A 57,671-nucleotide genomic window follows, 5' to 3' on the forward strand; every position below is an offset into this window, starting at 1 on the left:
CATGTATTAGGCACGCCGCCAGCGTTCGTCCTGAGCCAGGATCAAACTCTCCATAAAAGTGAAACTTTTATCGAAGAGCCATAAAGGCTCAATCTGTATTGCTGGTTTGTTCACCGAAGTGAACGATATTATTACCGTAAATTACGCTCGATGTTCAGTTTTCAAAGAACAAGCTGTGTTGCTTTTTCGCGTCCACCGTGTTAGCGGCGACTTTTATAATATATCACAGCGCCCACATCCGATGCAACCACTAATTTGTGGTAATCATCTCTGCTTGTTGAACCGACAACTTTCTGCCCAACAGGCGCGAGAACTAATGTACCACATTCGGCATAGCCGCGTCAACGTCTAACTCGACATTTTACGTCCGGTAATTCTAATCGTTCGCCGGCGTTCGCGCCGACAAGCAGAATAACCCGCTTCCGCAGGTTATCGCTCATACGATCAATATCGATTGCACGCCTAGAACGAGTCCGATCCCCGGCAGACCGAGCACGGCCACCGTACCGATCGTAACCGGGTTGAGCGGCACGTGCCAGCCCGTTACCCAGCCCGAGAAGTTGAGGGCGTACAACGCCATCGCCGACACGACCAGATGGATCCCGAAGCGCGTAAGCCACCCCTTGGGCGCTTGCTTGCGAAGCAGAACGACGGCTAACGATGCCGCGGACGCGATAAGCAGGATCAGCCAGAACGTCTTCACGCCGATCCCCCGCTTCCGTTAAGCTGACGGTTATGCTCCCAATGCCACTTCGCCTTGCGCAGAAGCATGTCGAGCTTGCGCTCCGCCGCCTCCAGGCAATAGATCGCGTAATCGACCTGATCCGGGCCGAGCGCGTCTTGGAATCTCCACTCCGCGAGTCGCCATTCCCTCTCCGCTTCGCGCACGTCGTCAACCAGTCTCTGTCGTTCGTCCTTCTGTGCCGCAGCCTCTTCCCGAACGACCCGAAGCACGTTTCGGTTCACGGCAATCCCTCCCGCGGTATCGCAAGGTGCCGCCCTTATGGACAACCCACTATACATCTATACACGCGACGGCCGAATTAGAACATGAACCATCAAAAAAAGGCGCCCGCAGGCGCCTTCATGCCGTTCGATATTCAATAGAGCTCCCTACGTCCTTCGAGCGCCCTGGACAACGTCACCTCGTCCGCGTACTCCAAGTCGCCGCCGACCGGCAAGCCGTGCGCGATGCGCGTCACCTTAATGCCGAAAGGCTTCACGAGCCGCGACAAGTACATCGCCGTCGCTTCGCCCTCGATGTTCGGGTTCGTCGCCAAGATCATCTCTTGCACCCGCTCGTCCCCGAGACGCCGTAACAGCTCCGCGATGCGGATATCGTCAGGACCCACCCCGTCCATCGGAGAGATGGCGCCGTTAAGCACATGGTACTGCCCGTTGAACTCGCGGGTTCTCTCCATCGCGACGAGATCCTTCGGTTCCTGCACGACGCAGATGACGGTCTGGTCCCTTCCCTTGTCGGAGCAAATGCGGCAAGGGTCCGTATCCGTAATGTTGCAGCATACGGAGCAATACGTAAGATTGCGCTTCACGTTGACGAGCGCCTTGGCGAAATCGATGACTTCTTCTTCTTTCATTCGCAATACGTAGAATGCGAGCCTCGCCGCCGTCTTCGGCCCGATGCCCGGCAGCCGGGCGAAGGCGTCGATCAGCTTGGCTATCGGTTCCGGATAGAACAACCAGTCGTTCCCCTTTAGAACAGGCCGGGAATTTTCATGCCGCCCGTGTATTTGCCCATATCCTTGTTCGCGAGCTCTTCGGCTTTCGCCAACGCGTCGTTCACCGCGGTCATGACGAGGTCTTGCAGCATCTCTACGTCTTCCGGATCGACCGCTTCCGGCTTGATCGCGATGCCCAGCACCTTCTTATGGCCGTTCACGGATACCGTTACTACGCCGCCGCCCGCCGTTCCTTCGATCGTCTTCGAGCCGAGCTCCTCTTGGGCTTTCAGCATTTGCTCTTGCATCTTCTTCACTTGCTTCATCATTTGGTTCATGTTGTTCATTGCGCTTATTCCTCCCTGAATTAGTCGTCTTTAATCGTTACGAGCTGATCCCCGAACAGACGAATCGCTTCGTCCACCCACGGCTCCTTGGAAGCTCCGGCTTCGTCCTCCGGCTCCAGCCGGAGCTCTTCCCGGCCTTCCCCGGACGGCTTGCCCGAGCTTTCCGCGAGCGCCTCTTGCCACTCCTTCTGCATGACCGTCAACAGCTGCGTCGGCTGGCCGATCATGCTGCCGATAACCCCTTCGATCATCGATTTGTTGGCCGGCCTCTCCGTCGTCTCGCGATGAATCGTGTTGCGGAAGGCGACGAGGAGCGAACCGTCGGCGTAGCTCACCGGTTCGCCGTCGACGAGCCAGGCGTGAACGGTTACCCGCTCTTCCTTGACTCGCTGCAATATTTGCGGCCACTTCGCCAAGATCGGCCCGGCGGCGCCATGTGCCTCGACGAACCCGGTCAGCTTGACGCGGGCTCTCGGCGTCGCCGCCGGCCGTTGCGCGGATGTCGCGCCGCCGGCACCGGGACGGCCTCCGCCGCCGCCTGCCTGGCCCGCCGCGCCGGATGCGGATATTCCCCCGCCGCTTAAGGCCGCGTTCAGCTTGCTCTCCAGCCCGGCGATCTGCTGCCGCAATTGCTGCAGCTCTCCGCGGGCGGCAGCGCCGCCGTCGCCTCGCGCTTCGCCGGCTGCGTCCGCGGAACGTCCGCCCCCCGCCGATACGGACGACGGTTCCGCGCACAGCTTCAGGAGCGCGATCTCGAACATCGTCTGCGGATGCGCGGCGTATTTCATCTCGCCTTGATAACGGTTCAACAGATCAATGATAGCAAATAACCGCTCGCGAGAAAATCCGTCAGCCATCTTGCGCAGCTCGCCGGGATCCGCGATTCGTCCCGAAGAGCCGGTCGCCTCCGGCGCCAACTGCGCGAGCAGCATGTCGCGGAAGTAATGCATCAACTGCTCGAGACACTTGTCCGCGCTCTTGCCGGCCCGCATCATCTCGTCGATCTCGCGCAGCACCGCGGAGGCGTCCGCGTCCCGGATCGCTTCGGCAAGCCGGGCGAACTGTTCCGAAGGCAGGCCGCCCGTCGCGTCGACCGCCTGCGCCAGCGTCACTTGCCCGCCGGTGAAGGAAGAGATCTGATCCAGCAAGCTCAGCGCGTCGCGCATCCCGCCGTCGGACAAGCGCGCGATGTACTTCAGCGCCTCCTCCTCCGCCGAGATGCTCTCTTCGCCGCAAATTTCCCTAAGCCGCCCCGTCTGCTCCTCGAGCGAGACGCGGCGGAAGTCGAAGCGTTGGCAGCGGGAAATGATCGTCGGAGGAAGCCGGTGCGGCTCCGTCGTCGCCAAGACGAACATGACGTGGCCCGGCGGCTCCTCGAGCGTCTTCAGAAGCGCGTTGAACGCCTCCGTCGTGAGCATGTGCACTTCATCGATAATATACACTTTGCGCCGCACTTCGGTCGGCGAATATTTCACTTTGTCCCGAATATCGCGAATTTCTTCGACCCCGCGGTTGGACGCGGCATCGATCTCGACGACGTCCATGACCGACCCGGACGTAATGCGCTGGCATGCGGAGCATTCGTTGCAAGGCTCCGTCGCCGGTCCGCGCTCGCAGTTCACCGCCTTGGATAGAATCTTGGCGGCGCTCGTCTTGCCGGTACCTCTCGGACCGCTGAACAAGTAGGCGTGAGAGAGGCGATTCTCGCGGATCGCGTTCTGCAAGGTCTGAACGATATGTTGTTGCCCGACCATGTCCTGGAACGTCTGGGGACGCCAGGCCCGGTACAAAGCAAGATGTGCCATTGCTTGTCGCTCCCGTCGAAATGCCGTTTCAATCATTATACATCATAGACGGTAAGCGCTCCACCGCCCGATTGCGCCGATCAAGACGAACAGGGCAGCCACACCGTGAACGTCGTCCCGCCGCCGTCCGAAGTCGCTTCGATGCGGCCGCCGAGATCGTGCACGATTCGCTGGCAGATCGACAGCCCCAAACCCGTTCCCTGCTGCTTCGTCGTATAGAACGGCTCGAACACCTTCTCCAGTACCTCCGCCGGAATGCCCGCGCCGGTATCGCGAACTTCTACCGCGAGCCTGTCCGGCCTTTTGGGATCCCCGTACTCCCGAATCGTCAATGTCCCTCCCCCGTGCATCGCTTCGATCGCGTTCTTCCCGAGATTCAAGAACACTTGCTTGAGCAATTCCTTGTCCGCCACGATCGACGGCAGACCGACGTTCGGTTCATGCCTGACCGTGACGTTATGTAGAAGCGCCTCGTTGCTGATCATCGGCAATATCTCCTGCACGACCTTGCCGATTCGCACCGAAGCATACTTCGCTTCCCTCGGCTTGCTTAGGAGCAGAAACTCTCCGACTAGCTCGTTCACGCGCTCGATCTCCGACAACACGATGTTTACGTACTCTTGCTCCCGGCCCATGCTTCGTTCCGCCAGCGTCTTGTTAAGCAACTGCATGAAGCCCTTCATCGCCGTCAGCGGATTGCGGATCTCGTGGGCGGTGCCCGCCGCGATCTGTCCGATCGTCTTCAAGCGATCCGACTGGCGAATCTGTTCCTCCAGCGCGATCTGATGCGATACGTCTCGGAAAATCACGAACGCGCCGACGTGTCCCCCGCCGTCCTCCAACCGATCTCCGTCGAGCATCATCGCGAATCGTCTACTCCCGCTCGTCCAGGTCCAACTTCGATCACGGAACGAACCGCCCAGTAGATGCTCCCTCCCGAACGGAGGCGGCTCGATGCGCATGTCGACCAGCCACTTCTCCAATTCGCGTTCGATCGCGTCTTCCCGCCGGCAACCGAATCGCTCGCATAGCATATCGCTGATCTCGACGATCCGGAATTCGGAATCGAGCACCAGAACCCCGGTTCCGTCCAATGCCAGAAATCGATTGGCGAACCGATTCATATACCACGCTTGCTTCGTCTGCGCCGGATCGTAATCGCCTGTGCGCTCTTGCTCTTCCGGAACGTCCGCCATCGTATCGCCTCCGCCTCCCAGTGACAACAAAAAAAGCACCCAGCGTCCGTCCATACGCTAAGGTGCTTTATTCTTCGAAGTGTCTTATTCAGGACCGTGCACCTGTCCTCGATAATTATGATCCAGCCTAATAAGAAGACGACGCTCAAGCAGAGCGACCCTCCAGCACAAGAACTAAACCACTTACGGCTGCTTCCTTCCGGACCTGACCGGGTTCATGGCCGTCCCTCGCGGAGGACTCTGCCGTCAACACGGCATTTCCTTACCGGAACCTGCATCACAAAACCTAAAACAGGAATTCGACCTCGCTGGAGCGGATTGCGAGTTACAGGGCACCGCTACCTCCCCGTCTAGCACGGCAAAACTAAGTATAGCGAATTGAAGCCGGAAGTGCAACCGAAGGAAACAGTTCCCTCGAATATGCCGCCCCTTGCGCCTATTTCATCGAACTGACGTGAATCGAGTAACGCGGGAAGTTGAACCGCAGCACGGACGCGGCTTGGCTCTCCACCGTCGGTATCTCGTTCGGCTTAAGTCCCTGCGCCAGCTTGATCGACACGTACGCTTCGGCTCCGTTGAAGGTCACCCGCGAACCCGCCACGCCCGGCACGTTTTTGATCGCTTCGGACATCGCCCGGGTATCGTTGGCGTACGTGCTCGTCATGTGGTGGCCGGGAATTCTCGGATACGAATTCGTGCGGCCCAAGTACCCGTCGTCCGCGTAGTTCTGCGTCTTGACGCCGTTGTCGTTCCCGTCGTTCGCCCCGTTGCCGTTGGCATCGCCGCCGTTGTCGTTGTTGCCGCAGCCCGACGCGATCAGGAGCGCGCACGTTGCGGTCGCGATCAACAACACTCGTTTGCTTGGTGTGAGCATAATAAAAAACCTCCCTTTATCCGGTAGGATTTCAAGGGAGGTTCGTTGCTATGCATGGTCAGGCCGTCAATCTTACAGTCCGTATTTCTTCTTGAACTTGTCGACGCGTCCGCCTGCATCGAGGAACTTCTGCTTGCCGGTGAAGAACGGGTGGCAATTCGAGCAGATCTCGACTTTCAGGTTCGAACGAATCGAACCCGTCTCGAACGTATTTCCGCATGCGCACGTTGCCGTAGTCACATGATATTTCGGATGAATAGCTTCTTTCAAAGGGTTCACCTTCTTTCTGCCCTGGACCACATTCGGATCCAGAGTAATAGACACATGAGCAGATTATAGCACAGCGTCGATACCCAGGCAATAGGTCCGCTTCCGCTAAAATAAGGGTGCGGCGACGCTCGGCATGCTTATCTGCGAAGCGCGGCAGGCGGCACGTGCGTATACGAACCGATCACGACGTCCGGAAGCTCCTGCCGGTAAATGTCCAGCAGCGTCTTCATGCCGTAAATTTCGCCTTTGGCCGGCGGAATGAGCGACAAGTACGCGTCGGGGTCGATATTCAGGTTGCGCATTTGGATGAGCTTCAATCCGGTGCGGCGAACGAATTCGATCATCGCCTCGATCTCCTCCTCGCGGTCGGTGACCCCCGGGAAGATCAAGTAGTTGATCGACGTGTATACGCCGTTGTCCGCGGCATACCGCAGCGACTTCTCGACGTTCTTGAGCGTATACCCGCGCGGCATGTAGTACGCGTTATAATGCTCGTCGATGGCGCTAATCGTGCTCACGCGCATCAGATTCAGCCCCGCGTCCGTAATGGCGCGAAGATGATCAGACAATCCCGCGTTCGTATTGATATTAATGTAGCCGAGAGACGTCTGCTCTCTCACCCGCTTCATCGCTTCGATGATCGTCTTCGCCTGCGTCGAAGGCTCGCCTTCGCAGCCTTGACCGAAACTGATGATCGACTCGGGCGTCTTCAGGTGCTCCAGCATGATGTTCACGACGTCGTCCACGGTCGGCTTGAACTTCAGCCGCGTCTGCGGCGCCACGAAGCCGCTGTCGTCCGGCTGCTCCGAGATGCAGCCGTAACAGCCCGCGTTGCAGGAGAAGGAGACCGGCACCGCTCCTTCCAACCGCTGCAGGAACGTATTGGAAGCCGTCAAGCACTCGTATTCGAGCGCGCAATGCGACAAGTGCTTGTACAGCTGGTTGTCGGGATACGCCTTAAGCAGCCTGTCCACCTGAATCTCGAGCTCGCCCCGGTCGCAATGCTCCGGATTCCAAGGCTCCGGATCGTCGGTCGCGTCGGCCGCCACGTAGAATCCGCCGTCCTTCCAGACGACGGCCGTATAACCGAACAACGGGAACTTCTGCGTCTTGTCCGTCTTGTAGTAGCCGGGCACGTAATAGCGCGTGAAGCCTTGCGGCAATAGCGCGCCGACCGCTTGATAATTGCCCGGGAGCAGCTTCATCTCGCCGCTCTTCGGGTCCATGCCGATCGGTCTCGTATGAGGGAGACCGACGAGCGTCGCGCCGGCCGGCAGCGGAATCAGCTCTTCCTCGAGCAGCTCGACCAAGTCGTTGCCGCTTCGCGCGATTCCGTACCATTCGTCGTGGTCGAACACGTTGCCGTGCTCGTCCGCGTATACCAGATGCATGGGCTAAGCCCTCCTCTTCGGCGACCTCAAGAGGAGCTGTTACGCGGCGAACGGCGCGCGCCGCCCGAACCGCCGGGTCCGGACGGCGCCGGGACCCCGCTGGTGTCCAGCGAATCCAGAAACTCTTGGTTGGTCTTCGTTTTCGATAGCTTCTTGAGGAATTGTTCCACGAACTCCATCGAATCGTTCATATTCTTGCGTATCGCCCATAGTTTCTCGAGCGCTTCCTTCTCGAGCAACATCTCTTCGCGGCGCGTTCCCGATCGACGGATGTCGAGCGCCGGGAAGATCCGTCTCTCCGCGAGCTTCCGGTCCAGATGAAGCTCCATGTTGCCCGTGCCTTTGAATTCCTCGTAGATGATGTCGTCCATCCGCGAGCCCGTATCGATGAGCGCCGTCGCCAGAATCGTCAGGCTGCCGCCCTCCTCGACGTTGCGCGCCGCGCCGAAGAACCGCTTCGGACGGTGGAACGCCGCGGGATCGATACCCCCGGAAAGCGTACGTCCCGAAGGAGGAACGACCAGGTTGTAAGCCCGCGCCAATCTCGTGATGCTATCGAGCAGAATGACGACGTCCCGCTTGTGCTCCACGAGCCGCTGCGCGCGCTCTAGCACGAGCTCGGCCATCCTCACGTGGTTGACGGGTTCCTCGTCGAACGTCGAAGCGACGACTTCGCCCTTGACCGACCGCTGCATGTCCGTTACTTCCTCCGGGCGCTCGTCGATAAGCAGCACGAACAGATCGATGTCCGGACGGTTCGCGGTAATGCTGTTGGCGATTTCCTTCAGCAAGAGCGTCTTACCGGCTTTCGGCTGCGCGACGATCAGGCCGCGCTGGCCGAGCCCTACGGGAGCGATCAGATCCATGATACGGGTGGACAAGCGGGAAGGGGACGATTCGAGCTTCAGCTTCGTTTGCGGATAGATCGGGGTAAGAGCGGCGAAATGCAGACGTTCCGCGGCGGCTTCGGGAGACACGCCGTTAACGGCGTTAACTTGCAGCAATCCGAAATGCCGTTCGTTCTCTTTCGGCGGCCGGCACTTGCCGGACACGCGGTCCCCGGATCTCAGATCGAACTTGCGGATCTGCGATTGCGAGATATAGATGTCGTTCTTGCTCGTGCTGTAATCGCCGGGGCGAAGGAAGCCGTAGCCCTCCTGCATGACGTCGAGCACGCCCTCCATGAACAGGAAGCCGCTCCGCTCCGCCTGCGCGCGCAATATCGCGAACGCGAGTTCTTTTTTCTTCATTTGGGAGTAACCTTCGATTTGATGCTGCTTCGCGAGCTTGTACAGCTCGGCCAGCTTCATCTCCTCGAGATCGCTCATCATCAAATCGGCCAATGGAATCCCCACTTTATATCAGAAATCGCTTATCCTTGACGCCAGATCTCCGCTCCGAGATGGCTAAGCTGAGGCACCAGACGTTCGTAGCCGCGGTCGATGTACTCGACGCCGCTAATCTCCGTCGTACCTTCCCCTACCGTAAGCGCGGCCACGACGAGCGCGGCTCCGGCGCGCAAATCCGCCGCCCTGACCTTCGCCGCGTTCAGCCGCCCGCCTTCGATAATGGCGGAGCGTCCTTCGACGCGGATGTTCGCTCCCATGCGGGCAAGCTCGGGAACGTGCTTGAACCGGTTGCTGTACACGTAGTCGGAGAGCACGCTGACGCCCCGGGCTTGCGTAAGCAAGCTGGTCATCGGCGACTGCAGATCGGTGGCGAACCCCGGATAGACGAGCGCCTTGACGTCGACCGCCTCGTAGAGCGGCTGTCCGACGACGCGGATCGCTTCGTCCATCTCGTACACATGCACGCCCATCTCTTGCAGCTTCGCGGTCATCGCTTCCAAGTGCTTCGGTATAATATTATCGATAAGAACGTCGCCGCGGGTTGCCGCTGCGGCGATCATGTATGTTCCTGCTTGAATGCGGTCCGGAATGATAGAGTGCCTGCAGCCGTGCATTTCCTTAACGCCTTCGATGCGAATCGTCTCGGTTCCGGCGCCTTTGATCTTCGCGCCCATGGCGTTCAGCAGCGTAGCCACGTCGATAATCTCCGGCTCCTTGGCCGCGTTCTCGATCAGCGTGAGCCCCTTCGCCCTGGAAGCGGCGAGCATGATGTTGATCGTCGCGCCGACGCTGGCGACGTCGAGGTAAATCTTCGCCCCTCTCAGTTCCTTCGCCCGGATCCGAATCGCGCCGTGATCGTTCGATACTTCCGCGCCGAGCGCCTCGAACCCTTTAATGTGCTGGTCGATCGGACGAGGCTCGAAGTTGCAGCCCCCGGGAAGCCCGATCGTCGCTTCGCCGAATCTTCCGAGAAGCGCGCCCATCAAATAGTAGGATGCGCGGAGCAGCTTGACGCGTCCGTTGGGCATCGGCACCGACGTCATGCGGGATGGATCGATCGACATCGCGTCGTCCGTCCATGATACCTTGCCCCCAAGCTGTTCCAACAATTCCGCCAATACCGCTACGTCGCTAAGCTGAGGAAGGTTGTCCAACCTCACTTCCGATTCCGCCAAGATTGCCGCGGGAATGAGCGCGACCGCGCTGTTCTTCGCACCGCTGATCGCAACGGTGCCTCTCAACGGGCGGCCCCCCCGTACCATCAATTTCTCCATGAATGAGGTCTTCCTCCTCGAGTTGTTGCCGGGCGATCCGTAAATCTCCGACACATGAAGGAACGGGAAAACGCCAAATGACGTTTTCCCGTGCGCAAGTGTGTGCGAATGTGCGATGCCTCCGCGGAGGCTCTATAAGGTCGGGCCGAAATTAAGCTTGGTTGCTGGATCCGAATAAACGGATTTTCTCTTGAACGACGGCTTTCATCGCGTTGCGGGCAGGCGTGAGGTATTTGCGCGGATCGTAAACTTTCGCATCCTTCGCAAGGACATCGCGAATCGCTTGCGTGCAAGCGACTTGGTTCTCGGTGTTCACGTTGATCTTGCCGGCGCCGGCCAAGATCGCTTCGCGGATCATGTCGTCCGGTACGCCGGAACCGCCGTGAAGAACGACAGGCACGGGAATTTTCGCAACGACTTCTTTGATGATATCGAAGTGGATTTTAATTTCGCCTTTGTACATGCCGTGAGCCGTACCGACCGCGATCGCGAGGCAATCGACGCCAGTCTCTTCGTAGAAGCGGATCGCTTCTTCCGGTTTAGCCAGGGCCGCATGCGCTTCGTCCACGCTGATGTCGTCCTCGACGCCGCCGATGGTGCCGAGCTCGCCTTCTACGGATACGCCCATCGCGTGAGCGGCTTTAACGACTTCTTTCGTCAGGCGAATGTTCTCTTCGAACGAATAGTGCGAACCGTCGAACATGACGGAGGAGAAGCCCGCGCGGATACAAGCCATGGCGACTTCAAAGCTGCTGCCGTGGTCGAGGTGAAGCGCGATCGGAAGACCGGACTTCTTCGCTGCCGCTTCCGCGATCGCTACCGTGTACTCCATGCCCATATACTTGAGCGCGCCTTCGCTAACGCCGAAGATGAACGGGGATTTCTCCTCGATCGCCGCGTCCGTGATCGCTTGGGCGAACTCCAGGTTGTTCATGTTGAATTGGCCGACGGCGAATTTGTTCGCTTTGGCTTTCGGCAAAAACTCATTCATAGATACGAGTGGCATAATGTTCAATTCCTCCTGCGGTTTTCATTCTGAATTGTCACGTACGAGCATACTGCACCATTATAGCAATAATGATCGCCGGAAGTAAACCGAACGGGCGTTTCTCCGGCGCGCCCAAAGAAAAGAAGGCCTTACGACCCCGAAGCGAACCGGGACGCAGCGCCTTCTCCCATCTGCATATTAACAGCCGTTCTCATCTCGTCGATATCGAATGGCTTCGTAAAGTGCATCAATGCTCCAAGATCCATCGCTTCCTTGATCATATCGAGCTCGCCGTAGGCGGTCATCATGATCACTTTAATGGTCCGGTCGTGTTCCTTGATTTGCTTCAGAATCTCCAGCCCGTCCATCCCCGGTATCTTCATGTCCAGCAATACCAGATCCGGCCGGTGCATCTTCGCGATCTCCAGGGCCGCACGTCCGTTCGCAGCTTGGAACGTATCGTAGCCTTCCGTGGCGAACACTTCTAGCAGCAAGATCCGGATGCCGACCTGATCGTCTACTATGAGCAGCTTCTTCTTATCCAAGCTCGCATTCCCCCCGTTTCCCAATCCCTAGCATTATTCGCTCCCCGAGGGCCGAATTCCTTCCTTTCCATGTAAAAAAATGAAAAACGCCCCGATTACTATCGAGGCGTTTCCCCTTGCGTTATATTGATGCGGTTCGCCGCTTCTTACGCTTCCGCGTGTTTCAGGGAAGCTTTGACGAACTCGCGGAACAGCGGCTGCGGACGGTTCGGGCGCGACGTGAATTCCGGATGGAATTGCACCGCCAAGAACCACGGATGGTCCGGAAGCTCGATCATCTCGACCAAGCGGCCGTCGGGCGACGTCCCTGAAATGCGCAGGCCTGCCGATTCGATCCGCTCGCGGTATTCGTTGTTGAATTCGTACCGGTGGCGGTGACGTTCGTACACGAGCTCTTCGCCGTAGCATTGAGACGCCAGGCTGCCCGGCACGAGCTTGCACGGGTACAGGCCGAGGCGCATCGTGCCGCCCAAGTCCTCGATGTCCTTCTGCTCGGGCAGCAGGTCGATGACCGGATACGGCGTCGCCGGATGGATCTCGGAGCTGTTCGCGCCGTCGAGACCGGCCATGCCGCGCGCGTATTCCACGACCGCGACTTGCATGCCGAGGCAGATGCCGAAGAACGGAATGCCGCTCTCGCGGGCATAACGGATCGCCGTGACTTTGCCTTCGATGCCGCGGTCTCCGAAACCGCCCGGCACGAGGATTCCTTGCACGCCGCCGAGCATCTCGTTCACGTTCGCCGGCGTTACCTCTTCGGCGTTCACCCAGCGAACCTTCACTTCGGCGTCCGCGTCGAAGCCCGCGTGGGACAACGATTCGACGATGCTGAGGTACGCGTCGTGCAGCGCGACGTACTTGCCGACGATCGCGATCTCCGTCGTGCGCTTCAGCGACTTGACGCGATCGACGAGCGCCGTCCATTCCGTCATGTCCGGAGGACCGACTTGCAGCTTCAGGTGCTTCACGACGTATTCGTCGAGACCTTCGGCTTGCAGGTTAAGCGGTACTTCGTACAACGTGGAGGCGTCGCGGCACTCGACCACGGCGTCCGCTTCGACGTCGCAGAACTGGGCGATCTTGCGCTTCAGGTCCGACGCGAGCGGATGCTCCGTGCGGCAGACGATGACGTTCGGCTGGATGCCGATGCTGCGCAATTCCTTGACGCTATGCTGCGTCGGCTTCGTCTTCACTTCGCCGGCCGCTTTAATGTACGGAATAAGCGTAACGTGAATGTACATGACGTTATCGCGGCCGATGTCGCTCTTGATCTGGCGGATCGCCTCGAGGAACGGCAAGCTCTCGATATCGCCGACCGTACCTCCGATTTCCGTAATCACGACGTCGGAGCCGGCTTCCTTGCCCGCGCGGAACACCCGGTCCTTGATCTCGTTCGTGATGTGCGGAATGACTTGCACCGTACCGCCGAGGTATTCCCCGCGGCGTTCCTTGCTGATGACCGTCGAATAGATCTTGCCCGTCGTCACGTTGTTGTTCTTCGACAGGTTAATATCGATGAAGCGCTCGTAGTGTCCCAGATCGAGGTCGGTCTCCGCCCCGTCGTCCGTCACGAACACTTCGCCGTGCTGATAAGGGCTCATCGTCCCTGGATCCACGTTGATGTAAGGGTCGAATTTCTGAATCGTCACCTTCAATCCGCGGTTCTTCAGCAGCCGCCCGAGCGAGGCGGCGGTAATCCCTTTGCCGAGCGACGACACGACGCCGCCGGTTACGAAAATGTATTTAGTCACCCTGTACGAAACCTCCCACCACATGCCTGCGGCATCCTCATTATCGTTACCTAGTTCGACACTTTCTTTCCTGCAAGCGGGTAAAAAAAACAAAAAAGTGTCACCCAATAAATGGGGGCACTTTGCATTCCTAACGCTATGAAATACCGATCTTTCTAAAGCCCAAGCATTAGTTTAACTTCTGACACAGACCGTGTCAAGCATGAACGGCGAGGATCGCTAACGCTATATTTCCCGAATCATCGAGCATAAACGAAACCCGCCATTCCTAAAGAATGGCGGGAGTGCGCGTCGCCCGCTCGCGGGCTTATTTGTCGTCTTCTTCGTCCTCGTCGAGAGCTTCGTCCTCGTCGTCCTCGAACAGCTCGTCGTCTTCTTCCGAGCCTTTCTCGTCCAGCTCTTCGTCGATCGCGGCGTCTTCGTCCTCTTCGAGGATGGTTTCTTCGTCCACTTCCCCGGCTTCTTCGCCTTCGTCGAAAATTTCCTCGCGCTCTTCGTCGAACAGATCGTACGTCTCGTCTTCCGGCGTGAAGGTTTCTTCCTCGTCCTCGCCGTACAGATCCTCGTCGTCCAGATCGTCGTCGTCGTTAATGATGCGCGGACGCTTGCCGCCGCCGGTTACCGGATCGTCGGTGCGCTCGACCGGATACCAGCGCTTCAGTCCCCACACGTTGCCGCCGACGCAAGCGAAGCGGCCGTCGATGTTGATCTCCGTGTACAGTTGGGCGATAACGTCGATGATCTGGCTTTCGGACAAGCCGCGGATCTTGCCGATTTCCATCATGAGATCTCGGTAGTAGAACGGGGTATTCGCTGCCTTCAGCACCTCGAAAGCAAGGTCGACCATGGGCATTTCCCGGATTTTCTCGGAGTCGAGTTTCAGCACGTACTCGGCGCTCAAGTGTGTTCCACCTCTCTGTATGTGAACCGTTTATTCAACTTTCACGTGATTTGTCAACCTTTAGTAAACCTTATTTCGAATAAAAATGCAAGCCGCCGAAACGGGATTTCGAGGAACATTCGGAGTAATCCACCGCAGCCCCGCGAAGCGAAAAAGCGAAGGAGCGTCCTTGACGGACGACACCTTCGCTTTTCGACTGTATCCCTTCCCGGTCTCTCCGCGGGCGGAGGAACCGGCATGCAAGAGTCTCGCCGGGAAACTCTCCCTTCATCGTATGCCCGGGCGGGGAAAATGACACGGAACGGCGCCTATTTCGCGCGGAAATTGGCCGGTTTCCCATACCGTTCGAGCCCCACTCACATACAGTAGAGGACACGGCAGTTATGCGGACGCGGCGCCGCCAGCCGAATGCACATTCGCCCGGGAGGGGATTCGGATTTGGATGGACGCGAAGTTGTGGAATGGCTTCTCCCCGTTATCTCGTCGGGCATCGATTCGGAACGGAGATCGATTCTCCGGTTCTCCGGACAAGACGATTACGCCCGGTTCCTGCATCATCTGCAGGCTGCTCTCCCCCAGCATCCTCAGCTAGGCCGCATCGTCCCGCTCGGCGTCATGCCCGCCCTGATCTGTCCGGTACCTTGGACGACCGCCGTTCCGCCTCCGCTTCAGGGCGCGCTCCTCCTTGAGCCGGACGAAGCCGTGCAAATTCAGGCGCTGCAGAGCGGATCGATCGTCAGCGAACGCGGCATTCCGTGGGGCGTCGGACATATCGGCGCGCCGGCCGCTTGGAGCCGAACGACCGGTCACCGGGTGAAAGTCGGCGTCATCGACACGGGGGTCGACTTCGGACATCCCGATCTGCGTCATTCGCTCGAGCGGGGTATCAACCTGCTGGAACGGATGGAGCTCCCGCAGGACGACAACGGCCACGGCACGCATATCGCCGGCACGATCGCGGCGGCCAACCAGCGGCAGGGCATGATCGGAGTGGCGCCGCGCGCGCGCATACATCCGATCAAAGCGTTCGACCATAACGGAACGGCTTACGTCTCCGACATCATCCTCGGCATCGAATGGTGCGTGAGGAACGGCATCGACGTCGTCAACATGAGCTTCGGCATGAAGACGAGAAGCCGCTCTCTGTACGCGGCCGTGAGCGGCGCGTTCCGCGCAGGCGTACTTATCGTCGCGTCCTCCGGCAACGACGGACGCAACGGCAGCATCGATTACCCGGCGCGGTATAACCATACGGTAGCGGTCGGCGCGACGACGCGCCAAGGACGGATAGCGGGATTCACGAACCGGAGCGGCTTAATCGACGTCTATGCGCCGGGCGAGCGAATCGTATCCGCATGGCTGAGAGGCAAGCACCGCGAGATGAGCGGCACTTCGATGGCGACGTCTCACGTGACCGGAGCGGTGGCGTTGCTGCTCGGCCTGAAGCCCGGACTCTCTCCCGGTCAGGTCAAGACGATCATCCAGCGCTCCGCCGTGCCGCTCAAGAACGGCAAAACTCCCCGGTCGGCCGGGGAGCTTAGCGTCGCGCGAATGATGAAGTTGGCCGAACAGACGTGATTACATTTTCTCCGGTGCCGATACGCCGACGAGCGCGAGGCAGTTCGCGATCGCGATCCGCAGCGCGGCGAGCAATTGCAGCTTCGCTTGGCTTTGGGCGGCGTCCTCGGTAATGACGCGTTCCGCGCGGTAGTAACTGTGGAATTGCGTCGCCAGTTCATAGACGTAACGAATGATCACGTGCGGCGCGTACAGGCGGGCAGATTCGGAGATTGCCTCCGGCAGCTCGCCGATTTTGCGTATCAGGTCGAACGACGGCTCGGTGTCGAGCAGCGACAAATCGACTTGCTCCAGCGGCAGCACCGCGATTCCCTGCTCTTCCGCCTGGCGGAAAATGCTGCAAATCCGCGCATGGGCGTATTGGACGTAGAATACCGGATTTTCGTTGGAAGTAGATACCGCGAGATCCATGTCGAAATCCAGATGCGAATCCATGCTTCTCATCGTGAAGAAATAGCGAATGGCGTCGACGCCTACTTCGTCCATCAAATCTTCCATCGTAACGGCTTTGCCGGTACGCTTCGACATTTTGACCTTCTCGCCGTTCTGGAACAGGCTGACCATCTGCGCGATGAGTACCGTAAGCTTGTCGGGATCGTTGCCGAGAGCGGCCATCGCCGCTTTCATCCGCGGAATATAGCCGTGGTGGTCCGCGCCCCAGATGTTGATCATCTGATCGTATCCGCGGGCGTACTTATCCATATGGTAGGCTGCGTCCGGCGTCAAGTACGTATAGCTGCCGTCGTTCTTGACGAGCACGCGGTTCTTGTCGTCGCCGTAATCGGTCGAGCGGAGCCATGTCGCACCTTCTTCTTCATATACTTGCCCCTTGGCCTTCAGCGCGTCGAGCGCCTCGACGACTTTGCCCGTCTCGTACAGCGACGTCTCGCTATACCAGATGTCGAAGGCGACGCCGAACCGGCCGAGGTCGCGCTTGATCTTGTCGAGTTCCTTCTCGAGCCCGTACTTGCGGAAAAACTCGAAGCGCGCTTCGTCGGAAAGGCTCAGCAGCTTGTCGCCTTGCTCGGACGCGAGCTCCTTGGCGAAGCCATAGATGTCTTCGCCGTGGTAGCCGTCCTCCGGCATCGCCGCGTCTTGGCCCAATGCCTGGCGATAACGGGCCTCGATCGACTTGGCGAGGTTGTTCACCTGGTTGCCGGCGTCGTTAATGTAATATTCGCGTTTCACGTCGTAGCCGGCCGCCGCCAGCACGTTGCACAGCGCGTCGCCTACCGCCGCTCCACGCGCGTGCCCCAGATGCAGGCTGCCCGTCGGGTTCGCGCTAACGAATTCGACGTTGACGGACTTCCCATGTCCGACGCTAATCTTGCCGTAGTTCTCGCCCTGGCTCAGCGCTTCCCCGATGATCGGGTACAGGTAGCCTTTGTCCAGACGGAAGTTAATGAAGCCGGGACCCGCGATCTCCGCGGACAAGATGCTTGCCTTCGCATGGTCGAGGTTCGCGATGAGCGCCTCAGCGATTTGACGCGGATTGCGCTTCGCGATCTTCGTCAATTGCATCGCAAGGTTAGTGGACAGGTCGCCGTGGCTCTTGTCTTTCGGCACCTCGAGCGTGACCGCCGGAATGTCGTTTGCGTCGGCCACGAGGCCGGCCGCGGTCGCCGCTTGGGCGAGGGTCGATCTCAATTGTTCATAATAACGGTCCAGTGCGTTCGTCATGATTGCGTTTCCTCCTTGTATCAAATCAATCGTTCGTCTCTTCGCCCGCGCCGTCGTTCTCCCATCGCTCCGCGTGGAGACGGACGATGAATTGGCCTGCCGGTTCGTCCGCCGACCATAGCTTGTAATGCCATTCCAATACGAGCGGCAGCGTCGGCAGCGGCAGCGCATGCTCGTCGGAGCCGGGAATCGTGTCGGAGACGACCCTGAGCAACGTCGTCTCCGAGTCCAGATTCAACCGGACTTGGCCGTTCGCGTAATAGCCCGGCAATCGATCGCCCAGCGCGAACGACTGCTCCGACTCCGCGTCTCCTCGCCGCGTCACTTTCAGCACGCCGTTCTTCCAGGAGACTAGCGTCCTTACGCTGTTCCCCTCGTCTTCCTCGTCGTACTTGACGTAGATGCCGTTATTCCTGTAGTACCATTCCCCGTTCAACGTACGCGACAGCTTCTCTCCGTCCGCCGTGCTGTCTAGCGTGATGCGGACGAGCGCCTTGGAGGAGACTCCCGGTTGTTCCGTCATCGTTACCCCTCCCTTTCGCAACAAACATAAAAGCCCCCGTCTCTGTGCAAGAGACGGAGGCTGACTCCGCGGTACCACTCTTCTAGCCGTTCCGATCGGCCGATAGGCGCACGCGGAACGACGACTTGAACACGATAACGGAGTGACCGGATCGACCTACGCGGCGCTTCGCGCTTTCGGAGGATCGGCTCACGGGTGCGCTTCCGATAACGCAAGGACCGCCGGCTCCCACCTCCCCGGCTCGCTGTTCGCCCTCTCGCTAACGTACTGTCCCGATCAATGCCTGTAGCTTTGTTGTTCTTATTCTATAAGATGAAGCCATGCGTGGCAAGGGGTATCGGCGCGGACATCCGCGGATTTCTTCGCGTCCCGCTTCAGCCTCCGGGCACACGGCCGCCCATCTTCTCGATCTCACGGCATAGCTCGTGCTGCCAATCGGCGTCCTCGGCCATCGACGCGACGAGCGATAGATTGTACAGCTGCGCCAGCCTGTAGCAATAATCGGCGTTGAGATCCAAGCAATGGTCGAGCTCCCGCTGCTCCGCGTCGGTCAGCTTCTTGCGTCTCTGGACGATTCTCAGCTCCGCCATTCTCTCGTATACCGGCAGCATCCCCATGAGCAACACTCTCCTCTTCCCAGCATGCCCAGATCCGGGCGGGGTTAAAACCGGGAGGAGGATTCCTGAGTGAACCGCCGTCTCACGCCTGCCGTTCGAACGCGACGATCCAATCGCCCTGCACCGCGGCATACCCCGAGTCGCCTTCGACGAGAAGTCCGTACAGGTTCTTCACGTCCAAATATTCGCGCCTTGTGCCGTCATCGAACTCCAACGTGACGTAATAGTACGTTCGGGACGAGTTCGCGGCGTGCATGCCGCCGTTCCCGTTGTTATGATGGGCCGTGCGGCTGCGGACGTCCATTCGCTTGGCGACGACCCGCGCGAATGCCGATTCCTTCGGCGCTCTCGCGTTCTTCACGTATCGGACGCCGTTAACCGCCATGCCCGTGAACACGGCCACGAACCCGATGACGACGATGATCGGAACGAGCGTGAACAGCAAACCGGAGAAGCCCGGTCCCCCGCCTGTAAAATCTCCCATTATTCGCACATCCCTCCTGCTGCATTCGGATAGAGGTATATACGCCGCCGCGACCCGCTCGTTGCTGTCGCGCGAGAAAAATCCCCCGAACCTGCGCGAAGCGCGCAATGTACGGGGGCATGACTTACGCTTCTTTACTTCACGAAGCCGAGCAGCATCTCGCGAATCATCTTCGAAGCGACGATCGGCGTCATCTCCGAAGGATCGTAGATCGGCGCCACTTCGACGAGGTCGAAGCCGACGACGTTGACGCCGGAACGCGCGATCGCATGGATCGCTTCGAGCAGCTCCTTCGTCGTGATGCCGCCCGCTTCCGTCGTTCCGGTACCCGGCGCCGCGGACGGATCGAGCACGTCGATGTCGATCGTCACGTATACGGGGCGGCCCGCAAGCGAAGGAAGCTCCTTCTTCAGCGGCTCGGCGACTTCGAACGGGTGGAAGTGGATGCCGGACTCGAGCGCGTACGTCCAGTCTTCCTTCGAGCCGGAACGGATGCCGAACTGGTAGATGTTCGACGGGCCCATGAGCTCGGCCGCTTTGCGAAGCGGCGTCGAGTGGGACAGCGGCTCGCCCTCGTACTCCTCGCGCAGGTCGGTATGCGCGTCGAAGTGGATAATCGCGAGGTCCGGATATTTCTTATACACCTCTTGAATGACCGGCCAGCTGACCAGGTGCTCTCCGCCGAGGCCGACCGGGATTTTGCCGTCCGCCAGCACGCCGCGCACGAACTCCCCGATGATATCGAGGCTCTTTGCGGCGTTGCCGAACGGGAGCAGAAGGTCGCCGGCATCGAAGTAAGACAAGTCTACGATGCTGCGGTCGAGGTACGGACTGTACTCTTCGAGTCCGACCGACGCTTCGCGGATGCGGCCCGGGCCGAAACGGGAGCCTGGACGGAACGATACGGTGTAGTCCATCGGCATGCCGTAGATAACCGCTTTGGAGGCGGCGTAGTCGTCCGTGCTGCAGATGAACACGTTACCTGAATAAGCTTGATTAAGACGCATGAGAGATCTCCTTTAATGTAGAAGCACTGTTATTGGGTAAGCTCCTCGACGAATTTCGGCAGCGCGAACGCCGCTTTGTGCAGGCGAGGAGAGTAATACTTCGTGTCGAGCTCCGGGATCGCGGACTCGTCCGCTTGCAGCGGATCGTGCTTCTTGCTGCCCATCGTGAACGTCCACAGACCGCTCGGATACGTCGGAATGTTCGCGCAGTACACGCGGACGATCGGGAACACTTCCTTCACGTCGCGGTTGACGCTCCGGATCAGGTCGGCTTTGAACCACGGATTGTCCGTCTGCGCGACGAAGATGCCGTCTTCCTTCAACGCGTCGTAGATGCCTTGGTAGAAGCCCTTCGTGAACAGGTTGACCGCCGGGCCGACCGGTTCGGTGGAATCGACCATGATGACGTCGTATGTCTTCTTGTGATCATGGATGTGCATGTAGCCGTCGTTCACGATAACTTCGACTCGCGGATCCTCGAGGCGGCCCGCGATCGACGGAAGGTATTGCTTCGAATATTCGATGACTTTGCCGTCGATTTCGACGAGCACGGCTTTTTTTACCCTCGGATGCTTCAGCACTTCGCGGATAACGCCGCCATCGCCGCCGCCGACGACGAGCACGAACTCCGGATTCGGATGTGTGAACAGCGCCGGATGAGCCACCATCTCATGATAGACGAATTCGTCCTTGATCGTCGTCATGACCATGCCGTCGAGGACGAGCATGTTGCCGTATTCCTCCGTCTCGATCATCGCGAGCTCTTGGAACTCCGTCCGTTCGTGAACCATCGTGCGCTTGATTTTCATCGTTATGCCGAAGTTCTCGGTCTGCTTCTCCGTATACCACAATTCCATGGAGGACATGGGATCCCTGCTTTCTATCGCGAATATGAGCGGTCCGCTATATTGTCCCAATTACCCTGTATTATATAAAATCAAGCCCAAAAAGCAACTCGCCCCCTTCCCGAAGCCCTCCCGGGGGATAGTCCGGCCGCGCTTATTCCATACTATAGGAGAATTTCTCGAACGCGAACGGAGGAGGAACGCTTGGACAACACCGATCGTCCGCAGGATAAGCAGACCGCGAAGCGGCCGATATCGAAATGGACGAAGCTTCGGCGCCGGCTGGGCTGGATGACGCTGCTCTCCATGCTGCTGCTCGCGGGCGGCGGCTTCTACATGCTTCGTTACGGCGCGCTGCCGGCAGGCTCGATCATGCAATCGACCCGCATTCTCGACTCGGAAGGCGTCGTGCTCGCATCCGTGCAAGGCGGCGTCAACCGGCAGACGGTCAAGCTCGCCGATATTTCCCCATGGCTCGTCAAAGCGACCGTCGCGATCGAGGACCGGCGATTCTACGAACACGCGGGCGTCGATCTGCGAGGGCTCGCCCGCGCCGCTTACGTGGACGTGCGCAACCTGTCGAAGCGGCAAGGCGCAAGCACGTTAACGCAGCAGCTCGCCCGGAACTTATACTTGTCTCACGAGCGGACGTGGTCCCGCAAGCTCAAGGAAGCCTGGTATGCCGCCCGGCTAGAGCAGACCTATTCGAAAGACGAGATTCTCGAGCTCTATCTGAACCAAATTTATTACGGCCACGGAGCGTACGGCGCGGAAGCGGCGGCCCGCCTCTACTTCGACAAGCCGGCGAAGCAGCTGTCGATCGCCGAGAGCGCCTTGCTCGCCGGCATTCCGAAAGGGCCTCGCTACTATTCTCCTCACCTGCATCCCGCGGAATCGAAGGCCCGGAGGCAGCAGGTCATAGATGCGATGCTAGAGACGCGGCAGATTACGGCGGACCAAGCGAAGAAGGCGGCCGCGAAGCCGCTCGGCATTCGCCCGCTCCCGGAGGAGCAAGCAAGCGCCGCGCCGTACTTCGTCGATTACGTGAAGAAGATCGCGGTCGAGAAGCTCGGTCTCGACGAACGCCTAATTAATGAAGGCGGATTGCGGATCTATACGACGCTGGACGCCCGCATGCAGAAGCAGGCCGAGGACGCGGTCAAACACGGGCTTCCCGGCGGCGACTCGGAGCTTCAGGCCGCGTTAATCTCGATCGATCCGCGCAACGGTTATATCAAAGCGATGGTCGGCGGACGCAATTATCGCCGCAACCAGTATAACCGCGTTTTCGCGACGAGCCGTCAGCCGGGTTCCTCGTTCAAGCCGATCCTATACGCCGCCGCGCTCGATCGGCATGCCGTAACGCCCGCTACCCGCTACCGCAGCGAGCCGACGCTGTTCTACTTCGACGACAATCGCCAGATGTACCGGCCGAGCAATTACAACAATCGATACTTCAACGGGGAGATCGGCCTGCGTCAAGCGATCGCCGCGTCCGACAACATCTACGCGGTGAACACGATCATGCAGGTCGGGCCGGAGCAAGTGATCGAGATGGCGCGCAAGCTGGGCATCACGTCCCCGCTCCATGCCGTTCCGTCGTTGGCGCTCGGCACGTTCCCGGTCAGTCCGTTCGAGATGGCGTCCTCTTACGCCGTGTTCGCCGCCCAAGGACGGAAGGCGCAGCCGATCGCCATTACCCGAATTCTGGACGCGGAGGGCGATCTTATCTACGAGGCGCATCCGACGGACGCGCAGATCGTCTCGCCGGCGCTCGCTTACGTGACGACGCACCTGCTCGAAGGCGTGTTCGACCGCGGCGGCACCGGGCACAGGATATCGAAAATGCTGAAGAGGCCCGTCGCCGGGAAGACGGGAACGACCGACTCCGACGCCTGGTTCGTCGGGTATACGCCCGAGCTGACGACGGCCGTATGGGTCGGTTACGACAAAGGCCGTCCGATCAAGTCGAACGAGGCGCATCGCGCGGCGCCGATCTTCGCGAAGTTCACGGAAGCGGCGCTTGCCGGCATCCCGCCGAGCGCCTTCTCCGTGCCGGAAGGCGTCGTGAACGCGACGTTCGATCCCGCGACGAGCTTGCTCGCCGCGCCGGAATGCCCGGCGGAGTGGACGACGGAAGTTTTCCTGGCGGGCACCGAGCCGACCGAGTCGTGCGCGCTCCATCGCGATCCGGGCGAAGGGGATCCGGAGCCCCCTCGCGGAGGTCGCCCGTGGTGGCGCAAGTTCAAGCATTGGTGGTAACAAAGGACAAGCCGGCTCGCGGATTCCGCAAGTCGGCTTGTTCGTTTGTTGGATCGGTGACGGGCACGGGAGAGATTAGCGGAGCGTGGCGCCGTTATTCCGACCCATCGGCTCAGGGCGGGCAGTTTAGCGGAGCGTAACTCCGTTAATCCGGCACATCGGCCCGGGTTCGGCAGTTTAGCGGAGTGTGGCGCCGATATTCCGACCTAGCGGCCCGAGGCGGGCAGTTTAGCGGAGCGTGGCGCCGTTAATTCGACGTAACGGCCCGGTGCTGGCAAGATAGCGGAGCGTGGCGCAGTTAATGCAACTCTTCAGCCTGAGTTCGGCAGATTAAGCGGAGCCTGGCGCCGTTATTCCGGCGCATCGGTCCGGGGCCGGCAGGTCAGCGCCTCGAGCCGTTCACTTCGCCCTGCTGCTGCGCATCGCCGCCAGCAGCTTCACGCCGGCGACCTGACCCTCCACGAACTTGCGGTACTCCGGCGACTCCATCGGTACGATCGCCATCCGCCCCTCTTCGTCGAAGTGGACGCCCCAGCCGTACTTCTTCGCGAGCATCGACGCGCGGAAGCACGCCGTCGGCTTGCCGTAGAACGCCTCGCGCGCCGCCTCGAGCTCCGAGTCCGGAATCTCCTTGTGCCGCGCGTGCACTTGGAACAAAATATCTTCCTGCGTATACGTATACGGACTTCCGGAGAGCAGCTCGAATTCGATGCCCGGCTTCGTCTTGCCCGTCTTCTTGTCCGGAGGCTCGATCCCCCGCTCGGCCGGGCAATCCGGCGCTACCGTGATGAACGTGTTATAGTAGTTCCAATCCATCGCCAATTTCCTCCTTACGCTTCTCCTGAAATCGCAAGAAGCCGCCATCGATCCACGCTTCGTGAACTTCGGGCAGCTTCATGGGGTCATTTTATCGCGTTAATCTTTCATGCCAGTAAATCCTTGAGCGCTTGCGGGGAACGATCCCACCACTCGCCGTTATGCTCCGTAAGCAGCTTGCGCAGCGCTTGCTTCTCGACCGGACCGATGTTCTCGAGCATGAACTTGCGCTTAAGCGCCGCGTCCAGCCGGTTCACGTGATCGGGCAGCAGCTTCCAGCCGCGGCGGGCTTCCGTATCGATGAGCATCTCGCAAGACGTCGCGCCCGCATAGTAGCTGCCTTCCTCGTTGCGGTCGACCGCGACCCATACGATCCAAGCCGGACGGCCGTTCGGCACGTCCTCCTTGTTCGGCGAGAACTTGATGCCCTTCTCCACCTTGCTCTTCGCGTGCATGGCGCCGACGTCGATATACGCCTCGCCCGCGTCGATGATGACGCACGACACCTGGCTCAGATCGATCGTGCCCGCTCCGAACCCTCTGTGCTCCTTGTTGCTGACGACGTTAAGCGACAGCTTCTTCTTCTCCGGCTGCTGCGGCTGTTGACCGTTGTTCTCCATGTAATCCCAGACCTCCGAACGCGCGATAATAAATAAAAACCGGGCTCCGGTCCTCTCCGCAGAGGCCATACCCGCTTGGCGATTGTACGCTTATGGACGAGAACGTTTGTTCTGTTTATTTTAGGCAATCCTGTACTCAACATCATAACAAAACGGAAAACATAAGTCTATTGTTTTAAGGGAAAATCGTTCACAATGGGTAAGCCGGCAACATACGCAGTCGCAAGGAGGAACCGAATTCCGATGAATAAGCCCGATGCCCCTACCCCTGACGAAACGACGAGAATAACCCCGCTTGAAGAAGAACGAGGCAAGCTGACGGAGACGCTGGAGGAAATCGCTCTGCAGCGCTCCGAAATCCCGCCCGTCTATTACGGCAACGACTACGTCGAGCAAGTTCTCGAGGCGAGACGCGAGGAAACGCGCCAGCGGCTCGATCTGCTCGGCAAGGAGCCGTACTTCGGACGGCTCGACTTCCAAGAGCAAGGCAAAGCGGCGCCGATGCCGCTCTATATCGGCAAGCGAGGGATGGACTATCGCGAGACGAGCCAGCCCTACGTCATCGACTGGCGCGCGCCCGTCGCCAGCCTGTTCTACTCGTTCACCGGCGGCGAAGCTCCCGTGTCTTACGAAGCGCCGGACGGCACGATCGAAGGCGAAGTCCACCGCAAGCGCAACCTGTCGATCCGCGATCGCACGTTGGAGCGCGTCACCGACAGCTACGAGCGGGGAGGAGACAACATCGGGCTGAGCGACGAGTTTCTTCTGTACCGGCTCGGCGAGAAGAAGGACAATCGGCTGCGCGACATCGTCTCGACGATTCAAGCGGAGCAGGATCTTATTATTCGCGCCCCGCGTTACAAGGCGCTCGTCATCCAAGGGGCGGCCGGTTCCGGCAAGACGACGGTCGCGCTCCACCGCCTCGCCTTCTTGCTCTACCAGTACCAGCAGCAGATTCGGGCGGAGCGGATGATTATTTTCGCGCCGAACAGCATGTTCCTCGATTACATCTCGGGCGTGCTCCCGGAGCTCGGCGTCGGCAACGTCGCTCAGACGACGTTCGCGGATTGGGCGCTTGATATTCTGGGCGGAGGCGTCAAGCTCGCGCCTTCCGCGGAGGGCAAGACATGGTTCGCGCTCGCGGAACGCCGCCCCGCGCTGACCGACGAGACGCCGGGACGGTTCAAAGGCTCTCTCGCCTTCCTAGCCTGGCTGAAGGATCGGCTGAAGAGCTACGAGGAAGACTTCCTTCTGGACATTCCGCCGTTCGAAGCTTGGGATGGCCGTATCTTGCCCGCGGCGACGATCCGCGAGTGGTTCGAAGTCGAATACCGCCATTATCCGCTGACGATGCGCAGAGAGCGGCTGTCGGGAAGAATCAACCGGTGGCTGGAGATGCAACTTACGAACATCGGCGATCCCAAAATCCGCAAGGAACGCGGGCAGTCCGGCAAGCAGCGATTGCGCGCCTTCATGAAGAAGCTGTCCGAAGCGACCCCTCTCGCCTTCTATAAGGCTGCGTTCGCCGACAACGACGGCGGGACGATTCCCGCGCAATTGGCGAAGGACACGCTGAAGCTGCTGAAGGGCGGCAAGATACTACCCGAAGACTTGGCGCCTCTCGTCTGGATCCATTACGCGTTCAACGGCGCGGAGAACCGCCAATTCGACCACGTCGTCGTCGACGAGGCGCAGGACGCGTCGCCGCTTCAGATCGCGCTGTTGCGAGCGTATATGTCAGAGCCGTCGTTCACGATTCTCGGGGATTTGGCGCAAGGCATCCACGCCTATCGCGGCGTGCACCGTTGGGAGGAGCTCTCGTCGGTGTTCGCGGAGGAGCATCGCGCGTATCATACGCTGAAGCTCAGCTATCGGTCCACACTAGAGATTATCGAGTTCGCCAACCGGATTCTCGCGCGAACCGATACGGGCTTGCCGCCGGCCGAGCCTGTATTCCGGAGCGGAGAGCCGGTCGAGGTCGCGAGGCTGCCGGACGAAGCGGCCATGATATCGCGCATCGCCTCTTTCATCTCGGATAACCAAGCGGGCGGCATGCGGACGATCGCCATCATCGGGCGGACCGATGCGCAATGCGCCGCTCTTCAAGAGAGGATTCAATCCGCGGGAATCGAAGCGAATCTTATCGCCGAAGGCCAAGCCGCCTATCGTGGCGGCGTCACCGTCGTGCCCGCCCATCTCGCCAAAGGGCTCGAATTCGACGCCGTGCTTATCGCGGACGCGAACGCGCGCCATTACGCGAACGAACCGATGGACGCCAAGCTTCTGTACGTCGCCTGCACCCGCGCGCTCCATCGGCTGACGTTGCTGTTCCTTGGCGATCCGACGCCTTTGATCGAGGAAGCGCAACAAGAATAGTCCCGACAATTAACCACCCCCGACCGGCGGCACGCAACCGCGGATCGGGGGTGTATTCGTAGTTGGTATGATCAGTATGGATTACGGTTCGGCGTTCGAAGAAGGAAACGGCCGCACCAATCTGGCCTCAACGTTCGCCAGCACGACGTCGATCGATACGTTCTGCCCCGTCTCGTTAAGCTGCATGTCCAGCATCGGCAACGTTCTGAACGACTGCCCGTCGCGCAAGTATACGCCCGCGATCGGGAACGTCTTCGCCTCATACTCCCCAGCCCCCGTCGTTGCGGATTCCGCGATGACGATCATGTCCGTCAGCCCGTCCCGGTCGGCATCCTCGAAAGCCAGCTCGCGGATACCCGTCAGCGTGCCGCGCTCGTTACCGTGAAACTTCGGAAACCGATAAGCGATTCGGCCTCTATCGTCCATCAGGAAGAATGCCGCCTCCGCGCGTCCGTCCACCCGCTTCGCGGCAACGAACGTCGAATGGCCCCATTCCTCCAACGTAACGTCGAAGGTCCGGCCTTCGATCGCCGCATAACCTTCTTGCGACAGAGAAGTAACCGCCAGACTCGGCAAGTCGATCGCCGCCGCGCCGAACGCGCTGGCTGCCGCCCGCGGCGAATCCTTGGCATAGGCTTGCAGCAGCGCGATTCCGGAGGCGACGACTAACGCGGCCGCGATGGCCGCCACCGCGACGGTCGTTCTGCTTCTCGCGTTCACTATCGCACACCCCCGTTCGTACGGATTTACAAGCGCCGCTAAGGAGAATCTACCATCTCCCGCGAACGGATGTAAATGCTTTCACTTTAAAATATCGATATTTTATCGCGTCCCCAACCGCTTGCCGTCTTCCCTTCCGCATAAGAGCAATTCCCGGTTGGACAGGTGCATGAACGAAGGACAACCGTCATATATATCCCGTAGATGCTTGTCAACGGGAGGGTTATCCGTATGCCTGAACGCCGTTCGCTGCGCGTGCTGCTATTCGTCGCGGCCGCCGCAATCCTGGTAAGCTCCGTGAGGTTCGGCTTCGCCGAAGCCTGGGTGGAGCAATATTCGCTGCCGGCCTCCGAGCTCTCCGCGGAGTTCGCCGCCGCCCCGCCTTCCTCGGTGCAGCCGAAAGCCGATCCCGCCCCGGACGCTCCGCTGACGCCCAAGCCGGTCGTGCTCAGCAACCGGGTCACCGAATACCACGTCAGCGTGAAGCTGAACGAACAAGAAGGAACGCTTGCCGGCGAGCAGACCGTCACGTGGAAGAACACCGGGCGCAAGCCGGTCGCCGACCTGTACTTCCACCTGTACCCGAACGCGTTCTCTCCCGGCAGCACGTTCCTTGCCGAGACCGGCGGGCAGTTGCGCAACGACCGCATGAAAGAAGGCAGCTACGGCAGCATGGAGCTGACCGAGCTCACGACCGAAGAAGGCGAGACGCTTCTCCCCCGTATCCACTACGTTCAGCCCGACGACGGCAACAAGGCGGACCGCACGCTCGTCACGCTTCGGCTTCCGCAGGCGGTCAAGCCCGGCTCGTCCGTCACGTTGCGTATGAAATACAGCGTCAAGCTGCCTGACGTATTCGCGCGCATGGGCAAAGCCGGCGAGTTCGTCATGGCGGGACAATGGTTTCCGAAGCTCGCAGTCTACGAGACGGCCGGCACCCGAGGCCGAACGGCCGAAGGCTGGAACCTGCATCAATACCACGGCAACTCGGAATTCTATTCCGACTTCGGCATCTACAACGTCCGCATCAACGTGCCGCAAGATTACAAGGTGGCGGCGACCGGCTTCCAGACGAAGACGCCGAGCGTCGCGAACGGACGGAAGACGGTACAATTTTACGCGGACGACGTGCACGATTTCGCTTGGTCCGCATCGCCTTCCTTCACGTTCGTGGAAGACTCGTTCTCCTCTCCCGGCATTCCCGGCGTCCGGATCAAGCTTTATCTCGATCCGCTCCACGCGGAGCTGCAGGACCGCTATATGCACGCGGCCAAGTCGGCGCTCGCCAAGCTCGGCGAATGGTTCGGCGAGTATCCTTACGCGACGCTCTCCGTCGTCGTGCCGCCGGCGGACGCTAACGGAGCGGGCGGCATGGAATACCCGACGCTCGTCACCGCCGCGGCCGCGGACAACAAGAACCCGGGCTACGACCTCGAGCGCACCCTCGTGCACGAGATCGCGCACCAATACTGGTACGGCCTCGTCGCCTCGAACGAATTCGAGGAAGCCTGGCTGGACGAAGGCTTCACCTCTTACACGGAAGATAAGCTCATGTCCGCCATCTACGGCGTATCGCCGAATACGCCGATCGAAGCGAGCTACTTGACGAATCCGGAGCCGCTCAATCAATCGTCTTGGCAGTTCCGCGATTCCGACCGGTACGCCGAGAACGTCTACCTGAGAGGCAAGCTCGTGCTTACCGCCCTGGAGCGGCAAGTCGGGGACAAGACGATGGCGAAGATCATGCGGACTTATTATCAGAAATACCGGTTTAAGCACCCGAGCTACGCCGACTTCCAGAAGGTCGTCGAGACGGTTACCAAGTCGAAGTGGGACGACTTCTTCCAATCGTACGTGCAGCGCGCCGAGATGGCCGACTTCTCCGTCGACGGCATCTACAGCCGCAAGACCGAAGAAGGCTACGAGTCCCGAGTCCTCATTCGACGCCATGGCGGCAGCGCGCAGTCCGTCAACGTGTTGTTCCGGTTCGAGGACGGACAGACGGCCAGACGGACGTGGGACGGCGTGCAGGACCATGTCCAAGTTCAACTCCTATCCGCCTCTCCGCTCTCGTTCGCGGCCATCGATCCGTCGCTCAACGTCGTGCTCGACAATCGCAGGTACAACAACTATTTGAAGGCGGAAGTGCAGCAGCAGGAACGGACACGATGGTCGGCAGGCATCACGCAAGTAATCGAAGGCTTGTTCGGAACGATAGCATGGTGAGGTGACGCCAGATGAGAGAACGATTAAAAATGGGATGGGACACGACTCTCCGGCATAAGTATGTGTTGGTTCTCCTTTTCCTGTACCGCCTGCTATGGGGATTCTTCCTGTACCGGTTCGTCGACGGGATCGTGACGCCGATTCTGGCGCGCTACCCCGGCGACCATCCGAACGCGAACGCCGCCCAGCTGTTCCTCGTCGAAGCGCAGTTCCGCCTGCTCAAGACCGACATGCTGAACGAGACGCTGACGCTGCTCGGCGCGCTGCTGCTCATGCGGATGATCCTCACGCCCCTGCTCAACGCCGGCGTCTACTACTCCTTCCATCACTCGAGGGACGGAGAAGGCACGCTGGTATTGTCCGGAATGAAGCGGTCATGGAAATCGGTAACCGCGCTTTACTGGCTGGAGAACGCGCTATCCGCGCTCCCTGCCCTTTGGCTCGTCCCGCTTGCCCGCGATCGCTTCTATGCCGTAGGCTCCGTCTCGGATTGGCTGCGAGAGCTGGCCCCCTACGCCATCGCATGGCTTGCGTGGGGATTCCTGCTCCACCTGCTGTTCCAATTCATGCAGTTCGGAGCCGTCTCGAAGGACGGCATTCTGAGAAGCATCGGACTCGCGCTGCGCAAAGGGCTGCCTCTGATCGCCGTCACGCTCGTCATGCTCGGCATCGGGATCGCGGTATCGCTCGCGGCTTCGGCCGTCACGTTTCTCTGGTCGGGCTTCCTCGCCGTCGCGCTGCATCAGGCCTTCCACTTCGTCCGCTCGCTGCTGACGCTGTGGACATCGGCTTCCCAATACCACGTATGGCGCGAATCGTAAGCCATCTCCTCGTCCCTCGTTCGACACGAAGCTTCACGGGACATTCCCCGGTTGCCCCCTTCTCGGGTGGGCGGCCGGGGTTTGGCGTTATTATCGGCGAGTAAAAATGTGCGAAAAGGAGGGGTGTGAATACCCAGTAATCCGCTTTAGATTAGGAAATTCTCATTTAGTAATTGCAGGAAATTCGCCATAATCACCGAATATCTAAGGCTGAGTGTAAAAAATTTGCCGAGTCCTCGCGCACACCGGGGAACGGGGGAACCAATTAGTACGGGTGAATTGGCTTCGCATCAGAGGAGCCATAGGGAACCTTCAACCGAACCCTCCAGCTAACCTCGTAGGCATTGGAAGGAGTCACCAGCTTTGCGCAAGTTATCCGTCATTCTGTTCTCGCTTGCTTTGCTCCTGCTCGTCCAAGTCGGAAGCGTATTCGCGAGTTCCAAGCTGGACACGGAGGTCGACAAGCTGATCGGCATCGATTACCGGTACGGCGGCACGACGACCAAAGGCTTCGACTGCTCCGGCTTCACGCAGTACGTATTCAAGAAATTGGGCATCGATCTCCTGAGGGATTCGAGATCGCAGGCAACCCAAGGCAAGAAAGTCTCCAAGGACGATCTGCGTCCGGGAGATCTCGTGTTCTTCAAGACGAACGGCCGGACGATCTCTCACGTGGGCGTCTACGTAGGCGAAGGCAAATTCGCCCATGCTTCCACGAGGAAGGGCATCACGATCAGCGCCCTCTCCGAGAAATCGTACGCGAACACTTACGTGACCGCCCGCCGCGTTATGGACACGGAAACTTACCAAGCACTGGCGACCGAGTTCGATCCGGCGGACGCCGAATTGATCGGACCTGCGGATGCAGCCACCGACGAACCGTTGGAGTAAGCTTCGGCTGACCCGACGCATGAAGAAACCCCGCCAATTGGCGGGGTTTCTTCGTTGTATGGGGACGTTCGGAGGCGCCGGCGAGGATGAACGCCTTCTCCTAACGCGAACCCCATACGCCCCGCCCGTGTAGTTAGCGTTATCTGATAACGCTAATTACCCGGACGAAGCCTACATGAAACAATAACGCGATCTCGTAACGCTAAATTCTTGTTCGAGGCGTTCGTGACGCTTTAACGCTACCTCATAGCGCTAAAATCCCGTTCGGCGCACTCGCGAGATTTTAACGCTACCTCATAACGTTAAAATCTCATTGGACGGGCTCGCGACGATTTAACGTTACCTCATAACGCTAAAATCTCATTGGACGGGCTCGCGACGATTTAACGCTACCTCATAACGCTAAAATCTCGTTTGACGAGCTCGCGACTGTTTAACGCTACCTCATAACGTTAAAATCCCATTGGACGAGCTCGCGACGATTTAACGTTACCTCATAACGCTAACGCACGCACGTTCACGCGGGAAGTCGGCACCGCGTTAGCGGCGTCTTCGACCGCCGCCATTACCGCCGTTGCCACCGCCGCCGTTGCCGCCTTGCGGACGGCCTTTCGCCGCCGCAACGGGCTCGCGAGTCTTCGCGGGCGCATTCTGCTGTCCCTTGTTATCGCTCTTCCCCGCGACTTCGAAAATCTCCATCGGATACGGATGACCTTCCACCCGCGGAACCGGCTTCTTGATCAGCTTCTCGATGTCCTTCAAGTACGGCAGCTCCTCGTATTCGCAGAACGAGATCGCGATGCCGCTCAGCCCTGCCCGGCCGGTACGTCCGATGCGGTGCACGTACGTCTCCGGAATGTTCGGCAGGTTGTAGTTGATCACGTGCGACAACTCGTCGATGTCGATGCCCCGAGCCGCGATGTCCGTCGCCACGAGCACGCGCGTCGCGCCGCTCTTGAAGTTGTTCAGCGCCGCCTGGCGGGCGTTCTGCGACTTGTCGCCGTGGATCGCCTGCGCCGTGATCTTCGCCTTCGTCAATCCGCGTACGACGCGATCCGCTCCATGCTTCGTGCGAGTGAACACGAGCGCCGATACGATCGACTTGTCCTGCAACAGATCGACGAGCAATTGCAGCTTGTTCGGCTTATCCACGAGATACACCGATTGATCGATGCGCTCCGCCGTCGACGACACCGGCGTAATTTCCACTTTCACCGGGTTGTGAAGCAGCGTCTGCACCATCTGTGAAATTTCCGGCGGCATCGTCGCCGAGAAGAACAGCGTCTGCCGCTTAGCCGGCAGCTTCGCGATGATTCGCTTCATATCGTTAATGAAGCCCATGTCCAGCATTCTGTCCGCTTCGTCCAATACGAGAATCTGAACGTGCCGCAAGTCGACGACGTTCTGATTCATCAAGTCGATCAACCGGCCGGGCGTCGCGATGACAATGTCCGCGCCTCGCGCGAGCGACTCCTCTTGCCGGACTTGGGACACGCCGCCCACGATGACCGCGCTCCGCAGCTTCGTGAACTTGCCGTACGCGCGGATGTTATCGTCGATCTGAATCGCGAGCTCGCGCGTCGGCGTCAGAATCAACGACCGGATGTGCCGCTTCTGCCCTTGGCTGCCCGACGGCTGCTGGCTCAGCAGTTGGATGATCGGCAGCGAGAATGCCGCCGTCTTCCCCGTCCCCGTCTGCGCGCAACCGAACAAGTCTCGGCCCTCCAGCACGGCCGGTATAGCCTGCTCCTGGATCGGCGTCGGCGTCGCGTAATTCTCTTGCTCCAATGCCCGCAGAATCTGCGGAATTAACTTCAAGTCCTGGAATGTCATAAGGTCTCCTTAATCATACGTTCTACGCTGATTGTTCGATCATACCTCTCCTGCACCGAACGCGCAACCCGGCACCTCCGGCAACCGATCGTCGGCTTGCGCAAGAAGAGACCCCGCGCTGCGCGGGGCCCCCTCGTATCCGTATTATTGAATTTCGTTGACCAGCACGAACAATGGCTTCTCGCTTACGTTGACCGTCACCTTCTTGTCGCCGGAAATCGTCAGCGCGGAAGTCACGCCGTCCGTATCTCCGTCGACCATCTCCACCTGCGACGCGCTCGTCGGATTGCCCTGCAGCGCGAGGCTATAGCCGTTGGTTTGAGAGTTGTTGCTCGTCTTGTTCCAGACAACATAGGCGCCAGCGTTGCTCGTAGCGCTCTTGAACTTGTAGATCATCACGTTCGGATTGCTGGAATCCTGCTGCTCGCCGAGGTAGTACATCTCTCCAAGAGTATTACGATAGGTGTACAAGTAATACCACGAATCTTTCTTCGGATAGCCTTGATCCTTCCGTCCGACTAGACCGCTCGCATAGAACTTCGACATGGTGACTCCTGGAGCAAGCTCCACATCCCGCAGCATGAACATCGCTGCCTTGTCGACGCCGGCAGCCGCTGCCGCCAAATAGGAACGGATGATCCAATTCGCCTGCGTCTCATAGATGGTCTGTCCGGAGATTGTCGGTACTCGTTGCTTCGAAGCCGTATCCGTATCATAGCCGAACTCGGTAATCCACACTTCTTTGTCAGGATAGTACTTGTTGCGGAATTCCACGATCTTGGACAAGGCACCCTTCATATCGTCCGCCTCCGGACTGATGCCTACCGTGCCTTCGCTCTGGGTTGCCCCGTCGTGGCTGTAATAATGGATGTTGATGACGTCGAACGGGAAGCTCCCGCCGCGATTGTTATCCGACCAGAACTTAAGCGCGCGCAAGTATTCCAGCTTCGGATCGCTCAGACCGCCCATAACCATCTTCGCGTTCGGGTCGGCGTTCTTCACGCCGACCGTGCTTCCGAGCGTACCGAGATGCCCGTCATAGTCGGCGCTGGACATGGCGGCGAATTCATATGGCTTAAAATAATCTGCAAGCGTGTCCCACGTATTGTCCGGCTCGTTCCAGTTCTCGAAGTAGTCGAGATAGCCGAGCCCGGTGCTACGCGCCTGTCCCGAGGCCAGCTTCAGGTTGCCGTCGGCAACGACGGTGCTTCCGTATCGCGCGGCGTATTGATACATATGATCCGCATGCTCGATATAAGAAGCAGGCATCAAGGCGTTCTCGCCGGCGGACAACGGCTTGTTCTCGCTGCCCGCGGTCAGCCAGGCTACGCTCTCCTTGATAGCCGGGGATACCGTAGTCCCGCTCGCCTTCAAGCCGCCGTAGTAGTTGTCGAAGTTCCATCCGCCGCCTCCAGCCCAGCTAGGCGCGAACTTATTCTGATTGTTCGGATAACCGGGGTAGCTCGTCGTGTTGATCGGATTAAACGGCCATATATCTCCCTCGTCCCAGTTCCAGCTATGGTATTCGCGAATGAACTTCGCCACTTGCGTAACCGATGCCGGATCATCCACGAACGCGTTGATGCCAACGAGATCATTCATTACCGGAAGAGCAGGCGCAACCGGCACTGGCGTCACCGGAGGCGGCCCGACCTGAGATCCGTACAGAACGATCTCGGCGATCCATGGTCCATTGTTCTGGACAGCAAGCCTTACGTACCGCGTCGTCGTCGTGACGGCATGATTGCTCCATAGGTTGAATTTCGTCATCGGATCCGTGAACTGCGACGTCCAAGCGAACGGGGTGCCCGTCGACACCTCTACGGGACCGGAACCGTTCGAATCCAGAATGTTGATGCTCGTCAACGCATATTCCGTGCCAAGATCAATAACGACGCTGGCGGGATGATAGATCGCCTTGTTGCCGGCATTCCACCGATACGCCTCTGCAGTACGAGGAGCCGTCGCCGTCTGGTCGTCGACCAATCGCTCTTTGCCACCTTCAATACCGCGTTCATCCAGAAGCATATCCGGCGTTAGAATGATCTGCCCCGGCGGTCCGCCCGTCGATAACGTCCCGACGGTCAGCACGTTCGACAACGCCGATTCGTTAGGCACCTCGTCCCGCGTCTTCATGGCGATATAATAGGTCGTGTTCGGCGTCAGGCCGGTCAGCGTGTAGCTTTCCGACGATCCCGCGATGCTCGGCGTCGGCTCGCCAGACACCGGCGACGCGGCGCTCCAGTTGCCCGTCGTTATAATCGACGTGCTGTAGCGGACATCGTACTCCGTTGCCGTTCCGGTCGTTCCGTCGTCGCCCGGCGCCGTCCAACTGATCGGAATCGACGTCGTCGTAGCGCTGCCCGCGACAAGCGTCGATGCCGCCGGTGCCTGAGTATCCGTCGTCGCTGGAGAGCCGTACAGCACGAGCTCGTAGAAGTTCGACGTCGTCGCCGCCCTCGTCACGCGAACGTACCTTGTCGTCACGTTAACGGAGTGCCCTTTCCACGCATTGTAAGAAGTCAACGGATCGGTGAACAGCGTCGTCCAGCTCCCCGGCGTTCCCGCCGATACGACGAGGTTGCCGCTATCGTTCGCGTCCCGCAAGTAGATGTCCGTCAGCGCGTACTCCTGGCCGAGATCCAGATAAGCGCTGGCCCCGATCGCCCCGCTCCCCCAACCCGCATGCCACTTCGTATCCACCAGCGTCGTACCGCCAGTTCCGCCTCTCGGATCTCCGGCATCCGCTTGCTCGTCGACGATCATCGTCGCGTCGCCGAGACCCGATTCGTTCGTCACCATCGCCGGCGTCAAAGTCAACTTCGTCGACGTCGCCCCCGCTTCCGGGCTGCCGACGTTGATCAACGTCAGCGTCAGCGCTGTGATCAGCGCCCATGTTGCTCCTTTTCTGAAGAATCGCTCGTTTCGCATTAATTAACCCCTCCCATAAATTGTGGAGAGCGTCCGGCGTTGCGGCTCGCACTCACCATCAGTATGGAGGGAAAACGTTATATATCGGTAGATGCGATCTGATGCGATTCGTTATCCTTTTCTGCAATTTTGCGACGCTTCTACTCTTTCACGCTGCCCAGTACGATGCCGCTCATGAAGTAACGCTGCAGGAACGGGTACAACAGCAGAACGGGAAGCGCGCCGAGGAAAATTTGAGCCGCTCGGATCGCGCGATTGTTCAGCTTGGACAGCACCTCCAGCTGCGAGACGTCCGCGATCATCGACAGGTCGAACTGGATAATAATCATCTGCAAATAGCTGGCCAACGGATAATGGCTCGGATCGTTCATGTAGAGAATGCCCTGGAACCATTCGTTCCATTGACTGACGACCGCGAACAGCGTCACGGTCGCGAGAGCGGGGAGCGACAACGGCACCATGATGCGCCATAAGATGCGCCAGTGCGACGCGCCGTCGATCCATGCGGCCTCGGACAGCTCTTTGGGCAAGTTGCGCATGAAATTCAGCAGCAGAACGATATTGAATATCGGCACGGCGCCGGGAAGCACGAGCGCCCAGATGGAATCGAGCAGCCCCAGTTCTTTCACGACGACGTAAGAAGGGATCAATCCGCCGCTAAAAAGCATCGTGAACACGAACAGCCACACGTACGTCGTCCTCATCCGAAATTGCGCGTTCTCGCGCGAGAGCGGGTACGCCGTGAGCAGCGTCAATAGAAAATTAAGGGATACGCCGACGAACACCCGCTGGACCGATACCCAGATCGAGTCGCGGAACGGCTCGGCGACCGCGATGTGCCGATACGCGAACGTCGTGACCTCGACCGGCCATAGCGATACTTTGCCTTGTTCGATCGCGGCGTTGGAGCTAAGCGACAACGCGAGCACGTTCACCAGCGGCAATATGCACAGAAGCGCAAGGGCTCCGAGCACGACGTAATTGAAGACCGCGAACGCATTGCGCCCGAACGACTTCGATTCTACCATGAGCGCACCTCCACAAGGTCGCTAGAATATTCGATAGTTGGCGAGCCGGTACGCCAGGTAGTACGACACCGAGATGAGCATCAGGGAGATGACGGATTTGAACAAACCGACGGCCGTCGCCACGCCGAATTGACCGTTGCCCAGCCCGATTCGATAGACGTACGTGTCCAGAATGTCTCCGGTCTCGTACACGGAGGGACTGTATAGATTGAATATTTGATCGAACCCCGCGTTAAGCACTTGGCCCAGACTAAGCGTCATCATAAGGATAATGATCGGAAGCATGCCCGGCAGCGTGACGTACAATGTCATTTTCCACCGGCTTGCGCCGTCGATAACGGCGGATTCGTACAACGCCGGATTAATGCCAGTCAGCGCGGCCAAGTAAACGATCGTATTGAAGCCGAAATCCTTCCAGACGTCCGTGCCGACCATGACGAACGGGAACCATCCGGCATCTCCGAGGAAGAAGATCGGGCGAATGCCGAACAGGCCGAGCGCCTCGTTCACGATGCCCGTGGACGGAGACAGCACCTCTAGCAATACGCCCGACAAGATGACCCATGACAAAAAATTAGGCAAATAGATGAGCGTCTGCACGGTGCGCTTGAATGCCTTCCGGCGCAGCTCGTTCAGCAGAAGAGCGGTAATAACCGGGGCGATCAGGCCGGCGATAATCTTCATGATTGCGATGAATACGGTATTGCGAATGACGTTCATCGTATCCGGCAAGCCGTAAATATAACGAAAGTTGTCCAGCCCGACCCATTCCGAACCGAACAATCCTTTGCCCGGCAAAAAATGCTGAAACGCGATTACGACGCCGACCATCGGACCGTAAGCGAACAAAAATATGAGCACTAGCCCCGGAATCAGCATGAGATGCAGCGGCATCTCCAACTTCAGTTGGGCACGGGAGTATGATCTCATCCGGTCGACCTCCTCTCTCCTTGCGGTCATGGCGAGAGGGCAGAGGATCGCCTCTGCCCTCCCTTCAATCGCCTATTGTACCTGTCCCGTTGCTTGAACTTCCGCGATAATGTCCGTCCCGCCTTGCTTCGCCCACAGCTCGGCGAACTCGTCGAAGTATTCGATCGGCTTCGCGCCCATGATGATCTCGGTGAACGCTTTGATCTCCAAGTCTCTAAGCGCCGGGCCCTTCGCGAGCATCGTCGGCGTCGGCGCGCCGGTGTACGCACTCATCAAGATCCGATTGCCTTGCTTGTACTTGCCGAGCGTCGCGAATACGCCGCCTTCGTCCCACAACGTATGCGCGACCCATTGCGTATGATCGCCGCCTCGGTAACCGAGGATTTGATCGTAGTACAGCTGCGCTTCCTGGTCGAGCGAAGCTTTGTCGCCCTTCCCGACCGCTTCAAGCACTTGATAGTGATAGTTCTGGTTCTTATCCGCGGACGGCGCGTACATCGGCGCCAGCGTATGAATCTGATAGTTCTTGTCGCCTTGCTTGATCGTGTGGTACTTATCTACGTTCTTGTTAGGACCGTTCAGCTTGTCGGTCGCGTAATTCACGATCTTGAACAGCGCTTCCGGATGCTTCGAGCTCTTCGGTACGACGATGAATCTAGAAGGAATGCCGGTACTGAGCACCTTGGAAGGCGAACCGGTAGCGCTCGGAACCTCATAGACGCCCCAATCGACCGCGTTGTTGTCCAGATGCATGTTATTGATCGGCCACGTCGGCACCCAGAACGCGCCGAAGGCCATGCCGACCTTGTTCGAAGTCGCAAGCTCTCCTACCTTGCCGGCATCCATGACGCTGAACTCCGGATGAATCGCGCCGGCGTCGAACAGCTCGCGAAGCTTGCCGAGCGCCGTCTTCACTTCCGGCTGCAGGTCTCCCCAGACGAGCTCGCCGCTCGCGCTCTTCTGGAAGACGAGCTTCGTTCCCGGTCCCTTGGCGGGGTTATAGGCCAAGCCTCCGTAACCGTTAATGAACCCTTCCAAGCCGGCCCACCCGCCGAACAGCTCGTTCATGATCGCAAGGCCGTACGTGTCGTCCTTGCCGTTGTTATCCGGGTCTTCCTTCGTGAACGCGATCGCCAGATCGACGAGTTCGTCCATCGTCGTCGGCGCTTGGCGACCGAGCTTCTCGAGCCAATCTTTGCGAATATATAACGAGTGCGCGTCGTCGCGGCCGCCGCCGTCCATCGCCAGACCGAGCAGCTTGCCATCCACGGTACCCGCCTTGAGCTTGATGCCCTCGGATTCTCCGTAAAGTTGCTTCACCACATCGGAGCCGTACTTCTCATACAGCTCGGTCAAGTCCGTCAGTTGCCCTGCCTGCGCCAGCGTCTGGAACTGCTGCATGTCGACTTCGAAGAAGTCAGGCATGTTACCCGAGTAGATCGACACTTGGATCTTGTTCCCGTATTGCTGACGGTTGACGACCCATTCGTTCGTCAGGTTGATTCCGAGCTCCGAAGCGAACTCCCGGTACCAGACGTTATCGTCGATCGTCTGATCCGGCAAGTACTCGGTGTTCGGCGTCACCGCTCGCACCGTGCGGATATCGATCGGCGGATCGTACTTGCCGAGCGGTCCTTCCGGAATGGCGGCCGAAGGCGATTGAGATGCCGAAGGCGTTCCCGCGCTTGCGGACGGCGAGCTCTCGCTTGCGCCGTTGTCGTTGTTCGAGCAGGCGGTCGCCGCGAGCAGCGATAAGATCAACACCGAACTCAACACGTACCTGAATTTGTAACGTTGCATACTGATCCTCCCCATAGACTCTCAATGTTTGTTGATTCGACTCTATTATAAGATCCAAGGATTTAATGTATAAATATGAAAGTAATACATTATATTAACATTTCATATTCTCTTGGTGCCGTCTCTGAACTCCTGCGGCGTCATCCTGCATATTCGTTTGAAGAAGCGCGAGAAGTAAGGGGCCGAATCGTAACCGATCCGTTCCCCGACCTCGTGGATCTTCAAGTTCGTCTCCGCGAGCAGCTTCTTCGCGTAGCTGACCCTCGCTTCGATAATATAGTCGGTGATCGTCATGCCCGTATTCTCTTTGAACAACCGGGACACGTAGAATGGCGTTAAGTAGACGAGTTCCGCCAGCCGATTCAGGGACAGATCTCCGCCGATATGGTTACCGACGTGCTCCTTAATCGTAAGCACGAGCTCGCTCGTCTCCCGTTCGTTCTCCATGGAAATTCGCGAGAACAGCGCATCGGCCAGTTGCCGGAAGAACGCGACCGCTTCCGGCCACGTATCATGCTCGCGAATCGATAGCAGCTTCCCGATGTTGAGTTGCTCCGTCACGACCGGGAACAGCTCAAGCCGGTTCAAGTGCGCGATGAAGATCGCCGCCAATTCGTAGAAAATCTCCAACGTTACGCCCGCTTGCATCGCCTTCGGATCGTCTACGGCTTCTACGATCTCGCGGAAGCAGGCATCGAAGCTCTCCCGGTCTTTGTGCACCAGATATTGGTCTAGCAGCCGCATGCGCTTCAAGCGCATGCTGGCTTCTTCCCTGCCGCTCGCGAACATTCGCTCGTCGGTCAGCAGCATCTCCTTGCCGATGCCGAGCCCTCGTTCGAATAATAGGCTTAGCCGGTCGAATCTGTTCGGCATATGTTCCCACTCGTACGGCTCGCGCGAGACGACGAACGAACATTCGATCTGCAAGTATTGCCTGCACATCGTCTGCGCCGATTCGAGCATCCCCAGCATAAGCGCATGAGCTTGTTCCGCAGCGATCGCCGCATAAGACTGAAGAAGCCATACGAGACGATTCCGATCGCCGGGAACATGCTCGTACGTGAAGTGCTGCGATAGCAGCTCTTGCACGATGTTGGCAACGGCGTACTGGAACAACGGCTTGTCGGCATGATCCGTATCCTCGCGCCAACGGTCGATTCGCCCGACGATCGCATAGGCGCGTTCATCCGGATGCAGCGGAATGCCCAGCTCCGCGAACTTCCTGCCCTTGGCCGCCATCGCGTACGCGTCGCCGTTAAGCAGATCCGCAAGGTACTGCCTGCGCAGCGAATGGTTGGCGAATTGCATCTGAGCGTTCGCCTGGAAGATCAGTTGCTCCACGCTCATTTCCTCGCGAATGTGCCGGACGGCTCTTCGAATGCCCTGTACGATCTTCTCGTCCCCTTCGGTCTTCAGCATGAAGTCGATCGCTCCGTTGCGCACCGTCGTCTGGATATAGTTGAAATTGTTGTATCCGGTAAGGAAGAGGAATCGGCATCTCGGCCACAACTGCAGCACATGACGCTGCAGCGCGATCCCGTCCATCTCCGGCATCTGGATATCGGTCAGAATAATGTCCATGCGCAGCGACCGGGCGATCTCCAGCGCTTCCAGACCGTCATAGGCTTGATAGATATCAAGCTCCTCCGGCAACTGCTGGCATAAATCTATTAAGCCTTGGACGATAATCGGTTCGTCATCCACGATGAGTAATCGATACATGGTCGTTCCCGTCCTCTCCGCGATCGTCGATCTCTTCCCGCATCTTGACGCGGAGCCGCAGCGCCACGCTCAGCCCGCCCAGCTCTCCGCGTTCGACCCGCACGCCGCATCCCTCGCCGAATCGAAGCTGCAATCGCCGATTCACGTTCAGCAGCCCCGTGTATTCGTGTTCCTCCCCTTGCATGAGCAGGCTCGCCTGCAAAGCGGAGAGCCGCTCGTCCGTCAGCTTGTCTCCGTTATCCTCGACCGTTATGCGCAGGTCTTCGCCGTCCGTATCGACGCCGACCTTGATCAACCCCGGCTTGCGCCTCTCCTCCAACCCGTGCATGTAGGAATTTTCCAGCAACGGCTGCAGGATCAGTTGTGGTACGAGCGCGGTCTTGTATGGCTCCCGCAGCTCGCAGAATTCGACGCGGATGCGGTTCTTGAACCGGATATTCTGAATTTCGGCATACGTCGCCGCATGGTGGAACTCCAACTCGAGCGGCACGTTCTCCATGCCGCTGCGCGTTATGTATTGGAAGTATTCTCCGAGATACTGGCTGAACTGTGCGATGCTCTCGTTATCCTCCGCCTTCGCCAGGCGATACAGGATGAAGTAAGTGTTATAGAGGAAGTGCGGATTAATCTGCGCCTGCAATTGCTTCAGCTCCGATGTCTGAGCGCGAAGCTTCTGCTCGTAGACCTGATGGACGAGCACGTCCAAATTCGCGATCATCATATTGAATCGCCGGAACAAGTAGAGGAATTCATCATCCTGCTTCGGCAGCAGCGTCGGCGAAAGCTGGCCCTGTTCCGCCCTGCGGAAAGCCCGGACGAGATTCTGCAACGGCTTATGAATGAGACGGTAAATCCAATACGAATACAGAATGACGATTATCACCGCGATGACGGAGAACCAGACGAGAAGCTCTCGATAGGCGCCGATCGGCCCTCGCATCTCCTCCGTAGGCTGGAAGGCGATGGCGTACATGTCGATCGGGTCCACGTATTGATAGGCCGCCACGTAGGACTGCCCCCCGAATTTCGACCGCTTAAGCCCGCCTCTGTCGATCTCCTCGTCGAGCGCGACGACGAACTCCCGCAGTTCGGGCACGATCGTCTCTCCGCCTCCGGATACGAGATCGATGTCATGGGTGACGTTCATCAGAACCGCCCCCGCGTTGGCCGATTCGTAGAACGACGCCAACGCGTTGCGCATGGCGTTCAAGTTCAATTCGATGGCCAGGATGAACCCGGGCTGCACGTTGACATCCGGCACGCCGGGATACGTGATGGCGAAGAAAGCCCGTCCATTCCACACAAGCACCCCCGATCCGTTCGAGCGCACCAGCGACCTGACGGCTTCGAATTCCGCGCTTAACGATGCCTCGATGGACGATTCGCTCGACATCGTGCGATTGAGCGTCAAGATATGGGCGTACACGCCTTTGGCGTAGATGCTCGACCGCTTCAACTGCTCCAGCTTCGACTGCACGCGGCGTATCGTCTCCGTGAATTCGAAGAGCGACATCGTCTGGCTTAGATAGGTCAAATGCTGAATATCTTTGTCGTTGTTGAATTCCTGCAACATCGTAATCATGTGCTGGCTCTCGACCTCAAGAGAGTTGACGTAGAAGTCGATCTTGGATTGCAGCGCCTTCGACAACTCCGCCTCGAGCTTGGACTCGCCGAGCTGATTCATGTACATCGCTCCGCCGTAGAGCGGCACGAACACGGCCATCAGTGCAAGGAACAGCTTGGGGAATATCGTGAATCTCCATTTTCTACGCGACCGCAACATCGACAGCCCCTTCCCGGACCGAGATGAATCCTCCAATGGGAACGCTCCCTTCTATTATTCAACAACTAGAACGTCAGAACGATTGCACTATGCTGTAATTCGTTGACATCTCATGCGAAGTCGCGGAGCGGCTCTGGCGACTATGCGCAGAATTGCATCGTGAGGCAATGAAATATATGAATGTCCAATATGGCGGGCTTATCGAGTGTCTTACAATGTGGGGGTGAGGACCTTATTTTCGACAATCAGGAGGAGATGTGGAAGTGAAGCAAAAATTATCCATGCTTCTAATTGTAGCTCTGGCGCTATTCGTTGTCACCGGCAGCTTGCCGGTTTGGCAAGGAACGGCCGCGAGAGCGGAGGAGGGCGGCGATAACGTAATCGTGCTGGAACCCGGGGACGATTCTCAGAATGCCGGCACGGAGGAGGACCTTGAAGTCGAAGGTCCCGAAGGAGAGAATTCCGCTATGTCGGTGACGAGCAGCGTGTATGCCGGCAATCGCATACCGCTGTCTCGCGCCATGGTCACTAGTGAAAGCGGTTACGGGGACCCGAGCAAGCTGGTGGACGAGCAGGCGCTCGTCGGCAGCCCTCGCGACGGCGCTCTCGTCACGCCGTACACCTTCTGGTTCGGGGACTGGAACATGGTCGGCAACAATTACCCGATCTACGCCTATATCGATCTCGGCCAGGAATACGACATTACGGATATCTACTTCTACGATCTGGAGCTCGCGGATGCGTGGGACGACGAGAACGGCGCGGTCTCGTTCGCCGTCGGTCGGCCGAACTCCGTTCCGGGGGCCGGCGACGCTGCCTGGACGACGATCATCGACCACGCGCTCCTGGAGACGAATACTTGGATCGGCGAGAACTTCGATACGCCGGCGCGTACGCGTTACATCCGCGTCGGCATTACAAGGCTCGGCGCGCTCGTGCCGGAGATCGTCGTCTACGGCGTGCCCGTTCCGGCGAAGATACCGCTATCGCCCGCAATGGTAACGAACGAGACGGGATACGGCAACGCGACGCTGCTCGTCAATGAGCAAGAGCTCGCCGGCGATCCCCTGAACGGCGAAGGGGGCGTTCCGAATAAGTTCTGGTTCGGAGATTGGAACTCGGTCGGCAACAACTACCCGATCTCTGCTTATATCGACTTAGGCAGAGAGTACGACCTCTCGCAAATTTACTTATATGACTTTAACGATCCCGGCACCTGGGACGATGTGAACAATGCGCACTTCAAAGTGTTTGCGGGCAGCCCGTCGACGTCCTGGACGCAATTGTTCGACCATACGTTCGCCAATCCGCATACGAATACTTGGCTGGAATTCGATACGAACGTTCGCACGCGCTACATTCGCGTCGAAGCGAACCTTCTGGCAGCTATCGTCTCTGAGATCGTGCTGTACGGGGCGCCGGCCGAAGCGAAGTTGCCGGACAAGATCGCCTTGAACACATCGATGATCACGGCCGAGGCTGGCGGCTCGGAAGCATGGAAGCTGATCGACGAGCAAGCTGCCGTAGGAAATCCGTTGGCAGCGGCAGGCAACACCGCGACATCGTGGTGGGTACAGACGATACCCGCGCGGGCGACGATCGACCTCGGTCAATACTATGATCTGGACAATATTGCCATTCGTGACGGCGAGGGAGCAGGAACCGTCAACTTCTACGCCGGTTCTCCCGACAACTGGACGAAGCTGTTCAGCGACGGATTGAAGAACTTTAATGCCTGGACTCTTCATCCCGTAACGACTCGTACCCGATACGTACAGATCGAATACATGAATACGGCGAAAGTCAATGAAATCGTGCTATATGGCACGCCCGTGGCTACGCCGATTCCGCTCTCGACGGAGATGGTCGTGAACGAATCGAACAAGGGAGATGCGACGCTGCTCGTCGATGAGCAATCGGCGGCCGGCGATCCGCTCGCAACTCCCACGGGCGCACCCGCTACGACGTGGATTCCATCATGGACAGAAGGCGACTATCCGCTGTCCGCGTATATTGACCTCGGAACTGAATACAAGCTGACGAATATCGGCTTGCGCGACGTCGGCTCGATCGGCAATGTCACCCTATACGCGGGACATCCCGCTTCGGGCTCCGATCCTGCTTCATGGACGTCATTGTTCGTCGACGGAATGAAGAACAATAACGTCTGGAACTTGCATCCGGTTACTGCCGCGACGAGATACGTTCGCGTCCAGCTAGCGGGTTCCACCGCGAGAGTCGGCGAGATCGTCCTATACGGCACACCGCTCAGCGGCTCTCTGCCGGATACGCGCGCGCCGGGGCAGGTCACGAATCTTACGGCCGCGAAGCCGACGACGACGACTCTCCGATTGAATTGGAAGGCGCCCGGCGATGACGGGGCGGCCGGCAAGGCGGACAGTTACGAAATCCGCTACCACACTTCGGAGATTACGACCGCCAACTGGGCAGATGCCACGAATGTTGCTTCGCCTCCCGCTCCGCTCGGCGGCGGGACGGCGCAGAAGTTCGTCGTGAACGGCTTGAACGCGGATACCCTCTACTATTTCGCGCTTATCGCTAAGGATGAAGCAGGCAATGTGTCACCTCTGTCCAACGTGGCTAGTGCCCGTACGGAGCCGCTTGACGTCACGAACCCGACTGACGTGACCGACTTGAACGTCGCATTCGTCTCCGGCAATGCGGTCCGTCTGACTTGGACAGCGCCTGGCGATGATGTCGCAGGCGAAGGTCGGGTGACTTCCTATGATATCCGTTACAACACGGGACCAATTACCGAAGCCAGCTTCGACAGCGCATCGGCGGCGTCTTATACGCCGATGCCGAAGGTAGCCGACTTCGAACAATCGGTCTGGATCTACGGATTGGATCCTCATACGCCTTATTCGTTCGCCCTCATTGCCAGAGATGAAGCGAACAATGCCTCCGGTCTATCGAACGTGGCGACCGTTACGACGTCATCTGCCGCGACGACGGCGAAGATTGCTCTGAACGGCGACATGGTGCTCAACGAAGCCGTCGAAGGCAACGCGAAGCTGCTCGTCGACGAACAGAGTATCGCGGGAGATCCGAAGAACGCTTCCGGCGGTACCCCGGTTACCGCCTGGAACGTCGGCACGAGCGCCGTATACTTGCCGGCTTCCGCCGTTATCGATCTCGGCGCCGAATACGAGCTATCCGACTTCTACCTCTACGACGGTGCTGGCTCGCAGAACGTATCGATGTTCGCCGGGGACCCATTCGACTGGCAGCCGTTGTTCAATGACGGGCTAACCAGCGAAGGTGCCTGGAAGGCACATCCGGTCCGGGTAACGACGAGATACCTGCGCCTGTTGATCCCTGCACAAGCGGATATTCCTGAGATCGTCGTCTACGGCGCGCTTAAAGGCGTGCCGGCGACGGATCCGCAGCCGGTCGCCCACCCTATGCCGAAGATGGACGAATTCATCGGCATGAACGCGTTCATCGACGATCCGCGCGACGTGCTCGAAGCCGTCGGCTTCATTCGCGAATATCATAGCTGGAACTGGGACGAAGGCGATATCTATCCGTTCGGCGTCGTCACTTCCGATCCAAGCCGTTATCCAGGCTATCCGAACAACGCGAACCGTTGGTATAACAGCTGGGCCGGCGGCGGCAGTTGGAACTTCGACGATTATTATGGCGATCTGAAGTCGCGCGGCTTGACCGTCTCCCCGGTTGCGGGCGGAGGAAGCGTCGGCTGGCTGACCGCGGCTCAGTCGAATAAGCCGATCGCCGAAGACGGCGACCCTTCCCTGCCGGCTTCCTATATCGAGCATGCGGATCATATGTATCAATACGCCGCACGTTACGGCAGTACGGTCGTTGCGGACAACAAGCTGAAGCTGGCCTCCTCTGAGCCAAGATTGACGGGGCTGGACTTCCTTACCTACTTCGAGAACTGGAACGAACCGGATCGGTGGTGGGAAGGTCGTATCTCCCACTTCTCGCCATACGAGCTATCCGCGATGACAAGCGCAGACTATGACGGACATATGGATACGTTGGGCGATACCGTCGGCGTGAAGAACGCAGACCCGAACGCGAAGCTCGTCATGAGCGGTCTGGCGAAGCCCGATGTCGAATACGTTCGCGCCATGAAGTTCTGGGCGGACTACAATCGAGGCGGCGACCTGCCGTTCGATGTCATTAACATCCATCATTACAGCAACAACGGAACGAACCAAAGCAACGGTTCGGTTGGCATCAGTCCCGAAGCCGACCGGTTGAAGGAACGCATGCAGGAGTTCGTGGAGTATCGGGATCGGTATATGCCCGGCGTGGAAGTATGGCTGACCGAATTCGGATACGATACGCATCCGAACTCTCCGCAGAAGGCGCCTGCGATCGGCGCGACTTCCCAGGAGGAAGTGCAAGGCCAATGGCTCATTCGCTCCTACTTGGCGATTGCCGCAGCCGGAATCGATAAGGCCGCCATGTACATGGTGCGGGATGTCGATATCAACAGTTCCACTAAATTCGACACAAGCGGGCTTACGCGCGGCAAAAACCAGAATTGGTCGAAGAAGCCTTCGTGGTACTACGTGTATACGATGAAGAACGTGCTGACTGGCTACCACTTCGATAGCGAAGTGGACTCGAACAACGAAGACGTCCTCATCTACAAGTTCGTAAGCGATTCGACGAATGAGCCTATCTACGCGGTATGGGCGCCAACGGCGAACAATACGGTCGTCGAAGACTATTCATTCGACCTCGGTGCTTCGGCAACCGGCGCGACACTCATCGAGTTGGCCGAAGGAACGACGGAAGGCAATCGCAGCGACCTTGACGTCGACGACGGCGCAACCGTTCTCGATGTCGGCGAGCGACCGGTGTTCGTTATCGCGGAATACAATGACGTCGGCAATAACGGAGGCAATGGCGGCGGAAACAACGGAAACAATGGCAACGTAGCGCAATTCCCTTCCGTCTCGAATGGCAATATCACGATCCGTTCGAATACGGACTCGGACGGCAAAGCGACGATCGTTGTACCGGCACAATCGATCGGACAAGCGACGGCCGCATCGACCGACGCGCTGAGAATCTCGATCGAGACGGATAAGACAGCGAGCGCCTTCGCTATTAAGCTCCCAGTGGATGCATGGACGACTGCGGCCGGCAAGGCTCTCGCTTTGATCGTCGATACAGGTACGGCGGAGCTGAGCATACCCGCGCATACACTCGAGGGAATCTTGGTGAACGCGTCTACCGGCACCTTGACGATCGAAGTCGCGCAAGCCTCGACAAGCCATCTACCGAGCACTGCGGCTGACACGATCGGCGATCATCCTGCGTTCTCGTTCAAGCTGACGTTGAACGGAGTGACGATCGACACCTTTGCCCCGCTCTCGGTCGGCATTCCTTACAAGCCGAAGCCGGGCGAAGCAGCCCATCGCATTGTCGTTTACTACGTGAATCCGGACGGCAAGCCCGTTATCGTCACGAACGGCGGCTATGACGCAGCGACGGGTAAAGTCACGTTCACGACGGATCATTTCAGCGTATATGCCGTGGGCTACCGCAGCAACGATTACTCCGACTTGTCCGGCTATTCCTGGGCACTCGAGAGCATCGAAGCGCTATCCGCGAGAAGCATCATTAAGGGCAAAGGCCTCGGACGATTCGACCCGCGAGCCAGCGTGACGCGGGCGGAATTCCTGACGATGCTCGCGAGCGCGCTGGAACTTCGACGCGATCCTTCCGGCGCTGCCCCTTCGTTCGCCGACGTGGAGCCTGGGCAATGGTACGCGGAGCCGATCGATATCGCATACTCTCTCGGCATCGTCAAGGGCAAGAGCGGGAACGCCTTCGGCACGGACGATCCGATCAAACGCGAAGACATCGCGGTCATGCTCGATCGCGCGTTGGCGTCGACACCCGGCGGAGATACGCTTGCCGGCGCAGCGCTAACCGACGCCGGAGCAATCTCAGGCTACGCGAAGGATGCCGTGGACAGATTGCGCGCGGCAGGGCTGTTCGTCGGCTTCGACGACGGAACGTTCAGGCCGCAAGCGGCATGCAGCCGCGCGGAAGCGGCCGTATTGATCTACCGGATCTGGAACGCCTACCGCTAACGCTTACGACAAGGGACGAAGACGAGCCAAGGCTCGTCTTCGTCCCTTTCCTCTTGCCGGTTTGCCGGATTGCTCCGTTTACGCCGGAGAATTCACGAGATTTCCTCTACGTGCTCTCCTATGATGCAACGCGAAGTAGATGACGGCCGTGAACGCCGTGACGGCGGAGGAGATCAGATACGTATGCGAGTACCCCGTCAAGGACGCCAACGCGCCCAGGACGTACGAGCCGACGCCGTACCCGAGATCGAACAGGACGAAGAACGTCGCCGTGGCGAGCGCTTGGCGGGCCCCCGGCCCGCTTGACCGCGACCGTCTGGAAGCAAGGCAGCATCGATCCGTAGCCGAGCCCGCAGATTCCTCCCGCCAACAGGAACATCCCCGGCGATTGCGCGATCCCGAGCAAGACCATCCCGGCGGTAAAAGCCGCAATGCAAGGATAGACGATGACGTGCTCCCCGTACTTATCGAGTATTCTGCCCACGAACGGGCGAGGGAGCACGATCATGGCGCCGAAGCAGACGAAGAACAGACCGCCCATCGAGCCGATGGACAACTCGTCCGCATAGAGAGAGACGAACGAGGTCAGTCCGCTGTACGCGAAAGCGAGCACGAAGCCGGCCAGTCCGATCGGAATCGCCGACGTCTCGATCAAGTGACGCCAATGCAGCTTGTCCCGGGTTGCAGGCACCGCCCTCTTCGCCTCTTCCCTGCCGCGCGTGAAGAAGGCGAATCCGAACGCCAACGCGGCGAACGCGGCGCACATCCCGAACAAGAAGCCGAAACCGAGATGCGAGACCGCCGTCAGGCCGACGAACGGCCCGAATACCATCGCCAAGCTCATGAACAAGCTGAAGTATCCGATGCCTTCTCCTTTGCGCGTCTCCGGAATCAGCCGCAGCGCGACCGAACTGGTCGAAGCCGTCGAGACGGCGAAGCTGCCCCCGTGCACGAACCGAAGAGCGAACAACAGGATCAAGCTATAGCTGTTCTCATACAATAACGCCGCGACGGCGAACAGAGCCAGCGAAGCCAGCACGATCCTCCGTTCCCCGAACGTTTCCATCCATCTTCCCGCGAACAAGCGGGCCGCCACCGAGGCGACGATGAACAACGTCATCGTCAGGCCGACCTGCTCCTCCGAACCTCCGAACGCCTCCTTCACGTACAGCGGCAAAGACGCCGCAAGCGCGTAGAAGGTCATGAAGACGAAGAAGCTGCTTATACAGATCGTGACGAACGGTACGCTCCACAATTTATCCGATGATGAATGTCTCATGTTGTCTATCTCCCGTTATCGTAGTGCGTCCGGCGACCTTACGCTTGCCCGTCGCGACGCAGGCGTTCGACGTTCAGGTCGATCACTCGCATCGCCGTGCGGAATACCTCCAGCTCTTCTTCCGATATTCCCGATACGATCTCCGCCACGAACCGCTGCTCGATCGGCAGAAGCTGTCGGGCGACATCCATGCCTTTCCGCGTAATTCGCATCGTATAAGACCGGCGATCATTCGGATTCGCCATTCGGGCAACGAGCCCTTTGCGCTCCAGCTGGTCCAGTATGCGGGTCACGTTGGCCGGATCTTTGTCGGTCAGCCGGGCCAACTCCTTCTGGTTCACCCCGTCGTTCGCATGAAGCGCGTACAGCACCGCCCACTGCTCCGAAGTTACGCCGTACGGCTGGAAGAGCTGCGCCAGGTTCGACGACAGCTTACGGTCGGCGTTCGCGATGATATAGCCGATAGAGTCTTGGATCCGCACGCGGCACCTCGATCATCTTAATTAGTTGTCATGACAACTATAGTTATATCACACGAATGGCAATGGAACAATCCGCATAAAAAAGGAACCGAATCGATATCCGATCCGGTCCCCGCGCCATTAGTATCGTTAACGACGTAAATGCTCGACTAGCGGCTTGTATTCCTCGTATGCTTTTTTCCACTCGTCCATTCGCGATTCGATCGTCCGTCCGTCCATGAGCTCACGGATCGCATCCAGACAGACATGCCAACCGGCAAGGTCCCGCGGCGTATGGTCGCTCAGCTTGCCGATCGTCTCGACGAGCATCAGTCGGCAGCCGTCCGCTTCCGATGCCAGCTCGAAAAGCACTCGGTCTTCGCCCCACGCGAACGCCAGCGCGGCATTCGTCCGAAGCTCGAAGATCGGCATCTCCTCGAAAGTGCCATCCCCCATATCGAATTTGTAGGCGCCGCCCTCGCGCAAGTCGTCGACGCTCAGCTCGGAGAACCATTGCTTCAACTTGGCGTTGTCCGTCAACCAGGACCATACCTGTTCCGGGGCATGCGGCCAATGTCGCTCGAACCGCGCCTCATAGCCTTCGGAAGTACGCATTAATTCGGCCAGCATCTTAACCCTCCTTGCCCACGTGCGCATCGGGGAACTTGTCCGCGACCAGATTCAGCCGGACGCCGTGCTCGAGAAGCGCCTTGAGTCCGGCCAGCACGAACGCGAAGCCTTCCGTCGAGTCCAGCGCCTGCGCCACGATGCCGTCCGCGTCTCCTTGGAAGCCCGAGTTCCGAATCGTCACGTACGTCTCGTTTTCCCCGCGGGGCGCGAATGTCCATTCCACCAAAGTGAAGCCGCTCTCGTCTCCCCATTCGAGCAGGATCCTTCTGTCCTCCTCGAGCTCCAGCACGTTCGCGCCGGTCGAGAAGCCATACATCTCCCACGTCCACTCCGCGCGCTTCCCGGCTTCCAGCCTCCCGCTGCTCTTCGTGAACCAGAACTTCGTCGTGATCACGGGGTCGACGAACGCTTCGTACACTTCGCGTGCCGGCCTCCGGATGAGCATCTCCGCCTTGGCGACCGGCGGTTGGGCTAGCATCGTCATAAGCCTCTCCCCTTCATTGTCGAATTGGATTTATTATACCAAATGTCGGATGAGCTGAGGAAAAGCGATGGGATTATCTGACATAGGGACGACTTGCATGCGATACACATGAACTATGAAGGTCTACGGGGAGGGAAATGCATTGTCCAATGCGTTCGTCGCGCGTTCGCTGGACGAGATTCGGTTCTGGTCTCGGATCATGAAGGAACATTCATTGTTCCTGAAGCTCGGTTTCCGGTGCGAAGACACGCAACTGATTAACGAGGCGAATCAATTCTATTCCGTATTCGAAGCGATCGAAGACCGGGCCAACAGGTTCGACAAAAGCACGGAACCGCAAGTGATACAACGCTTCAACGTAGAAGTCCATACGGCCGTTTCCCATATCTGGGCGTTCAAACGCAAAGTGCTCGGCTTGATCCTCCAATGCCAGCTGCCGGGCGCGAATAACTTCCCGCTGCTGGTCGACCATACGAGCAGAGAAGCGTTCTACTTCAGAAACCGGCTGGAACAGCTCAATACGGGACAATTGGATCCTCTGCCCGACGCGATCATCAACGAGAACGTGTTCTTCTTGCGAATCATGGCGGACCACGCCAAATTCATCGGCCACTTGCTCGACCCGTCCGAACGGAAGCTCGTCGATCAAGCCAAGCAATTCAGCGACGAATTCGACCAGTTGCTCTTCCAAGCCAGGGACTTGGACTCCATGCGTCCGCAATCTCAAACCGTCCCGCTTCTCGATCAATTCGTAGATCAGAACAAAGTCTCGGTAACGTCGCTGCGCGATTTCAAGAAAACCGCCCGCGACTTGATCGAAGCTTGCCGGATCAAAAGCATCATACACCCGTTGCTCGCGGATCACGTGTACCGCGAGGCGGAGCGGTTCCTCTTCATCATCGACATGTTCGATGACGCGTTGACCGGCAAGCCCGTCAGAAGCATCCCGTTCGATTGAAAGACCTTCGCATACGACAAAGGCACGACTAGGGGATCTCCCCGAGTCGTGCCTCTTCGTCCTTGGCAGCCTACACCCCGACCATCTCGCCCTTCTGCAGCTGATACATCTTGAAGTACCTTCCGCCGAGCGCCATGAGGGCGTCGTGGTTGCCGCGTTCGACGATCTCGCCGCGATGGAGCACGAGAATCTGGTCGGCCTCCCGAATCGTCGACAGCCGATGGGCGATGACGAACGTCGTGCGGCCTTCGCTGACGACCTTCAGCGCGCGCTGGATGAGCCCTTCCGTCTCACTGTCTATGCTCGCGGTCGCCTCGTCCAGAATGAGAATCGCCGGATCGAAGGCGAGCGCGCGGGCGAACGAGATGAGCTGGCGCTGACCGGCGGACAACGTGCTGCCCCGCTCCACGACCGGTTCATCGTAGCCGCCAGGCAGCCGCTCGACGAACGTCGACGCGCCGACGTCGCGCAGCGCCTGCTTCACCCGCTCCTCCGAGATGCTCTCGTCGTACAAGCTCACGTTGAACTTGATGTCGCCCGCGAACAAGAACGGATCCTGCAGCACGATGCCCATATGCTTGCGCAGCTCCTGCTTGGACATCGTCGAGACGTCTCTTCCGTCAATGGTGATCGCCCCTGCCCCGGGTTCGTAGAAACCGAGCAGCAGGTTCATGATCGAGCTCTTGCCCGAGCCCGTATGGCCGACGAGCGCCACCGTCTCGCCCTTGCGCGCCTTGAACGAGATGTTCTTCAGTACGTCGTCCCCGTCCTTGTAGGCGAACGTCACGTTATCGAACTTGACCGCGCCCTCGGGACGCGCAACCTCGACCGCCTCATCCACCTCGACGCCTTCCATGTCCATGATCGCGAACACTTTGTCCGCGGCCACGAACGCCCGTTGCGCGTTCGTCAGTTGGTCGAAGATGCCGATAATCGGCTGGAACAACCGTCCCAAGTAATCCGCGAATACGTAGAACACGCCGAAGCTGATCGCCCCTTCCAGCGCGTTGCCGCCGAAATACCAGACGACCATCGCCGTGACGAGCGCGCCGATCGTGCCGACGAAGTTGCGCGAGGACAGCGAGAACACGCGGAATTGCTTCACCTGCGCCGCGTAACGATCCTCGTTCATCGTCTCGAATTCCTCTAGCGTCCGCTTCTCCCGGCGGAACGCCTGCAAGATCGGCATGACCGCGATCGATTCGTTGATCATCGCGTTCATATCGCTTAGACGCGCGCGCATGATGGCTATGTAGCCTTTGGAGTACTTCAGGTGAACGTACATAACGAGCGCGAATAAGGGCGGCAGAACCAAGCAGAACAGCGCCAGCTTGTAATCCAATAGGAACAACGCGGCGTATATGCCGGTCAACTGCAGCGCGCTGACGATGAACGTCGCCATGAAGCTCATGAACAGATCGCGAATCGCCTCCGTATCGTTGGCGATCCGCGATACGACCTGCCCGATCGGCGTATTGTCGAAGTAACGGATCGGTATGCGCTGGACGTGCTTCATGAGATCCATCCGCATATTCTTAATAATCTGAAGCGAAGTCGATTGGAGAAGGTAAGATTGCGTGAAGTTGAACGCTCCGGCCAGGATCAGCAAGCCCAAGTAGCCGCCGAGCAACCACAGCACAGGCGCCAAGTCGCTTGCCCCCGTCGAGAGGTGATCGTCGATAATCGTCTTCAGTATATATGGCCCGCCGAGCTCGGCGGCGACCGCGCCGCACAGGATGAGAATCGCGGCGATGATTCGGAACTTGTAGACGAAGGCGTAGGCCAGCAGTCTTCTTCCCGTCGATGGCTTCCTCATCGTTACGCCTCCTCCAAGCTTGCTTCCATTTGCTGCCGGTCCCATTGTTCCTTGTACCAGCCGCCGTGAAGAATCAGTTGCTCGTGCGTCCCTTCCTCGACGACACGCCCTTGATCCAGCACGAGAACCCAGTCCGCGTGGCTGACCGCGGATAGCCGATGCGTCGTTAGGAGCGTCGTCTTGCCCGCGCGCTCCTTGCGAACGTTATGAATGATCCGGCTCTCCGTTCGGGCGTCGACCGCGGACAACGAATCGTCCAGCAGCAGAATCTCCGAATCGATCAATAGCGCCCGCGCGATCGCCAGCCGCTGCTTCTGCCCGCCGGACAGCATAACGCCGTTCTCTCCGACGATCGTCCCGAGCCCTTCCGGCATCTGCGCGATATCCTGCGCGAACGATGCCATCTCGACCGCCCGGGCGATCTCTTCGTCGGTCGCATCCGGCTTGCCGAGCGCGATGTTGTCCCGGATCGACTTGGAGAGGAGCAGATGCTCCTGAGGCACGTAGGCGATCCATTCCTTCAAGCGGTCCATCGCGATACGCTCGATCGGAATGCCCGACACGAGCAGCTTTCCCTCCGCCAACGGATATTGCCGCAACAGCTGCTTCAGCAGCGTGCTCTTGCCCCCGCCCGTCTTGCCGACGATGCCGAGCGTTCCGCCCCGCTCCAGCTTGAAGGAGACGTCGGTCAAGCTCGGGTATTCGGCCGTCGGATACGAGAAGCTCAGCTTCTTCATCTCGATTCGTCCCGGGGCGTCGATCAAGGCCGGATCATCCGCGTCCGAGACATCGGACCGCTGCCCCAGCGCCGCGTCAAGCCGCTCTGCGGAGGCACTTCCCCGCTGGAGCACGTTAATGAATTCGCCGAACGAGATCATCGGCCAGATCAGCATTCCGAGATAGATATTGAAGGAGATCAGTTCGCCGAGCGTAATGTCGCCCTGTTGCACCAAGTAGGCGCCGTAGCCGATGCCGATCGAGAAGCTGAGCCCGACGATGATCGAGATGAGCGGCTGGAACAGGGCGTTCAAGATCGACACGCGGCGGTTCTTGTCCCGCACCTCCGAAGTGATGCGGTCGAAGGCCGCCGTATCGCGTTCCTCCTGTACGTACGCGCGCACGACGCGGATTCCCGAAATGGATTCCAGCGCGTGGTCGTTCATCCGGCCGAACGACGCTTGCGCTTCGATGAACCGCACGCGGACCTTCTGGCCGAGCTTGCTGATGACGACCGCGAGGAACGGCAGCGGGACGAGGGCGGCGAGCATCAGCTTGAAGCTGATGAACGACACCATCATGACGATGACGACCGATGCGCCGACGAGCGTGTTCACTAGCGTCATGACGCCGTACCCCGCCGTGTTGCCGATCGCCAGGATGTCGTTCGTCGCGAGCGCCATCAACTGGCCGGTGCTGTTCCGTTGGAAGAACGAAGGCGACATACGCGTCAGATGGGCAAGGAGCTTGCTTCGCAATAATTTCTCTATGAGTACGGAATTGCCGAACAGCCTCGTAATCCAGAAGTAGACCATGACGTAGAGGAGCAATGCTAACCCGACGAGCCAACCGACCGTCGCGTGCAAATCCCCGGCGACGAGCGTCCCGCCGCGAATATCGTCGATCGTGTTGCCGATCAGCCTCGGGGGAATCATCGACAGCATGCTGACGACCGCCATCAATCCGATCGCAATGGCGTAACTTCGCCATCTCAGCTTGAAGAACCAATCCAATCTTTTCACGAAACTCACGTCTTGCCCACCCCCATTAGGTTAAAAAAGCCGCGGGCGCTGCCCGAGGCTCTCAATCTTCCGGTAAATTGTCTCTGCAGAACGCGGAGAGCGATTCCTTCTCGTCGTCCTCGACGTCGATGTCCAGGAACTTATGCGTCGTGCGCTCGTACAGATCGCAAGTCACGATTCCGGATCGCTCCTCGTCCGACTTGTACACGACCTTCGCGTAGACGCCGTGCTCCGAATGAAGCTCGTCGTCCTCCGGCACGTCCAACTCCAAGATGAATTCGTATCTCTTGCCCGACAAAATGCCGAACGGGTCCTTCACGAGTTCCACGCTGTATTCCGT

Annotated in this window: 46 protein-coding genes, 1 other RNA gene and 1 riboswitch (1 of these 48 running past the window's edge); of the genes, 8 read left to right on the forward strand and 39 right to left on the reverse strand. The window is 58.9% G+C overall.

What is annotated here, in order from left to right:
* Window positions 1-436: 436 nt before the first annotated feature.
* The 16 genes from ACFQZG_RS23595 to rpoE all read right to left on the reverse strand — a co-directional run bounded on the left by ACFQZG_RS23595 (window position 437) and on the right by rpoE (window position 14,370).
* Window positions 437-703 carry a pro-sigmaK processing inhibitor BofA family protein gene (locus ACFQZG_RS23595; RefSeq protein WP_378157051.1) on the reverse strand — a complete coding sequence of 89 codons (267 nt, stop codon included), beginning with the start codon at window positions 701-703 and terminating at the stop codon, window positions 437-439.
* Entirely contained in the window at window positions 700-966 is a 267-nt protein-coding gene (locus tag ACFQZG_RS23600; protein WP_378157053.1) for a DUF2508 domain-containing protein, read from the reverse strand. Before ACFQZG_RS23600 ends, ACFQZG_RS23595 begins: the two co-directional genes overlap by 4 nt.
* Before the next feature lie 134 nt (window positions 967-1,100).
* Window positions 1,101-1,700: a recombination mediator RecR gene (gene recR, locus ACFQZG_RS23605; RefSeq protein ID WP_378157055.1), complete on the reverse strand. Its 600-nt coding sequence runs from the start codon at window positions 1,698-1,700 to the stop codon at window positions 1,101-1,103.
* Window positions 1,701-1,714: 14 nt separating this feature from the next.
* The gene (locus ACFQZG_RS23610; protein WP_378157057.1) at window positions 1,715-2,026 is read right to left on the reverse strand and encodes a YbaB/EbfC family nucleoid-associated protein; all 312 of its coding nucleotides are present in this window, start codon (window positions 2,024-2,026) and stop codon (window positions 1,715-1,717) included.
* Window positions 2,027-2,046: 20 nt separating this feature from the next.
* Window positions 2,047-3,831, reverse strand: coding sequence for a DNA polymerase III subunit gamma/tau (gene dnaX, locus ACFQZG_RS23615; protein ID WP_378157059.1), 1,785 nt, complete (start codon window positions 3,829-3,831; stop codon window positions 2,047-2,049).
* Between the two features lie 80 nt (window positions 3,832-3,911).
* Complete coding sequence (locus tag ACFQZG_RS23620; protein ID WP_378157061.1) at window positions 3,912-5,027, reverse strand: two-component system sensor histidine kinase NtrB; 1,116 nt, start codon at window positions 5,025-5,027, stop codon at window positions 3,912-3,914.
* A 94-nt stretch (window positions 5,028-5,121) separates the two neighbouring features.
* Window positions 5,122-5,386: signal recognition particle sRNA large type (gene ffs, locus ACFQZG_RS23625), an RNA gene on the reverse strand.
* Between the two features lie 77 nt (window positions 5,387-5,463).
* Window positions 5,464-5,901 carry a hypothetical protein gene (locus ACFQZG_RS23630; protein ID WP_378157063.1) on the reverse strand — a complete coding sequence of 146 codons (438 nt, stop codon included), beginning with the start codon at window positions 5,899-5,901 and terminating at the stop codon, window positions 5,464-5,466.
* A 72-nt stretch (window positions 5,902-5,973) separates the two neighbouring features.
* Window positions 5,974-6,171: a 50S ribosomal protein L31 gene (rpmE, locus tag ACFQZG_RS23635; RefSeq protein ID WP_378157065.1), complete on the reverse strand. Its 198-nt coding sequence runs from the start codon at window positions 6,169-6,171 to the stop codon at window positions 5,974-5,976.
* 137 nt (window positions 6,172-6,308) lie between these two features.
* Window positions 6,309-7,562, reverse strand: a complete 1,254-nt coding sequence (locus ACFQZG_RS23640) for a radical SAM family protein (RefSeq protein WP_378157067.1) — start codon at window positions 7,560-7,562, stop codon at window positions 6,309-6,311.
* Window positions 7,563-7,588: 26 nt separating this feature from the next.
* Window positions 7,589-8,893 carry a transcription termination factor Rho gene (gene rho, locus ACFQZG_RS23645; RefSeq protein WP_378157248.1) on the reverse strand — a complete coding sequence of 435 codons (1,305 nt, stop codon included), beginning with the start codon at window positions 8,891-8,893 and terminating at the stop codon, window positions 7,589-7,591.
* 41 nt (window positions 8,894-8,934) lie between these two features.
* Entirely contained in the window at window positions 8,935-10,185 is a 1,251-nt protein-coding gene (locus ACFQZG_RS23650; RefSeq protein WP_378157069.1) for a UDP-N-acetylglucosamine 1-carboxyvinyltransferase, read from the reverse strand.
* Between the two features lie 151 nt (window positions 10,186-10,336).
* Window positions 10,337-11,191: a class II fructose-1,6-bisphosphate aldolase gene (fba, locus tag ACFQZG_RS23655; RefSeq protein ID WP_378157071.1), complete on the reverse strand. Its 855-nt coding sequence runs from the start codon at window positions 11,189-11,191 to the stop codon at window positions 10,337-10,339.
* 131 nt (window positions 11,192-11,322) lie between these two features.
* Window positions 11,323-11,718: a response regulator gene (locus ACFQZG_RS23660; RefSeq protein ID WP_378157073.1), complete on the reverse strand. Its 396-nt coding sequence runs from the start codon at window positions 11,716-11,718 to the stop codon at window positions 11,323-11,325.
* 146 nt (window positions 11,719-11,864) lie between these two features.
* On the reverse strand, window positions 11,865-13,469 hold the full coding sequence (locus tag ACFQZG_RS23665; RefSeq protein ID WP_378157075.1) for a CTP synthase: 1,605 nt from the start codon (window positions 13,467-13,469) through the stop codon (window positions 11,865-11,867).
* A gap of 307 nt (window positions 13,470-13,776) precedes the next feature.
* Window positions 13,777-14,370 carry a DNA-directed RNA polymerase subunit delta gene (gene rpoE, locus ACFQZG_RS23670; protein ID WP_378157076.1) on the reverse strand — a complete coding sequence of 198 codons (594 nt, stop codon included), beginning with the start codon at window positions 14,368-14,370 and terminating at the stop codon, window positions 13,777-13,779.
* A 438-nt stretch (window positions 14,371-14,808) separates the two neighbouring features.
* Here rpoE and ACFQZG_RS23675 point away from each other — a divergent pair, with 438 nt between their 5' ends.
* Complete coding sequence (locus ACFQZG_RS23675) at window positions 14,809-15,948, forward strand: S8 family peptidase (protein WP_378157078.1); 1,140 nt, start codon at window positions 14,809-14,811, stop codon at window positions 15,946-15,948.
* Here the strand turns inward: ACFQZG_RS23675 and argS are convergent, their stop codons facing one another.
* From argS to speE, 6 genes are all read right to left on the reverse strand, one after another.
* Window positions 15,949-17,628: an arginine--tRNA ligase gene (gene argS / locus ACFQZG_RS23680; RefSeq protein ID WP_378157080.1), complete on the reverse strand. Its 1,680-nt coding sequence runs from the start codon at window positions 17,626-17,628 to the stop codon at window positions 15,949-15,951.
* A gap of 25 nt (window positions 17,629-17,653) precedes the next feature.
* Window positions 17,654-18,151, reverse strand: coding sequence for a DUF1934 family protein (locus tag ACFQZG_RS23685; RefSeq protein WP_378157082.1), 498 nt, complete (start codon window positions 18,149-18,151; stop codon window positions 17,654-17,656).
* A gap of 374 nt (window positions 18,152-18,525) precedes the next feature.
* Window positions 18,526-18,768 (reverse strand): DUF7667 family protein, encoded by a 243-nt coding sequence (locus tag ACFQZG_RS23690; protein ID WP_378157084.1) that lies wholly within the window; start codon window positions 18,766-18,768, stop codon window positions 18,526-18,528.
* A gap of 82 nt (window positions 18,769-18,850) precedes the next feature.
* The gene (locus ACFQZG_RS23695) at window positions 18,851-19,252 is read right to left on the reverse strand and encodes a DUF2500 domain-containing protein (protein ID WP_378157086.1); all 402 of its coding nucleotides are present in this window, start codon (window positions 19,250-19,252) and stop codon (window positions 18,851-18,853) included.
* A gap of 134 nt (window positions 19,253-19,386) precedes the next feature.
* Window positions 19,387-20,259: an agmatinase gene (gene speB, locus ACFQZG_RS23700; RefSeq protein ID WP_378157088.1), complete on the reverse strand. Its 873-nt coding sequence runs from the start codon at window positions 20,257-20,259 to the stop codon at window positions 19,387-19,389.
* 29 nt (window positions 20,260-20,288) lie between these two features.
* On the reverse strand, window positions 20,289-21,116 hold the full coding sequence (speE, locus tag ACFQZG_RS23705) for a polyamine aminopropyltransferase (protein ID WP_378157090.1): 828 nt from the start codon (window positions 21,114-21,116) through the stop codon (window positions 20,289-20,291).
* Between the two features lie 192 nt (window positions 21,117-21,308).
* Between speE and ACFQZG_RS23710 the strand changes: the two genes are divergently transcribed.
* Window positions 21,309-23,366: a transglycosylase domain-containing protein gene (locus tag ACFQZG_RS23710; protein ID WP_378157092.1), complete on the forward strand. Its 2,058-nt coding sequence runs from the start codon at window positions 21,309-21,311 to the stop codon at window positions 23,364-23,366.
* A gap of 399 nt (window positions 23,367-23,765) precedes the next feature.
* Here the strand turns inward: ACFQZG_RS23710 and ACFQZG_RS23715 are convergent, their stop codons facing one another.
* On the reverse strand, window positions 23,766-24,182 hold the full coding sequence (locus ACFQZG_RS23715) for a DUF6157 family protein (RefSeq protein WP_378157094.1): 417 nt from the start codon (window positions 24,180-24,182) through the stop codon (window positions 23,766-23,768).
* 107 nt (window positions 24,183-24,289) lie between these two features.
* A complete protein-coding gene (locus ACFQZG_RS23720; protein ID WP_378157096.1) occupies window positions 24,290-24,802 on the reverse strand; it encodes a YwhD family protein in 513 nt (170 codons plus the stop codon).
* Window positions 24,803-25,045: 243 nt separating this feature from the next.
* On the opposite strand from ACFQZG_RS23720, the gene ACFQZG_RS23725 reads away from it, so the two are divergent.
* On the forward strand, window positions 25,046-27,178 hold the full coding sequence (locus ACFQZG_RS23725; protein WP_378157098.1) for a HelD family protein: 2,133 nt from the start codon (window positions 25,046-25,048) through the stop codon (window positions 27,176-27,178).
* Between the two features lie 81 nt (window positions 27,179-27,259).
* Here the strand turns inward: ACFQZG_RS23725 and ACFQZG_RS23730 are convergent, their stop codons facing one another.
* Window positions 27,260-27,898, reverse strand: coding sequence for a hypothetical protein (locus tag ACFQZG_RS23730; RefSeq protein WP_378157100.1), 639 nt, complete (start codon window positions 27,896-27,898; stop codon window positions 27,260-27,262).
* A gap of 231 nt (window positions 27,899-28,129) precedes the next feature.
* On the opposite strand from ACFQZG_RS23730, the gene ACFQZG_RS23735 reads away from it, so the two are divergent.
* The 3 genes from ACFQZG_RS23735 to ACFQZG_RS23745 all read left to right on the forward strand — a co-directional run bounded on the left by ACFQZG_RS23735 (window position 28,130) and on the right by ACFQZG_RS23745 (window position 31,836).
* Window positions 28,130-30,124, forward strand: coding sequence for a M1 family metallopeptidase (locus ACFQZG_RS23735; RefSeq protein ID WP_378157102.1), 1,995 nt, complete (start codon window positions 28,130-28,132; stop codon window positions 30,122-30,124).
* A gap of 11 nt (window positions 30,125-30,135) precedes the next feature.
* Window positions 30,136-30,945 (forward strand): hypothetical protein, encoded by an 810-nt coding sequence (locus tag ACFQZG_RS23740; RefSeq protein WP_378157104.1) that lies wholly within the window; start codon window positions 30,136-30,138, stop codon window positions 30,943-30,945.
* Window positions 30,946-31,161: 216 nt separating this feature from the next.
* Window positions 31,162-31,304, forward strand: a riboswitch (cyclic di-AMP (ydaO/yuaA leader).
* Window positions 31,305-31,308: 4 nt separating this feature from the next.
* Entirely contained in the window at window positions 31,309-31,836 is a 528-nt protein-coding gene (locus tag ACFQZG_RS23745; protein ID WP_378157106.1) for a C40 family peptidase, read from the forward strand.
* A 540-nt stretch (window positions 31,837-32,376) separates the two neighbouring features.
* Here the strand turns inward: ACFQZG_RS23745 and ACFQZG_RS23750 are convergent.
* The 7 genes from ACFQZG_RS23750 to ACFQZG_RS23780 all read right to left on the reverse strand — a co-directional run bounded on the left by ACFQZG_RS23750 (window position 32,377) and on the right by ACFQZG_RS23780 (window position 43,863).
* On the reverse strand, window positions 32,377-33,669 hold the full coding sequence (locus tag ACFQZG_RS23750; protein ID WP_378157108.1) for a DEAD/DEAH box helicase: 1,293 nt from the start codon (window positions 33,667-33,669) through the stop codon (window positions 32,377-32,379).
* Window positions 33,670-33,813: 144 nt separating this feature from the next.
* The gene (locus tag ACFQZG_RS23755; protein WP_378157110.1) at window positions 33,814-36,600 is read right to left on the reverse strand and encodes a fibronectin type III domain-containing protein; all 2,787 of its coding nucleotides are present in this window, start codon (window positions 36,598-36,600) and stop codon (window positions 33,814-33,816) included.
* Between the two features lie 140 nt (window positions 36,601-36,740).
* Window positions 36,741-37,628: a carbohydrate ABC transporter permease gene (locus ACFQZG_RS23760; RefSeq protein WP_378157112.1), complete on the reverse strand. Its 888-nt coding sequence runs from the start codon at window positions 37,626-37,628 to the stop codon at window positions 36,741-36,743.
* Window positions 37,629-37,649: 21 nt separating this feature from the next.
* A complete protein-coding gene (locus ACFQZG_RS23765) occupies window positions 37,650-38,558 on the reverse strand; it encodes an ABC transporter permease (protein ID WP_378157114.1) in 909 nt (302 codons plus the stop codon).
* A gap of 72 nt (window positions 38,559-38,630) precedes the next feature.
* Window positions 38,631-40,358, reverse strand: coding sequence for an extracellular solute-binding protein (locus tag ACFQZG_RS23770; RefSeq protein WP_378157116.1), 1,728 nt, complete (start codon window positions 40,356-40,358; stop codon window positions 38,631-38,633).
* Window positions 40,359-40,460: 102 nt separating this feature from the next.
* Window positions 40,461-42,080, reverse strand: coding sequence for a response regulator (locus tag ACFQZG_RS23775; RefSeq protein ID WP_378157118.1), 1,620 nt, complete (start codon window positions 42,078-42,080; stop codon window positions 40,461-40,463).
* Window positions 42,055-43,863, reverse strand: a complete 1,809-nt coding sequence (locus ACFQZG_RS23780) for a sensor histidine kinase (RefSeq protein ID WP_378157120.1) — start codon at window positions 43,861-43,863, stop codon at window positions 42,055-42,057. Before ACFQZG_RS23780 ends, ACFQZG_RS23775 begins: the two co-directional genes overlap by 26 nt.
* Window positions 43,864-44,126: 263 nt before the next feature.
* Here ACFQZG_RS23780 and ACFQZG_RS23785 point away from each other — a divergent pair, with 263 nt between their 5' ends.
* A complete protein-coding gene (locus ACFQZG_RS23785) occupies window positions 44,127-49,964 on the forward strand; it encodes an S-layer homology domain-containing protein (protein WP_378157121.1) in 5,838 nt (1,945 codons plus the stop codon).
* Between the two features lie 118 nt (window positions 49,965-50,082).
* Here ACFQZG_RS23785 and ACFQZG_RS23790 read toward each other — a convergent pair whose 3' ends face one another.
* The 4 genes from ACFQZG_RS23790 to ACFQZG_RS23805 form a co-directional block, all read right to left on the reverse strand.
* On the reverse strand, window positions 50,083-51,243 hold the full coding sequence (locus ACFQZG_RS23790; RefSeq protein WP_378157123.1) for an MFS transporter: 1,161 nt from the start codon (window positions 51,241-51,243) through the stop codon (window positions 50,083-50,085).
* A 38-nt stretch (window positions 51,244-51,281) separates the two neighbouring features.
* Window positions 51,282-51,725 carry a MarR family winged helix-turn-helix transcriptional regulator gene (locus tag ACFQZG_RS23795; protein WP_378157125.1) on the reverse strand — a complete coding sequence of 148 codons (444 nt, stop codon included), beginning with the start codon at window positions 51,723-51,725 and terminating at the stop codon, window positions 51,282-51,284.
* Between the two features lie 129 nt (window positions 51,726-51,854).
* The gene (locus ACFQZG_RS23800; protein WP_378157127.1) at window positions 51,855-52,334 is read right to left on the reverse strand and encodes an SRPBCC family protein; all 480 of its coding nucleotides are present in this window, start codon (window positions 52,332-52,334) and stop codon (window positions 51,855-51,857) included.
* Between the two features lies 1 nt (window position 52,335).
* Window positions 52,336-52,818, reverse strand: coding sequence for an SRPBCC family protein (locus ACFQZG_RS23805; RefSeq protein ID WP_378157129.1), 483 nt, complete (start codon window positions 52,816-52,818; stop codon window positions 52,336-52,338).
* Between the two features lie 142 nt (window positions 52,819-52,960).
* On the opposite strand from ACFQZG_RS23805, the gene ACFQZG_RS23810 reads away from it, so the two are divergent.
* Window positions 52,961-53,776: a DUF2935 domain-containing protein gene (locus ACFQZG_RS23810; protein ID WP_378157131.1), complete on the forward strand. Its 816-nt coding sequence runs from the start codon at window positions 52,961-52,963 to the stop codon at window positions 53,774-53,776.
* A gap of 70 nt (window positions 53,777-53,846) precedes the next feature.
* Here ACFQZG_RS23810 and ACFQZG_RS23815 read toward each other — a convergent pair whose 3' ends face one another.
* The 3 genes in view from ACFQZG_RS23815 to ACFQZG_RS23825 are tightly spaced (at most 52 nt apart) and all read right to left on the reverse strand, a layout consistent with a single transcriptional unit that may run on beyond the window.
* Window positions 53,847-55,592 carry an ABC transporter ATP-binding protein gene (locus ACFQZG_RS23815; protein ID WP_378157133.1) on the reverse strand — a complete coding sequence of 582 codons (1,746 nt, stop codon included), beginning with the start codon at window positions 55,590-55,592 and terminating at the stop codon, window positions 53,847-53,849.
* 2 nt (window positions 55,593-55,594) lie between these two features.
* Window positions 55,595-57,340, reverse strand: coding sequence for an ABC transporter ATP-binding protein (locus ACFQZG_RS23820; protein ID WP_378157135.1), 1,746 nt, complete (start codon window positions 57,338-57,340; stop codon window positions 55,595-55,597).
* Between the two features lie 52 nt (window positions 57,341-57,392).
* Window positions 57,393-57,671, reverse strand: partial view of a DUF6509 family protein gene (locus tag ACFQZG_RS23825; RefSeq protein WP_378157137.1) — the 3' portion only. Its footprint extends 12 nt past the window's final position; the window shows 279 of its 291 coding nt (coding positions 13-291); the start codon falls outside the window, past its right edge; the stop codon is at window positions 57,393-57,395.

Source organism: Cohnella sp. GCM10027633, assembly GCF_042675445.1.
GTDB lineage: Bacteria > Bacillota > Bacilli > Paenibacillales > Paenibacillaceae > Cohnella.

Excerpts from the sequence above, each read along its gene's own strand:
- ACFQZG_RS23610 (WP_378157057.1), bottom strand. The coding sequence starts at position 2,026 with ATGAACAACATGAACCAAATGATGAAGCAAGTGAAGAAGATGCAAGAG.
- dnaX (WP_378157059.1), bottom strand. The coding sequence starts at position 3,831 with ATGGCACATCTTGCTTTGTACCGGGCCTGGCGTCCCCAGACGTTCCAG.
- ACFQZG_RS23620 (WP_378157061.1), bottom strand. The coding sequence starts at position 5,027 with ATGGCGGACGTTCCGGAAGAGCAAGAGCGCACAGGCGATTACGATCCG.
- ACFQZG_RS23630 (WP_378157063.1), bottom strand. The coding sequence starts at position 5,901 with ATGCTCACACCAAGCAAACGAGTGTTGTTGATCGCGACCGCAACGTGC.
- ACFQZG_RS23640 (WP_378157067.1), bottom strand. The coding sequence starts at position 7,562 with ATGCATCTGGTATACGCGGACGAGCACGGCAACGTGTTCGACCACGAC.
- rho (WP_378157248.1), bottom strand. The coding sequence starts at position 8,893 with ATGATGAGCGATCTCGAGGAGATGAAGCTGGCCGAGCTGTACAAGCTC.
- ACFQZG_RS23650 (WP_378157069.1), bottom strand. The coding sequence starts at position 10,185 with ATGGAGAAATTGATGGTACGGGGGGGCCGCCCGTTGAGAGGCACCGTT.
- fba (WP_378157071.1), bottom strand. The coding sequence starts at position 11,191 with ATGCCACTCGTATCTATGAATGAGTTTTTGCCGAAAGCCAAAGCGAAC.
- argS (WP_378157080.1), bottom strand. The coding sequence starts at position 17,628 with ATGACGAACGCACTGGACCGTTATTATGAACAATTGAGATCGACCCTC.
- ACFQZG_RS23685 (WP_378157082.1), bottom strand. The coding sequence starts at position 18,151 with ATGACGGAACAACCGGGAGTCTCCTCCAAGGCGCTCGTCCGCATCACG.
- ACFQZG_RS23690 (WP_378157084.1), bottom strand. The coding sequence starts at position 18,768 with ATGGGGATGCTGCCGGTATACGAGAGAATGGCGGAGCTGAGAATCGTC.
- ACFQZG_RS23695 (WP_378157086.1), bottom strand. The coding sequence starts at position 19,252 with ATGGGAGATTTTACAGGCGGGGGACCGGGCTTCTCCGGTTTGCTGTTC.
- speB (WP_378157088.1), bottom strand. The coding sequence starts at position 20,259 with ATGCGTCTTAATCAAGCTTATTCAGGTAACGTGTTCATCTGCAGCACG.
- speE (WP_378157090.1), bottom strand. The coding sequence starts at position 21,116 with ATGGAATTGTGGTATACGGAGAAGCAGACCGAGAACTTCGGCATAACG.
- ACFQZG_RS23715 (WP_378157094.1), bottom strand. The coding sequence starts at position 24,182 with ATGGATTGGAACTACTATAACACGTTCATCACGGTAGCGCCGGATTGC.
- ACFQZG_RS23720 (WP_378157096.1), bottom strand. The coding sequence starts at position 24,802 with ATGGAGAACAACGGTCAACAGCCGCAGCAGCCGGAGAAGAAGAAGCTG.
- ACFQZG_RS23725 (WP_378157098.1), top strand. The coding sequence starts at position 25,046 with ATGAATAAGCCCGATGCCCCTACCCCTGACGAAACGACGAGAATAACC.
- ACFQZG_RS23735 (WP_378157102.1), top strand. The coding sequence starts at position 28,130 with ATGCCTGAACGCCGTTCGCTGCGCGTGCTGCTATTCGTCGCGGCCGCC.
- ACFQZG_RS23740 (WP_378157104.1), top strand. The coding sequence starts at position 30,136 with ATGAGAGAACGATTAAAAATGGGATGGGACACGACTCTCCGGCATAAG.
- ACFQZG_RS23750 (WP_378157108.1), bottom strand. The coding sequence starts at position 33,669 with ATGACATTCCAGGACTTGAAGTTAATTCCGCAGATTCTGCGGGCATTG.
- ACFQZG_RS23755 (WP_378157110.1), bottom strand. The coding sequence starts at position 36,600 with ATGCGAAACGAGCGATTCTTCAGAAAAGGAGCAACATGGGCGCTGATC.
- ACFQZG_RS23760 (WP_378157112.1), bottom strand. The coding sequence starts at position 37,628 with ATGGTAGAATCGAAGTCGTTCGGGCGCAATGCGTTCGCGGTCTTCAAT.
- ACFQZG_RS23765 (WP_378157114.1), bottom strand. The coding sequence starts at position 38,558 with ATGAGATCATACTCCCGTGCCCAACTGAAGTTGGAGATGCCGCTGCAT.
- ACFQZG_RS23770 (WP_378157116.1), bottom strand. The coding sequence starts at position 40,358 with ATGCAACGTTACAAATTCAGGTACGTGTTGAGTTCGGTGTTGATCTTA.
- ACFQZG_RS23775 (WP_378157118.1), bottom strand. The coding sequence starts at position 42,080 with ATGTATCGATTACTCATCGTGGATGACGAACCGATTATCGTCCAAGGC.
- ACFQZG_RS23780 (WP_378157120.1), bottom strand. The coding sequence starts at position 43,863 with ATGTTGCGGTCGCGTAGAAAATGGAGATTCACGATATTCCCCAAGCTG.
- ACFQZG_RS23790 (WP_378157123.1), bottom strand. The coding sequence starts at position 51,243 with ATGAGACATTCATCATCGGATAAATTGTGGAGCGTACCGTTCGTCACG.
- ACFQZG_RS23800 (WP_378157127.1), bottom strand. The coding sequence starts at position 52,334 with ATGCTGGCCGAATTAATGCGTACTTCCGAAGGCTATGAGGCGCGGTTC.
- ACFQZG_RS23805 (WP_378157129.1), bottom strand. The coding sequence starts at position 52,818 with ATGACGATGCTAGCCCAACCGCCGGTCGCCAAGGCGGAGATGCTCATC.
- ACFQZG_RS23815 (WP_378157133.1), bottom strand. The coding sequence starts at position 55,592 with ATGAGGAAGCCATCGACGGGAAGAAGACTGCTGGCCTACGCCTTCGTC.